At 59.9% G+C, this 49819-nt stretch carries 49 protein-coding genes; 19 read left to right on the top strand and 30 right to left on the bottom strand.

The features are described from left to right. Together V6N02_RS22010 and V6N02_RS22005 are read left to right on the top strand one after the other, a co-directional pair. A partial coding sequence (locus V6N02_RS22010) for a hypothetical protein (protein ID WP_371229760.1) occupies window positions 1-381 on the top strand: 381 nt, incomplete at its 5' end. Between the two features lie 53 nt (window positions 382-434). Continuing rightward, the gene (locus V6N02_RS22005; RefSeq protein ID WP_371229757.1) at window positions 435-3509 is read left to right on the top strand and encodes an FG-GAP-like repeat-containing protein; all 3075 of its coding nucleotides are present in this window, start codon (window positions 435-437) and stop codon (window positions 3507-3509) included. A 79-nt stretch (window positions 3510-3588) separates the two neighbouring features. Here V6N02_RS22005 and V6N02_RS22000 read toward each other — a convergent pair whose 3' ends face one another. Then, the gene (locus tag V6N02_RS22000) at window positions 3589-4581 is read right to left on the bottom strand and encodes a ParB/RepB/Spo0J family partition protein (RefSeq protein WP_371229755.1); all 993 of its coding nucleotides are present in this window, start codon (window positions 4579-4581) and stop codon (window positions 3589-3591) included. Next, entirely contained in the window at window positions 4578-5780 is a 1203-nt protein-coding gene (locus V6N02_RS21995) for an AAA family ATPase (protein ID WP_371229752.1), read from the bottom strand. The genes V6N02_RS22000 and V6N02_RS21995 overlap by 4 nt, the downstream gene beginning before the upstream one ends. Before the next feature lie 648 nt (window positions 5781-6428). Between V6N02_RS21995 and V6N02_RS21990 the strand changes: the two genes are divergently transcribed. Further along, window positions 6429-7436, top strand: coding sequence for a replication initiation protein (locus tag V6N02_RS21990; protein ID WP_371229749.1), 1008 nt, complete (start codon window positions 6429-6431; stop codon window positions 7434-7436). A 67-nt stretch (window positions 7437-7503) separates the two neighbouring features. Beyond that, window positions 7504-9474: a sensor histidine kinase gene (locus V6N02_RS21985; RefSeq protein WP_371229746.1), complete on the top strand. Its 1971-nt coding sequence runs from the start codon at window positions 7504-7506 to the stop codon at window positions 9472-9474. A 4-nt stretch (window positions 9475-9478) separates the two neighbouring features. Here the strand turns inward: V6N02_RS21985 and V6N02_RS21980 are convergent, their stop codons facing one another. Beyond that, entirely contained in the window at window positions 9479-10405 is a 927-nt protein-coding gene (locus tag V6N02_RS21980; protein WP_371229743.1) for a bile acid:sodium symporter family protein, read from the bottom strand. 192 nt (window positions 10406-10597) lie between these two features. Here V6N02_RS21980 and V6N02_RS21975 point away from each other — a divergent pair, with 192 nt between their 5' ends. Then, entirely contained in the window at window positions 10598-11476 is an 879-nt protein-coding gene (locus V6N02_RS21975) for a lysophospholipid acyltransferase family protein (protein ID WP_371229741.1), read from the top strand. A 94-nt stretch (window positions 11477-11570) separates the two neighbouring features. Here V6N02_RS21975 and V6N02_RS21970 read toward each other — a convergent pair whose 3' ends face one another. The 12 genes from V6N02_RS21970 to V6N02_RS21915 all read right to left on the bottom strand — a co-directional run bounded on the left by V6N02_RS21970 (window position 11571) and on the right by V6N02_RS21915 (window position 21967). Next, window positions 11571-11870, bottom strand: a complete 300-nt coding sequence (locus V6N02_RS21970) for a CcdB family protein (RefSeq protein ID WP_371229738.1) — start codon at window positions 11868-11870, stop codon at window positions 11571-11573. Beyond that, window positions 11870-12148 (bottom strand): type II toxin-antitoxin system CcdA family antitoxin, encoded by a 279-nt coding sequence (locus tag V6N02_RS21965; RefSeq protein ID WP_371229735.1) that lies wholly within the window; start codon window positions 12146-12148, stop codon window positions 11870-11872. Before V6N02_RS21965 ends, V6N02_RS21970 begins: the two co-directional genes overlap by 1 nt. A 9-nt stretch (window positions 12149-12157) precedes the next feature. Beyond that, complete coding sequence (locus tag V6N02_RS21960; protein WP_371229732.1) at window positions 12158-13519, bottom strand: sigma-54-dependent transcriptional regulator; 1362 nt, start codon at window positions 13517-13519, stop codon at window positions 12158-12160. Window positions 13520-13533: 14 nt separating this feature from the next. Then, entirely contained in the window at window positions 13534-13659 is a 126-nt protein-coding gene (locus V6N02_RS21955) for a hypothetical protein (protein ID WP_371229729.1), read from the bottom strand. A 5-nt stretch (window positions 13660-13664) separates the two neighbouring features. Beyond that, entirely contained in the window at window positions 13665-14903 is a 1239-nt protein-coding gene (locus V6N02_RS21950) for a c-type cytochrome (protein WP_371229769.1), read from the bottom strand. Window positions 14904-14934: 31 nt separating this feature from the next. Next, window positions 14935-16143, bottom strand: coding sequence for a formate dehydrogenase subunit gamma (locus V6N02_RS21945; protein ID WP_371229726.1), 1209 nt, complete (start codon window positions 16141-16143; stop codon window positions 14935-14937). Between the two features lie 142 nt (window positions 16144-16285). Beyond that, window positions 16286-16882: a formate dehydrogenase FDH3 subunit beta gene (gene fdh3B / locus V6N02_RS21940; protein WP_371229723.1), complete on the bottom strand. Its 597-nt coding sequence runs from the start codon at window positions 16880-16882 to the stop codon at window positions 16286-16288. Window positions 16883-16896: 14 nt separating this feature from the next. Beyond that, the gene (locus V6N02_RS21935; RefSeq protein ID WP_371229720.1) at window positions 16897-19794 is read right to left on the bottom strand and encodes a formate dehydrogenase subunit alpha; all 2898 of its coding nucleotides are present in this window, start codon (window positions 19792-19794) and stop codon (window positions 16897-16899) included. 119 nt (window positions 19795-19913) lie between these two features. Beyond that, complete coding sequence (locus V6N02_RS21930) at window positions 19914-20099, bottom strand: twin-arginine translocation pathway signal protein (protein WP_371229717.1); 186 nt, start codon at window positions 20097-20099, stop codon at window positions 19914-19916. An 82-nt stretch (window positions 20100-20181) separates the two neighbouring features. Continuing rightward, window positions 20182-20793, bottom strand: a complete 612-nt coding sequence (locus V6N02_RS21925; protein WP_371229766.1) for a TorD/DmsD family molecular chaperone — start codon at window positions 20791-20793, stop codon at window positions 20182-20184. An 8-nt stretch (window positions 20794-20801) separates the two neighbouring features. Next, entirely contained in the window at window positions 20802-21407 is a 606-nt protein-coding gene (locus V6N02_RS21920; protein ID WP_371229714.1) for a DUF3306 domain-containing protein, read from the bottom strand. Next, entirely contained in the window at window positions 21404-21967 is a 564-nt protein-coding gene (locus V6N02_RS21915; protein WP_371229711.1) for a DUF3305 domain-containing protein, read from the bottom strand. The genes V6N02_RS21920 and V6N02_RS21915 overlap by 4 nt, the downstream gene beginning before the upstream one ends. 342 nt (window positions 21968-22309) lie before the next feature. On the opposite strand from V6N02_RS21915, the gene V6N02_RS21910 reads away from it, so the two are divergent. After that, entirely contained in the window at window positions 22310-24262 is a 1953-nt protein-coding gene (locus V6N02_RS21910) for a 4Fe-4S binding protein (RefSeq protein WP_371229707.1), read from the top strand. Here V6N02_RS21910 and V6N02_RS21905 read toward each other — a convergent pair. Beyond that, window positions 24256-24996, bottom strand: coding sequence for a hypothetical protein (locus V6N02_RS21905; protein ID WP_371229704.1), 741 nt, complete (start codon window positions 24994-24996; stop codon window positions 24256-24258). The genes V6N02_RS21910 and V6N02_RS21905 overlap by 7 nt on opposite strands. A 59-nt stretch (window positions 24997-25055) precedes the next feature. Between V6N02_RS21905 and V6N02_RS21900 the strand changes: the two genes are divergently transcribed. The 4 genes from V6N02_RS21900 to V6N02_RS21885 are packed head-to-tail and all read left to right on the top strand — an operon-like array spanning window position 25056 to window position 27506. After that, the gene (locus V6N02_RS21900; protein ID WP_371229702.1) at window positions 25056-25247 is read left to right on the top strand and encodes a DUF6494 family protein; all 192 of its coding nucleotides are present in this window, start codon (window positions 25056-25058) and stop codon (window positions 25245-25247) included. Window positions 25248-25252: 5 nt separating this feature from the next. Continuing rightward, window positions 25253-26323, top strand: coding sequence for an Mrp/NBP35 family ATP-binding protein (locus V6N02_RS21895; RefSeq protein WP_371229699.1), 1071 nt, complete (start codon window positions 25253-25255; stop codon window positions 26321-26323). Then, entirely contained in the window at window positions 26320-27030 is a 711-nt protein-coding gene (locus tag V6N02_RS21890) for a biotin/lipoate--protein ligase family protein (RefSeq protein WP_371229696.1), read from the top strand. The genes V6N02_RS21895 and V6N02_RS21890 overlap by 4 nt, the downstream gene beginning before the upstream one ends. Continuing rightward, the gene (locus V6N02_RS21885; protein ID WP_371229693.1) at window positions 27027-27506 is read left to right on the top strand and encodes a DUF6505 family protein; all 480 of its coding nucleotides are present in this window, start codon (window positions 27027-27029) and stop codon (window positions 27504-27506) included. Before V6N02_RS21890 ends, V6N02_RS21885 begins: the two co-directional genes overlap by 4 nt. 6 nt (window positions 27507-27512) lie before the next feature. On the opposite strand, the gene V6N02_RS21880 is transcribed toward V6N02_RS21885, so the two are convergent. The 7 genes from V6N02_RS21880 to V6N02_RS21850 all read right to left on the bottom strand — a co-directional run bounded on the left by V6N02_RS21880 (window position 27513) and on the right by V6N02_RS21850 (window position 35199). Continuing rightward, on the bottom strand, window positions 27513-28319 hold the full coding sequence (locus tag V6N02_RS21880) for an ABC transporter substrate-binding protein (RefSeq protein ID WP_371229690.1): 807 nt from the start codon (window positions 28317-28319) through the stop codon (window positions 27513-27515). After that, window positions 28316-29032, bottom strand: a complete 717-nt coding sequence (locus tag V6N02_RS21875) for an ABC transporter ATP-binding protein (RefSeq protein ID WP_371229688.1) — start codon at window positions 29030-29032, stop codon at window positions 28316-28318. Before V6N02_RS21875 ends, V6N02_RS21880 begins: the two co-directional genes overlap by 4 nt. Continuing rightward, complete coding sequence (locus tag V6N02_RS21870) at window positions 29026-29730, bottom strand: ABC transporter permease (RefSeq protein ID WP_371229685.1); 705 nt, start codon at window positions 29728-29730, stop codon at window positions 29026-29028. Before V6N02_RS21870 ends, V6N02_RS21875 begins: the two co-directional genes overlap by 7 nt. A 185-nt stretch (window positions 29731-29915) precedes the next feature. Beyond that, window positions 29916-31121 carry a type II secretion system F family protein gene (locus V6N02_RS21865; RefSeq protein ID WP_371229682.1) on the bottom strand — a complete coding sequence of 402 codons (1206 nt, stop codon included), beginning with the start codon at window positions 31119-31121 and terminating at the stop codon, window positions 29916-29918. Next, window positions 31118-32584 carry a GspE/PulE family protein gene (locus tag V6N02_RS21860; protein ID WP_371229763.1) on the bottom strand — a complete coding sequence of 489 codons (1467 nt, stop codon included), beginning with the start codon at window positions 32582-32584 and terminating at the stop codon, window positions 31118-31120. Before V6N02_RS21860 ends, V6N02_RS21865 begins: the two co-directional genes overlap by 4 nt. Next, window positions 32574-34517 carry a type II secretion system secretin GspD gene (gspD, locus tag V6N02_RS21855; protein WP_371229679.1) on the bottom strand — a complete coding sequence of 648 codons (1944 nt, stop codon included), beginning with the start codon at window positions 34515-34517 and terminating at the stop codon, window positions 32574-32576. The genes V6N02_RS21860 and gspD overlap by 11 nt, the downstream gene beginning before the upstream one ends. A gap of 205 nt (window positions 34518-34722) precedes the next feature. Beyond that, window positions 34723-35199, bottom strand: a complete 477-nt coding sequence (locus V6N02_RS21850) for a hypothetical protein (RefSeq protein WP_371229676.1) — start codon at window positions 35197-35199, stop codon at window positions 34723-34725. A gap of 113 nt (window positions 35200-35312) precedes the next feature. Between V6N02_RS21850 and V6N02_RS21845 the strand changes: the two genes are divergently transcribed. Next, window positions 35313-35828, top strand: coding sequence for a hypothetical protein (locus V6N02_RS21845; protein ID WP_371229673.1), 516 nt, complete (start codon window positions 35313-35315; stop codon window positions 35826-35828). A 467-nt stretch (window positions 35829-36295) separates the two neighbouring features. Here V6N02_RS21845 and gspM read toward each other — a convergent pair whose 3' ends face one another. Genes gspM through gspG form a run of 7 tightly spaced genes read right to left on the bottom strand, consistent with a single transcriptional unit; the run spans window position 36296 to window position 40852 of the window. Beyond that, a complete protein-coding gene (gspM, locus tag V6N02_RS21840; RefSeq protein ID WP_371229670.1) occupies window positions 36296-36793 on the bottom strand; it encodes a type II secretion system protein GspM in 498 nt (165 codons plus the stop codon). After that, window positions 36790-38031 (bottom strand): type II secretion system protein GspL, encoded by a 1242-nt coding sequence (gspL, locus tag V6N02_RS21835; RefSeq protein WP_371229668.1) that lies wholly within the window; start codon window positions 38029-38031, stop codon window positions 36790-36792. The genes gspM and gspL overlap by 4 nt, the downstream gene beginning before the upstream one ends. Beyond that, window positions 38028-38918: a type II secretion system minor pseudopilin GspK gene (gene gspK / locus V6N02_RS21830; RefSeq protein ID WP_371229666.1), complete on the bottom strand. Its 891-nt coding sequence runs from the start codon at window positions 38916-38918 to the stop codon at window positions 38028-38030. The genes gspL and gspK overlap by 4 nt, the downstream gene beginning before the upstream one ends. Then, window positions 38915-39586, bottom strand: a complete 672-nt coding sequence (locus V6N02_RS21825; RefSeq protein ID WP_371229663.1) for a type II secretion system protein GspJ — start codon at window positions 39584-39586, stop codon at window positions 38915-38917. Before V6N02_RS21825 ends, gspK begins: the two co-directional genes overlap by 4 nt. Then, a complete protein-coding gene (gspI, locus tag V6N02_RS21820; RefSeq protein WP_371229661.1) occupies window positions 39583-39960 on the bottom strand; it encodes a type II secretion system minor pseudopilin GspI in 378 nt (125 codons plus the stop codon). The genes V6N02_RS21825 and gspI overlap by 4 nt, the downstream gene beginning before the upstream one ends. Beyond that, window positions 39945-40409: a prepilin-type N-terminal cleavage/methylation domain-containing protein gene (locus tag V6N02_RS21815; RefSeq protein ID WP_371229658.1), complete on the bottom strand. Its 465-nt coding sequence runs from the start codon at window positions 40407-40409 to the stop codon at window positions 39945-39947. The genes gspI and V6N02_RS21815 overlap by 16 nt, the downstream gene beginning before the upstream one ends. Beyond that, a complete protein-coding gene (gspG, locus tag V6N02_RS21810; protein WP_371229655.1) occupies window positions 40394-40852 on the bottom strand; it encodes a type II secretion system major pseudopilin GspG in 459 nt (152 codons plus the stop codon). Before gspG ends, V6N02_RS21815 begins: the two co-directional genes overlap by 16 nt. Before the next feature lie 85 nt (window positions 40853-40937). Between gspG and V6N02_RS21805 the strand changes: the two genes are divergently transcribed. The 8 genes from V6N02_RS21805 to V6N02_RS21770 form a co-directional block, all read left to right on the top strand. Continuing rightward, complete coding sequence (locus V6N02_RS21805) at window positions 40938-41678, top strand: prepilin peptidase (RefSeq protein ID WP_371229653.1); 741 nt, start codon at window positions 40938-40940, stop codon at window positions 41676-41678. A gap of 142 nt (window positions 41679-41820) precedes the next feature. Continuing rightward, window positions 41821-43431, top strand: a complete 1611-nt coding sequence (locus V6N02_RS21800) for an SEL1-like repeat protein (RefSeq protein WP_371229650.1) — start codon at window positions 41821-41823, stop codon at window positions 43429-43431. Further along, complete coding sequence (locus tag V6N02_RS21795) at window positions 43428-44609, top strand: tetratricopeptide repeat protein (protein WP_371229647.1); 1182 nt, start codon at window positions 43428-43430, stop codon at window positions 44607-44609. Before V6N02_RS21800 ends, V6N02_RS21795 begins: the two co-directional genes overlap by 4 nt. A 113-nt stretch (window positions 44610-44722) precedes the next feature. Continuing rightward, the gene (locus V6N02_RS21790) at window positions 44723-45139 is read left to right on the top strand and encodes a hypothetical protein (RefSeq protein ID WP_371229644.1); all 417 of its coding nucleotides are present in this window, start codon (window positions 44723-44725) and stop codon (window positions 45137-45139) included. 59 nt (window positions 45140-45198) lie between these two features. After that, window positions 45199-46092, top strand: a complete 894-nt coding sequence (locus tag V6N02_RS21785) for a hypothetical protein (protein WP_371229641.1) — start codon at window positions 45199-45201, stop codon at window positions 46090-46092. 139 nt (window positions 46093-46231) lie between these two features. Next, window positions 46232-47320, top strand: coding sequence for a glycosyltransferase (locus V6N02_RS21780; protein ID WP_371229638.1), 1089 nt, complete (start codon window positions 46232-46234; stop codon window positions 47318-47320). Then, a complete protein-coding gene (locus V6N02_RS21775; protein WP_371229636.1) occupies window positions 47317-49002 on the top strand; it encodes a sulfotransferase family protein in 1686 nt (561 codons plus the stop codon). Before V6N02_RS21780 ends, V6N02_RS21775 begins: the two co-directional genes overlap by 4 nt. A gap of 187 nt (window positions 49003-49189) precedes the next feature. Next, window positions 49190-49819: glycosyltransferase family 2 protein (locus tag V6N02_RS21770; protein ID WP_371229633.1), on the top strand; the 630-nt coding region annotated here is incomplete at its 3' end.

The following is a 49819-nucleotide window of genomic DNA, read 5'->3' as shown; positions in this document are numbered from 1 at the left end:
GCGCAGTCCTCACTCCCGGGATTTTTGGGCGGTTTCCCCGCGGAATGCAGCTGGGTGGCTCTGCCCCGCGTCATGTTCGATCAGTTGCAGGGCTATGACCCGGCCTTCCAGAGCCCCGGGGGCGGGCTGGTAAATCACGATTTCATTGTCCGGGCTGCGGATTTGCCGGATACAGCTTTCATTGTGCTTTTGGGCGAAGGTGTTTTTCACCAGATCCACGGCGGTGTTGCAACCAACGTGAATCTGCGCGACCATCCGTATAAAGATTTTGACACTGAATACGAGAAATTGCGCAACAGACGTTACCACCGCCCTGAAATCAACGATATTGTGTATTACGGCTCCATGCCCGAAGCGGCCCGGAGGTTTCTGGCCTCCTGAGGCGTGCATCAAGGAAAACCTGTATCGGCGGCGCTGATTGGAAAGGACCAAGCATGGCAGATCTGATCGCTGTTCCCTATCAAAAACGGTTCTTTCTGGCGACGCTGATCATCATCGTGCTGACCTATCTGTTCTGGACCGGTTCACGTTATCCCGCACTTGATGAAAAGGCGATGATGTCCGGGGCGATTCAGCTGGAAGATTCATTGAGCTTCGAAGCGATCTTTCCGCTGACCGATGACATGGGTGTGCTTGAACGGATCTTTTGGTCGACCCTGAACTGGGTCAACACCAACAAGAAAGGCATGACATTCGGTGTCCTGTTTGCAGCGGCCTTTCTGACCCTCGCTTCTTACGTGCGACGCCGCAGTTTTCAGGGTGGTTTTGCCAATTCCGCGCTCGGCATGGTGATCGGCGCACCATTGGGTGTCTGCGTGAACTGCGCGGCCCCGATTGCCAAGGGAATGTATTCGGCCGGAATGCGGGCTGAAACCACGCTCAGCGCCATGATCGCCTCGCCCACGCTGAACATCGTGGTGCTGACCATGCTGTTTTCCCTGCTGCCGATGTATATGGCGCTGATGAAGGTCGGATTGAGCCTGCTGATCATCCTTGTGCTGGTGCCATTGATCTGCCGCATGCTCGATACTCGCGAAATAGAGCCCGAGACACCCGTAGCAACGCCGTGGAGCGCCTCTGAGCTCAATCCGGCACCCGACCAGCCGGAAAGCTTCCTGCGCTCCCTGAGCGGCGTTACAGCCGCCTTTATGCGGAATTTGTGGTTCATCATCATGCTGACGGTGCCCCTTATGCTGCTTGCCGGGTTCATCGGGGCCGTGGTTGCCACCCTGCTGCCCCAGGATCTGATCCTGGGTCTGCCTTTCTCAGTCTGGGCGCTGATTGTGATTGCACTTGTGGGTGTTCTGCTACCTGTGCCCATCGCCTTTGACGTGGTGATGACGGGTGCATTGCTGGGCCTTGGTCTGGCCCACGGCTATGTCATGGTGCTGCTGTTCACCCTGGGCACATTCAGTGTCTATTCCTTCATGATTATCGCGCAATCCGTCGGTCTTCGCGCCGCCTGGATGCTCAGCCTGTGCGTTGCCGTTCTGGGCGCAGCCGCAGGCGGCGCGGCCGAGTATTACCATCGCTGGCAGACCGAGCGAGCGCTTGAGATGCTGTTGCAGGACGCGCAGGCGCCCACGCCTGTTCCATGGGGTGCCGCGATGGCAGCCGGAGCCGACCCGTGGTCTGTTATCAGTGACGATTCCAGCCAAATCACAGTGTTAGCGGTGCCCTATGCACCCCCCTCGCCCGCTGCAGAAACCGGTTTTATCCGCTCCGAGGCCATGGAAGCCGGGATCGACAAACCGCTGGAGTTTTCCTTTCGCGACATGTGGCCGCCTTTTTGGGAAGGCCGCTCGCTCAGTACCGGTGATCTGGATCGCGACGGAGACCTCGATCTGGTCGTCGCCTCAACCGAGGAAGGGCTGTACCTCTATGCCAATGACGGGACCGGACAGTTCGCCCGCCTCGATGTCGATCTGGGGCCGCTGGCCGATATGCATGTCTTCAACGCCGCACTGGTCGATCTGGACAATGACGGCTGGCAGGATTTGTTCATAGCGACCTACCTGCAGGGCAACTGGATCTGGAAGAATGTGGAGGGCGCCTTCGGGACCCAGCCCCCCCTGCCCGTCCCCAACCGTGCCGATGCGGTGCTGAGCCTTGCTCTTACTTTTGGGGATGCCGATGGCAACGGCTTTCTGGACGTCGCCTTAGGAAACTGGGCCGCGGGCTGGTACCGCCGCATTCCCGGCGAGGAATCGCGCAATCGTATCCTGTGGAATGATGGCACCGATCTGGGCGCGCGCTTTGCCGATCTGCCGGGCATTCCAGGCGAAACGCTGTCGATCCTGTTTTCCGATATGGATCGCGACGGCGCACAGGACCTGATCGTCGGTAATGATTTCGACATTCCCGACTATTTCTACATGGGCGATGGTGCTGGCGAGTTTGCCATGGTCGACCACGCCAGCGGGCTGATCCCGCACACCACAACCACCACGATGGCGATCAAGACCGGGGATTTGCAGAATGACGGCACACCAGAGATTTACCTGGCGCAGATCGCCGGGCGCTCATCCGGGATCGCCGAAGTGCTGAAAATGCAGGACCTCGACCTCTATTGCGATGGCATCGCAAACGCGCAGGCCAAGGCCATTTGCGAGACCAACATGGAGATCAAGACATGGTATCGCTCTGGCAACAGCTTCGATCCCACCTACGCCAGTGAATGCCAGGAACTGGAGGGCCGTAACCGTGATGAGTGTCGCGCGATGCTGGTCAAAGACCTGGCCATTCAAAAGCGCGACCCGGGTCTGTGCAAACTGATCCCGCAGGGTCAGGATATCCCCCGCGCCTATTGTAAGCTGCATTTCCTGCCAGTGCGCGAACCCACCGCCGCCGAGATCGAATTGACCCATCCGCAAATCCTGCGCTCGAACGTGCTGCTGGACTGGCAGGGCGAGGCCTATTCCGACACGGCTGAGGATATCGGTCTGGATGTGGGGGGCTGGAGCTGGGACACCAAGCTGGAGGATTTCGATCTGGATGGCGATCTGGATGTCTACATCGTCAACGGCACATGGGTCCCGAACGAAGTCTCACCCTCCAACCTTTACTTTCGCAACAATGGCGATGGCACCTTTACCGAGGCCTCGGGTCCTGAGGGTCTTGAAGACTATCTGATGACCGCTTCCGCCACAGCGTTCGATGCTGACAACGACGGCGATGCAGACATGGTCACCCATCCGGTGAACGGCCCGCTGGTGATGTTTCTGAACACATCACAAAACCAGCGTCTTGGTTTTGAATTACGCGATGATACGGGAAACCGGGATGCCATCGGGGCGCTGATCACGCTGGAAGATACCACCGGCCGCCGCCAAAGCCGTGAGCTGCAACTGGGCGGCGGGTTCATGTCCTTCGACGCCCCCCGCGCCCAGTTCGGCTTAGGCGACCTGGCCGAGGCGACACGCGCAATCATCCGCTGGCCTGATGGGGCCGAGACCGTGATTGACGGACCCCTGCCCGCTGGCGCGCTTTACCGCGTGACGCGTCAGTAAATCCCAAAATTGCCCACGGGCAACTTTTCGTCAGATGGCCGGATAAATCGGGAAATTGCCCACGGGCAATTCTTGTTTGTCAGTTCGAAAAACGATCTTTCAGATAGGCTTTGAATGCCGCCTCAAGCGAGTCGCGGCTCAGCGCATCTTCAAACTCCATCACCACCTTGCGGCCTCTGCGGCGCACGGAAATCCCGGCCTCGCCCGCGCCGCGCCGATAGACCTGCGCTGGGTTCACAGGAGCTGCGGACGCAGGCTTTGCAGCCCGGGTCAGACGACGCATCACAGCCACCGCATCGACAAAACTGCCCCGGCCCGCCCGCGCCTGTTCCTGTTCGCGCTTGATCGCTGCAGCTTCTTGCAGAAGCGGTTTGGAAGACTCTGTTGCGGCCAAAAGCGGCTTTAGCTCGCGCGCGTTACGTTCCCGCAGATCGCGCACAGACGGGAACGCATCGACGATCACTTCAGGCAGCTTGGCCAATTGCAGGTAGCGCGAAAGCCAGGGCTGGCTCACCTCAAGACGCTGTGCCATCGCCTTCTGCTTGCCACCGTAATAGCGCTCCACCGCGTCGGCATAATCAATCGCACGTTCGTAATCCGAGATATCCTCGCGATCCCGGTTCTCGATATCGGCAAGGCGAAACGCCTCTTCATCACTCAGATCACGCAGCTCGATCAGGTATTTGAATTGGCCGTAATTGTTTGCCCTGAGCCAGGACACAGCAAAGTGTCTGCGCGCGCCGCAAATCACCTCGTATTCATAATCCGGATCGGATGAAGGGCGCACGATGGCCGGAAACTCCTGCCGTCCCTGCGAGCGGATACCATCAATCAGGTCGCGGCAATTATCCTCGGTCAGCAGGGCGTAGTCGCGGTTGTGGCGATCCCACATGCGACAGGCTGCGGGGTCGACCCAATGCAGCGTCTTTTCCTCCAACTCACCCGACAGACGATCGCCGATGGTGGTCGAGCGTTTGAGGAACCGTGCACTGGCCCGATCGGCCGCATCCGGGGCAGGGGCATCAAGCCCGCTCAGAACATCGTCAAGAATAGCATCATGTTTGCGTGTCATAGCAGTCCCTCACGGCGCAGGCCCGCATGGTGGCTGGGCCAGGTTTTTCGGATCAGCAGTTCGGTTTCGCGCCCAATGGCGTCGAGGTAGGCGCGGCAGCGTTTATGGGTTTCGGTACGTGCGGCGGCTCCGGTCAACTCGTACACCGTGCTCAGGTTGGCGGTGGCATTGTCGATCTCGGCGCTGTCTTTCAGCACCGATTGCATCATGTCCAAAGGAAATACCGCATCCATCATCCGCTTGATCGCCATATGCGCCGATTTATTGTCGTTCATCTTCGTGGCGAGAATCTTAACAAAAGCGTAATCGCGCGCGCCGCCCATCTGGGCCAGCTGGCTGAGCGTGGCGCCCAGCATCTTGAGGAAATGCGCGGTCGAGCCAAAGTCGATATTGTTGGGCGGGGCAGGGATGATCAACGCTTCGGCGGCACGCAGCACCGATAGGGACAGCATCCCAAGGGCAGGGGGCGGGTCCAGCAAGATGACGTCAAACCGGTCCTTGATCGTCTCTAATCCGCCGCGAAGCCGGTCCAGCACAAAGACCTGATCACGCGCCATACGCGCGGCGAACTCATATTCTGCATCATAGAGACCCAGATTGGCAGGGATCAGCGCGATGTTGGGCCAATAGGTGGCGCGTAACGCATAAGACAGGTCCTGCGGGCCACCGTGGCGGAAAAACGGGTAGAGCGTGTCTTCCTCTTCGTCGACATCCACATCCGGGTTCAGGCCGAACATTGAGGTGGTGCTGGCCTGACTGTCGCAATCAATCACGCAGACGCGGTAGCCTTTGAGCGCCAGAAACTGAGCGAGATGGCAAACAAGGGTGGACTTTCCGACGCCCCCTTTGAAATTCTGGATCGCCAGCACCATCGCCGGATCACTTTCCGCACGGTGGGGCAGGGTGCCGAACACGGTGCGCATCCGGTTCAGATCCGCCAGGCTATATCCGGTGCGCCGTCCTGACACCGGGTCTTTCTGGGGGGCGGGCAGACGACCATCCGCCTCGGCATCGCGGATCAGCTTGTCGCTGCGTCCGACCATGTCGCCGGCGGCGCGAACATTGAACCTCAGTTCCAGTTTTTTCTCGCTGCCGGGGGCATAAAGCCGGTCACGCAGCCGGGAAATCACCGTGTTGGCTCGGTTGGAAAGGTTCTCCAATTCGTCTAGCGTGACGGGGGGAAGGGCAGATTGCTCCATCTGGGTGCTCGTATCCTCTGGGGTTTTCTCCGAATCATGGACTGTGATGCCCCTCGACTCAAGTGTGAATATTTTCTGAGAAACTCAAAAATGTCGGAAATCCGTGACATCTTCCGATATCGCTGAACCTTGGATCTTTCCAGGCATGGTTTGGGCTGGAAACTGCCTTGCTTATGCGAACTTGTCCTTGCGAGAAGCGTGAAAGGGGGGCTGTTTGGTTGAAACGCTTGCGAAACTCGTCTTAAACCCAAAAAACAAATCTAAAAAACCAATGGTTCTAGATTCCTAATGTTCTCTGTTCTAGTGCGCTAATGTGCTAATATCATTATAAAAATTCGATCCATAATTACATCCTGGGACGTCATTACCTACATATTGGGAGCATTCGGCTTACAGATCGGGCGTGAAAGCTTACGGATCGGGTGTACCCGAAGGCTTACTTCTTGGGTGCGTGTATTAGAGTCTAAACAGGCTTGATTTTCGCTCATATTTTCGGGCTCTTGGTTGGGTAGCAGCGAGAGCCCGATTCGGCTTGGCTTACTTTTTGGGTGCCACCCGCCAGATAGACGGGCTGGCGATTTGCTGCTAAACTTACATCAGAATGGCCAAAAAATGTAAGAGAAAACAGGCCAGAGATGAGCACGGGCGATGAAGACAGGCAAATCATATCGCACCATTGATGCGCGGCCAAATGCCGAGAGCCTGGTGAAACCGGGCGAGCTGGTGGACCTTGTCGAGGTCACGCCGCTGACCTTGATGGATCGGCGCATTTACAACCAACTGCTGGAAAACGCGTGGGACGTGATCGAGCGGCCCGTGACCCATGTAATCTCGAAAGCTGATCTGCGCGGATCGCACAATTCCAACGATAGGGTAGGGGAGTCGATCGAGCGGTTGATGTCGGCGATTGTCAAAGTGAAGGTGACCCATGAGGGCGAAGATGCGATCGAGCGGGTGCAGCTTTTGGGCGGGAACATCGAGACGACGCGCCGCGATGGCATTCTGGAATACGAGATCCCGTCGCGCCTGCGCCGGATCATCAAGGACAGCACTGTCTTTGCCCGCCTGCAGCGCGAGGTGATGTTCGCGCTCAGCTCAAAATACGCGCTGACTCTCTACGAGATGATCCAGAAACGCGGCAATCTGCGCTATCGCTCATCCGAGAAGTTTTCACTGGGGGATTTGCGCGGCATCCTTGGCGTGCCCAAGGGTAAGTTGACCTCGTGGTCCAATCTGAAACTGCGCGCGATTGATCCGGCGGTCAGCGAGGTGAGCGCGCTGTCGGAATACATGGTCGAGGTGCACCCGCTGAAGACCGGGCGGCGCGTGACCCATATCGAGCTGCGCTGGTGGCGCAAGGATGGCAACAAGCAGGCCGAGGCCGAGCGCGAATTGACGTTCTCCAAGGTGGGCCGCAAGGCGCGGATGGATGGTGCTGTCGATGATCTGAAACCGCGCCCCGCCTGGTTGGAAAACAAAAGCGCGGCCTTGCGTACTGAGACTTATGAAACCGCGCGGCTGCGGCATCCGGGCTATGACATTTATCATGTTGAGGGCGAGTGGCGCAGTTGGGCGGCAGGCAAAGAGGCCGCCCGCGACCCGGACCGCGCCTATCTCGCCTTTTTCCGCAGTTATGCCGAGAAAAACCCGATCTAGGACGCATTTGCGCTGTTTCGGTTTTTGGGGGTAGGGTGCTCTATCTACCCTTGAAAGGAACGTGGTCGTGACCTCTGTTCGCCTTAGATTGCTGGTTCTGGCTTTGGCGCCTCTGGTGCTGTTGCTGCCGCTGTTGCTGATCCTGGGCATGATGCGCTGGACCGCGGATTATGACGAGTTGCTGATCGCCAAGGTGGAAAGTGATCTGCGCATCGCCGAGCAATATCTTGCCCGGATCATGGTACAGACCGGGGACGATCTGAACGGTGTTGCCGAATCCGTTGATTTCGCCGGTGTGCTTGACTTGCCCGAGGCCACGCAAAACGCCTTTTTTGCCCGTAAACGGGCCGAACTTGATCTGGATTTCCTCTATTACCTGCCGACGGACGCATCAGCGGACGCGGCCCGGCGCTGGCCGGTGATCGATACCGGTGTGAACGGGGACTCTGCCACCCGCATTGATATCTTTTCGAGCGATAAGCTGCGCGGGCTGGACGTGGGGTTGGCTGATCGGGCGCGCATCGATCTGATCGACACCGAGGCTGCGGTGCCCACCGACCGGGTTGTCGAAGATCGCGGTATGGTCGTGCATTCGGCCAGCCCGGTGCAGATGGCAGGCCATTCTGGTGTGTTGGTGGGGGGTATCCTGCTGAACCGCAACCTTAACTTCATCGACACAATCAACGCGCTGGTTTATCTGAACGCGGTCACGGGTGGCGAATTGCAGGGTACTGCCACGCTGTTCCTCGATGATGTGCGGGTCTCGACCAATGTGCGGCTTTTTGAGGATGTGCGCGCCTTGGGCACCCGTGTTTCGGCTGCTGTGCGTGGTGCTGTGCTGGACGAAGGGCAGACATGGCTCGATCGGGCCTTCGTGGTCAATGATTGGTACATCTCGGGTTATCTGCCGATTGAAGACAGCTTTGGGGAACGTGTCGGCATGCTGTATGTCGGGTTCGTCGAGGCGCCGTTTACCGCGGCCAAGAACGCGGCGGTTTGGTGGATGGTGGCGGCCTTTGCCGGTGTGCTTCTGCTTTCGGTGCCGGTGTTCCTGTGGATGGCACGGGGTGTTTTTGCACCGCTGGAGGGCATGACCCAGACCATGCGCAAAGTGGGGCAGGGGGATTTCTCGGCCCGCAATGGCAATGTGCGGCGCCGCGATGAGATTGGTCAGGTGGCCTCGCATCTGGATGATCTGTTGGATCAGGTGCAGGATCGCGACCGTAAACTGCGCGCTTATGCCGATGAGCTTAACCTGCGCGTGGATCAGCGTACCGCTGAATTGCGCACCGCGAATGAAAAGCTGGAAGAAACCTATCGCCAGCTTGTTATGAGCGAGAAACTGGCCTCGATCGGCGAGATCACGGCAGGCGTTGCCCACGAGATCAACAACCCGGTGGCGGTGATCCAGGGCAATGTCGATGTCATCCGCGAAAGTCTGGGGCAGGGGGCCGCACAGGTCGAGACCGAGTTGAACCTGGTTGATCGTCAGGTCATGCGCATTCAGGCCATTGTCGGGAAGTTGCTGAAATTCGCCCGGCCCAGTGAATACTCGGATTATGACGAGCGTGTGCCGCTGGCCTCGGTGATCGAAGACTGCCTTGTTCTGGTGGATCACGTGCTGACGAAAGGGCAGGTGACGGTGCAGACCACTTTGGAAGAGGTTCCAGTGGTGCGTGCCGATCCCGGTGAGCTGCAGCAGGTTGTGATCAACCTGATCATGAACGCAGTGCAGGCGATGGAACATAAGGGCGAATTGACCCTGAGGCTGACACCGGAAACTCGCGAAGGGGTGGCCGGAGCGAGCCTGATCTTGGCCGATACCGGGCCGGGTATTCCGGCGGACAAGCTGGGTTCGGTTTTTGATCCGTTCTACACCACGAAACAGGCCGAAGGCACCGGGTTGGGCTTGTCGATCTCGCAAGCTTTGGTGCAAAGGGCAGGGGGGTTGATCTCGGCCCGCAACCGCAAGGAAGGTGGGGCTGAATTCACGGTCTGGCTTCCTGAGGCCGCGGCAAACTCGATGGCGGCGCAGTAGCCTTTCAGGTGCTGTATCTTGGAGCCGTCGTGCGGGCCATCAGCCCGGCCAATGATATGCCGGACAGGATGTGCCACATGCCCCAGAAGGCCGCCACCACGGCCATGCCACCCAGCCCGTCAAAAAACCCGAAGATCAGGATCAGTCCGAGGCCGGAATTCTGAATGCCGGTCTCGATCGTGATGGCCCGGCGATCAAAGGGGGAAAGTCCGGCAAGCGTGGCGGTGGCATACCCCGTGGCCAGGGCCAAAGCATTGTGCATCAGGACCAGGGCCGCCACCGCCGTGGCGTATTGCAGGAAAAGCCCCCAGTTGGCGGCAAGTGCCAGCACGACAAACGCGATGAAAATGCCCATCGACACATATTGTAAGGGCGTGCGCAGACGCGCCGTGATATCCGGCCGCGTCACGTTCAACATCATGCCAAGGCACAGCGGCAGCACCAGCATAAGCCCTACAGTGATCGCCACAGATACCGGATCAATCGCGGTTTGTTGCAGTATCTCGCGGGTGGGGCCGTAAAGGCTTCCCCAAAAGGCGATGTTGGCGGGTGTCAGGAAGATCGCTGCCACGGTGGAAAAGGCGGTCAGAGACACGGACAGTGCGGCATTGCCCCCGGCGCGATAGGTGATGAAGTTCGAAATGTTGCCGCCCGGGCAGGCCGAAACAAGGATCAGCCCCAGCGCAATCGAGGGCTGTGGTTTGGTCAACAGAACAAGACAGAAGGTCAGGGCTGGCAACAGAAGAAATTGAGAAAAAACGCCTGTTATCAGTGCTTTAGGTTCCTGGGCGAGGCGTTTGAAGTCACTCGGTTTCAGTTCCAATGCGATGGAAAACATCACCACCGCAAGAACGAGGTTCAGAACATTCAGGCTGCCGGGCGAGAAGTTCAGGATCACAGCATCAATTTCTCCGGCTGCTGTGGTGCTCATCTGGTCCCCGTTTCTTCTGGTTGATCCACCGGTATGCGGGCCTTTTCATCGCCACCCCGGATCCCTGCAGTGAATGTGATGCAGCTTGCGTGTTTAGTCCATGAAAACTAACAGACACGGGGTGCACAGGTGCAGATCGCCAAATGGCATGTTAGCCTGCACATAACAGTAAAACCGGATTGCAGGCAGATTTTGGGCAGGCACAAGAAAGACAATCCCCTGGACGACCTTCTGCGCGCGCGGTTGCGTATCCCGGAAGGGGCCGACCGGCGGCTGAAGGTATTGCGGTGGCTGATGGAAGCGGTGGATATGCTGAACCGCGCCTTCACGCGGCAGCCGTTTTTCGCCCTGCGCGAAACCGAACAAATCCTGATCGAACTTGACGGCAGAACCGGCCCCGACCTCATCCGGGCCTTGCTGGCCATGAACGGAGGGACGCAAATCATACCGCATGGGCTGGAGAACATCCCCGCAGTGGGCGCTGTGGTTATTGGTTCGACCCATCCGATTGGCACGTTTGATTTTATCGCCCATGCCGGGGCTCTTCTGGATCATCGCCCGGACCTCAAGGTTGTTGCCGGCCGCGAGACCGAGCGCTTTTTGGGGGCCGACCGGATCATCGCCGTGGATTTCGACCGCAAGGACAAGGTGCTGTCCGCGCGGCAGACCCGTGCGGGAATGATGGCGCATCTGGAGAACCAAGGCGCGCTGCTGGTTTTTGGCGCGGGCCGTGTGCCGGGTATGAAAGATGGGTTGCTGGTTGAACCTCCATGGCGCACCGGCGTCACTCATACCTCTGCGGCGTGCGATGCCCCGATTGTTCCGGCCTCCGCCGACATGCGTAATTCGCGCCATTACTATCGGACCAGAAGGTTGGCGGGGTTCCTGAGCGGGGGCAATGACGAGTTCGGCCGCAAGGTCGCGTCATTGCGCTATGTGTCCGAGTTGATCGCAAAGCTTGGCGGCAGCTATCACGTCCATTACGGCCCCATACAGCCCCCCGGAACAGCCCCTGAGATATTGAAAGACCTTGCTGAAGGTCTGGTGCCGGGTCTTTATCGGCCAACGTGAGTGGGTGATCAACGCAAGGGGCCGGTTTTCTGACTCGGTATATTTCCAATGAAGCAGTTTTGCGCGTAATGAAGATTATGTTAAATAAGTAGCATCAAAAGCCCTGAAATACCATGTCCAGCGCGGCTGTGATCTGGGCGAATTCGGGTTCCAGATTGCTGACCACGTCGCCCAAGGCTGATCGGGGAACGGCGGCCAGGAACTGAGGCACCATCACATACGCCTCACCGTTGATCTCAAAGACAGGGTTCAGGCGGGCCGCTGGCTGCGGGGCTGTCGCTTTTGGCAGCAAGGGTACGACGACCCGGGTGATCAGGTGATCCAGCAACTCGGCCTGCACATCCAACAGCAGTCCGTCGCCCGAGGGAAAGGCATGGACGTCATATTTGGCCATCAGAACTGACGCAGATGCGACAGGGGAAGCCCGTGTTGCTCGGCAAAGCGGTTTGACGCCTCCAGCGCCTCGGCATTTTCAACCCTCCACTGGGCCGCGCGTGTTTCAGCGATGGCCTGACGGATGCCATGTTCGGCTGCGCGCGACAGGTTGATCTTGAGCGCACGGGCATCGCTGAGCAGGCTGTGATCCAGCGACAGGTTGGTGGGTTTGCGGGTCTGTGCGTGTGGCATAGGCTCAATATAATGCGCCTGATCATGCGCGTCAAATATGCGCATAAACCTATGCTATTCAGACCAGGATACGATTTTCCGATCAATCGTCTTGCGTGACACGCCCAGTCGCCGTGCCGCTTCGGCCCGGTTACCGCCGCACAGATCGAGGATATGCAGAATGTGCCGTTGTGCCACCAGATCGAGGTTTTCGATAGCCTGTTCCCCGGTCATCCCGCCCTGCCCGGCGAATTCCTCGGGGAAGGCACCGAGGATGACGGAGCGTTCGATCAGGTTGCGCAGCTCGCGCACATTGCCGGGCCAATCATAACGGCGCATTTTCAGCAGCGTTTCCTCGTTCAGTTCCAGTGCAGGCAGCCCGAGGCGTTGCGAAAACTGCGCCATGAAATGCGAGGCAAGTTCGACAATATCTTCTGAGCGATCTTTCAACAGCGGCATCTCAAGCGACATGACATTCATGCGGTGATAGAGATCGGCGCGGAACTGGCCCGCGGCCACGGCGGCTTCAAGATCGGCATTGGTGGCAAAGAGGAAGCGCAGGTTTAGCGGAATTTCCCGTTCGGCTCCGACCGGGCGCAGCTTCATGTCCTCCAAAACGCGCAATAACGCCGCCTGAAGTGCGTCTGACATCTGCGCGACCTCATCCAGAAACAACGTGCCGCCATCGGCCAGAAGCAGCAGCCCGGGCTTGACCTGATCGCCATGATGGACCTCTCCAAACAGTTCAGAGACGATCTGATCCGGGGCAATGGCCGCGCAATTGATCGCGACGAATGGCTTTTCTGATCTGGTCGAGACCTTGTGCAGATGCCGCGCAGCCAGTTCCTTGCCGGTGCCGCTGGCGCCGGTCAGGAGAACCGAGGTTTGCAGCGGGGCCAGCTTGGCGATCAATTCACGCACTTTTTGCAAAGGCAATGATGTGCCCAGCAGAGGCCCCCTGGCATCTTCGCCAGTCAGTTCGCGCAACAGCAATGTGTTATCGCGGCGCAGGTATTTGCGATCCAGCGCGCGCGCCATGGCCCCGAGAATCTGATTGGCGCGAAAAGGTTTCAGGACGAAATCACTGACCCCGGCGCGCAGCGCGGTAATTGCCGTTTCCAGATCGGCATAGGCCGTGATCATGATGACATCAGCGAAAAAGCCCTTGCGTCGCTGTTCCACCACCCAGTCCAGCCCGGTGGTGCCCGGCATGATATTGTCGAGGATCACAAGGTCGAAATGGGCCACATCCAGAAGTTTCGACGCCTCGGCGGGGGACGCGGCCTCTTCCAGTCGCTTTACACGCGGGGTCAGCGTCTTGGACAGGAAATGCCGCATGCCCGGTTCGTCATCGACAACCAGAACCGAGGCACCGGACAGCATGCCTTCATATTCGGCTGGATTCTCCGGCTTGGGATTGCGTAGCGGCTGGCTCATCACCGGCTGTTTCCTCAGTCAAGTCGTACATTGTCGTTGGAAAACACCTCTGCTGCGGAAAAACCAGCCTCTCCCAGCCCGTACCAGGCCACGACGGCGATTACGGCAATGGCGGCAAATCCGACAAACATAGCTTTCATGAGTCTTACTCCCCCGAAGTGGTTTCTTTGAGAAAGGCGATCAGGTCAACCCGGTCGGCCGGGTCGGCGATCACCTGCATTGGCATTTTGGAGCCGGGAATATAGTGGTCCGGCCCTTCGTCAAACAGCGCATCAATGGTGTCATCCGACCAGATGATATCAGATTTGGCCAGGATGTCCGAATAAGGATATCCCGGAACGTCGCCCGCCGGGCGGCCAAAGACACCGTGCAAGGTTGGTCCCGCCTTGCGCGAGGGGCCTGCCTCGAGCGCGTGACAGATCGAACATTTGCGCATGAATTGCCGCTCGCCATTGGGCATATCCTCAGCATCGCGCAGGAAAGACCGTTCACCATCAATGCCGGGATCAAATTCGCCCAGAAGGGCCACGGGCCAGGCATAGGCGACGTCATCCAGACCACCGGCATAGATTGTCGTTCCGTCGCCTGAGAAGGCCAGCGCCCAGACCGGCCCTGCCCGTGTGGCGCGGAAATCGCGGGTGATCTTCCAGTCTTTGGAATCGAGCATCATGATATAGCCATGCCCGTCCCCGACAGCGATCTGGTTGGTCTGCGGGTGATAGTCCATCGCCAGAATGGGGCGGCGCTCCAGCGTGAAATCCGCCAGCTCTTCGCCCGAGACGGCATCGACAACCCGGGTGCCACCATCGACAGCCCCATAGGCCACCCAACCGTCCCCGGCGATGACCTGATTGATCCCGAACCCGTGTTTGACCAGTGGCAATGGCGATCCGCCCGCCAGGTCATAGCGCCACAACACGCCTTTCGAGGTGGCTGCGATCAGGGCCTCGCCCGACGGGTCAAACGCCACGGCATTCACACCTGCGCCGGGATAGGGCAGTTCGGTAAAGCTGTCGTTGCTCCATAACCGGATCGACCCATCCCAGCTGCCTGTCGCGACGTGTGTGCCATCTGGCGAAACTGCAATTGAGGCAATCTTGCCCTTGTGCTGGCCCAGAACGCGCGGGGCTTCGCCCCACACGCGCAAAGCGAAATCATCGCCACCCGAATAAAGCTGTCCGTCCGGACCAAAGGCCAGCGCAGTCACCGCCGCGTCATGGCCCTCCAGCCATTCAGGGTCGCGACCTGTCCAGAGCCCGACGGAATTGTCAAAGCTGGCCGTCGCCACCTGTCCGTCGGGCGACACGTCCAGACCCATGATCGGGCCACCATGCCCTTTGAGCGTGGTGAAGTCCTGCGCGGCCAGTGGCCCGGCACAGAACATCGCCAGAAACAAAACCACACGGAGCAAGGAGCTACTCCGCCGGGGTTGCCGATTTCGATGGCGGGGCCGCCTCGCCCTTGGCGGATTTCACCTCGTCCAGCCAGATCGAGTGGTGCTGATGCGCCCAGGCCTCGTCCACCTCGCCCGTGCCCATGGCATCATAGGCCCCTTCCATACCGACCGAGCCGATATAGATATGCGCGATGATGATCGCCATCAGCACGAAGCTGACAATCGCATGCCAGGCCGAGGCGAAGGCCATTTCCTCTTGCGGGGCGAGGGCTGTGGGGAAGTCCGCCATGCCCAGCAGACCGGGAATACCCATGCTGTTGAGCACCGAGAATGTCTTGGCAAACAGCGGCAACTCGAACGGGAACAGCATCGAGACGCCCGAAACGGCGATCGATCCGCCCAGCAGGATACAGGACCAGAAGATGATCTTTTGACCTGCGTTGAATTTCTTGGCGGGCGGGTGCTTTTTCCCAACGATGCCGCCAGCCTGTGCAAACCAGGTGATGTCGGTGCGGTTGGGGATGTTGTGCCAGACCCACATGAAGAAAATCATGATCAGCCCCAGGATAAAGGCCCAGGCGACGTTGTTGTGGATGTATTTGGACCACAGCAGCAATGTCGCGTTGAATTCATTGCCCAGTACGGGTGCGATATAGTCTCGGCCATATTTCACCAGTAATCCGGTGATACCCAGCAGGATGAAGGATCCCGCCAGAAGCCAGTGGGCGAAGCGTTCGATGAACTGAAAGCGGGTGACGGTGCGCCCGGTTTTCTCTTCGTCGAGCTTGATCTTGCCGCGCAGCAGGTAGAACAGAACCAGAGCTGCCAGCGTACCAAGCAGCAACCAACCGCCATACTTGGCCAGAGGGCCTTTGCGGAATTCATACCAGGCCATGCCACCATCCTGCACCAGAACCTTCGCCACATCGCCGCCCGCGGAGACGCTGATATCTGCCGAGTTGAAGCGCAATGCGCGCCACAGTTCGGGGTCAGAGGCACCACCAAGCGTGCCCAGTTGCTCGCTCATCGCGGCGGCGCTGTCGGGATCGCCGGTGCGCGTACGGCGGTTGGCATCATCGACGGTTTCACCCCGCTGGCGGGCCATGATGTCTTCCAGCGTTGGTGCACCACCGGTGGCGGCACGATCAGCACCATTGGCCTCTTGCGCCGCGATGGGCAAAGGAACGGCCAGAAACAATGTCAGAATCAACGAGAGAATTACACGCATGGGTGACCTCGGTCTGTTGGACGGGTCCAGACGCCTCTTACGGGCGTTGGCCACTTTGAATGAGTGATGATAGCCCGGCCCTGAAAGGGGGGCCGGGCCGCAGATGGGCATGCACAAGGCACGCCCATCCTGATCTTACGGCTTAGCCGCCTTTCTGGTCGTAGGCTGTACCCCAACCCCAGGCGCCCGAGCCAAAGCCGCGGGCCACCACACGCTCGCGGTAGATGTTGGCGACCACGTCGCCATCCCCCGCCAGCAGGGCCTTGGTGGAACACATCTCGGCACAGATCGGCAATTTGCCCTCGGCAATCCGGTTGCGGCCGTATTTGGAGAACTCGGCTGTCGAGTTGTTCTCCTCGGGGCCACCGGCGCAGAAGGTACATTTGTCCATCTTGCCACGGGATCCGAAGTTGCCCGCCTGCGGGAATTGCGGCGCGCCAAACGGGCACGCGTAGAAGCAATAACCACAACCGATGCACAGATCCTTGGAGTGCAGGACGACGCCTTCTTCGTTCTGATAGAAGCAGTCGACCGGGCACACCGCCATACAAGGCGCATCCGAACAATGCATACAAGCCACGGAAATCGAGCGTTCGCCCGGTTTACCGTCCTGGATCGTCACCACGCGGCGGCGGTTGATCCCCCAGGGCACCTCATGCTCGTTCTTACAGGCCGTTACACAAGCGTTGCATTCGATGCAGCGCTCGGCGTCACAGAGAAATTTTGCTCTTGCTGCCATTTTCTCTTTCCTCCTTACGCCGCAGAGATTTTGCAGAGAGTCGCTTTCGTCTCCTGCATCTGCGTCACTGAGTCATAGCCATAGGTTTGAGCGGTATTGGTGCTCTCCCCCAACACATAGGGGTCCGCCCCTTCGGGGTATTTGGACCTCTGGTCTTCGCCCTGGAAGTGCCCGCCGAAGTGGAAGGGCATGAAGGCAACGCCCTCACCCACCCGTTCGGTGACCATCGCCATGACTTTGACCTTGCCGCCTTCCGGGCCTTCCACCCAGACCTGCGCGCCGTCCCGGATACCGATATTATTGGCATCTCTGGGATGGATTTCGACGAACATGTCTTGCTGAAGCTCGGCCAGCCACGGGTTTGAGCGCGTCTCATCGCCACCGCCCTCATATTCGACCAGACGGCCGGAGGTGAGGATAATGGGATAATCCTTGCTGAAATCCTGTTTCTGGATCGAGGCATACATGGTCGGAAGACGATAGAACTTCCGGTCCTCGTAGGTTGGATAATCCTCCACCAGATCGCGGCGATTTGTGTACAGCGGTTCGCGGTGCACAGGGACCGGATCCGGGAAGGTCCACACGACAGCACGGGCCTTGGCGTTGCCGAAGGGCGCGCATTCGTGCTTGATGGCGACCCGCTGGATCCCGCCCGACAGGTCGGTTTTCCAGTTGGTCTTCTCACCGGCAACGGCATCGATTGCCGCACGCTCTTCGTCGGTGAGATCACCATCCCAGCCAAGGTCCATCAGCATCTGCATGGTGAACTCAGGATAGCCATCCTGAATTTCAGACCCTGCAGAATAGACCCCTTCGGCCAGCAGATTGTCACCATCGCGTTCCACACCGAAACGGGCGCGGAAGGTCAGGCCACCCTCAGAGACAGGTTTGGACATGTCATAGAGGTTGGGCGTGCCCGGATGGTTCATCTCTGGGGTACCCCAGCACGGCCATGGCATCCCGTAATAGTCGCCATCCGCCGGACCACCGATCGCCTGCAGCGTCGTGCGGTCAAACGTGTGCTGGTTGGCCATGTGCTTCTTGATCCGCTCGGGGCTTTGCCCGGTATAGCCGACCGTCCACATGCCCGAGTTGAACTCGCGCGTGATGCTTTCAACATTTGGCGTTTCCGGATCGTCCATCTCGATATTGCGGAACAGGCGATCAGCAAAGCCGAACTTGTTGGCCAGCTTGGCGATGATCACTTCGTCCGGGATACTTTCGAACAGCGGCTCGATGACCCGCTCACGCCACTGCAGAGAACGGTTGGAGGCGGTGACGGAACCACGTGTTTCGAACTGGGTACAGGCCGGCAGAAGATAGACACCATCGGTCCGGTCATGCAGCACGGCGGAAACGGTGGGGAACGGGTCGATCACGACCAGCATGTCCAGCTTTTCCATTGCCGTCTTCATTTCCGTCATCCGGGTTTGCGAGTTGGGCGCATGGCCCCACAGAACCATCGCCCTCACATTGTTGGGCTGATCCATGTTCTCCTTGTCTTCCAGGATGCCATCAATCCAGCGCGACACAGGGATACCGGTGAGGTTCTGGAGCGATTTGTCCTTGCCCTCGGCGTCCTTGATCATGTCGAATTGACCGGCAAGCCATTCCGGATCTTCGCCCCAGACACGGCCCCAATGGGCCCATGCGCCTTTGGACAGACCGTAATAACCGGGCAACGTGTGGCTGAGAACGCCAAGGTCGGTTGCACCCTGCACGTTGTCATGGCCGCGGAAGATGTTGGTGCCGCCACCGGTGGTGCCCATGTTGCCAAGCGCAAGCTGAAGCACACAATAGGCACGGGTGTTGTTGTTGCCGTTGGTGTGCTGTGTGCCACCCATACACCAGATCACGGTGCCGGGGCGGTTGTTGGCCATGGTGCGGGCCACGCGACGCAGTTGCGATCCCGGTGCACCGGTGACACGTTCCACCTCTTCCGGGTTCCACTTGGCCACTTCATCCTTGATCTGGTCCATTCCCCAGACACGGGTGCGGATGAACTCTTTGTCTTCCCAACCGTTCTCAAAGATGTGCCACAGGATACCCCAGACCAGCGCGACGTCGGTACCGGGACGGAAACGGACATATTCATCCGCATGGGCCGCAGTGCGCGTAAAGCGCGGGTCACAGACAATCACCGGAGCGTTGTTCTGCTCTTTGGCCTTCAGCAGGTGCAACAGCGAGACGGGGTGCGCCTCGGCCGGGTTGCCGCCGATGATAAAGATGGCCTTCGAGTTGTGGATGTCATTGTAGCTGTTCGTCATGGCGCCGTAGCCCCATGTGTTCGCCACGCCGGCCACGGTTGTCGAGTGACAGATCCGGGCCTGGTGATCCACGTTGTTCGTGCCCCAGTAGGCAGCAAACTTGCGGAACAGGTAGGCCTGTTCATTGTTGTGCTTGGCCGAGCCCAGCCAATACACGCTGTCAGGTCCGCTTTCTTCGCGGATATTCATCATACCATCGCCGATCTCGTCGATGGCCTGCTCCCAGCTGACGCGCTTCCATTCCCCGTTTTCTTTTTTCATCGGGTACTTCAGACGGCGTTCGCCATGTGCGTGCTCACGAACGGCTGCACCTTTGGCACAGTGGGCCCCAAGGTTGAACGGGCTGTCCCAGCCGGGTTCCTGACCCGTCCAGACGCCGTCCGACACTTCGGCAATCACGGTACATCCGACCGAGCAGTGCGTGCAGACTGTTTTCTTCAATTCGACCGCGCCGGATACAGCGTTGGCCGCTGCATTGGCCTGCTGCACCGTACCGCCTGTTGCAGCAATTGCCGCCAGACCCCCGATGGCAAGCCCCGACCCGCGCAGGAATGCGCGACGGTCAACCGAGGCATTTGCCGCCTCGGACAGGATCGAAGTCCGCTGGGGGCGTCTCGCAACCCCGTTGGTCTTTTTCCTAAGCATGTTGTTCCCTCCTTGCTTGCTCGGGCGCGCGCCCTCACTCGCTTGGTTCTCAGTTCAGGATCTCAGCAGTCGGGCGTCTCGCAACCAGTCGCTGATTTCCGCGTGTGATCTCGTCCGGCTTAGAACCGGGCGCTATCGTAGTAGGCGCGTGTATGCTGGGTGTCCTGCATGGTCTCGCGCGTCAGGTCAGGCTCGGCCGCTTCTGCGGTCGTGCCGCTGGTCGCAACGGCCACAGCCGCCAGGGGCGCTGCCGTTCCTGCCAGTTTCAGAAAGTCGCGGCGATTGGCCCCTTCTTCCTTTGACATGAGAGGTCTCCTCTCTGGTGTGATGCGCCAGTCGCCTGCCGCGGGAAGTGAGTGCGCCGTGGCGGCACACCCGGTGAAAACGTCAATCGCCGCTCAGCCGGAAGGCCTCGCTTTCGATCGCGATGAACGCGCGGCCTACAGTGCCGACCGGCGCGTAGAAAACCGAGCCTTTCGCAGCCTCAAGATCGGCAAAGAAATGCGCGGCCCAGGGCGCGATATGCTTGTTATAGAAGGTCTTTTGCTGCTCCAGCGAAGCCGGTGCGCCGAAACGGCCCACGATCAGGGCACCCATCATCTCCATCAGGCTGGCAATGTTGTCTTCTGGCTCAAACACGTTATCTGCACGTGCCAACCCCTGTGCGGCCATGTCCTGACGTAGCGTGGCCAGTGGTTTTTCATTCAGGAAGCCGGTCAGGTAGTAGCTGGCATATGGCAGCAACTCGCCCCGGCCCAACCCGATGAAGAGGTTGTTGAACTCGCTTTCCACTGTCTTGGGCTTGGACAGTTTCGCGACCTTGGACAAGGTGGTGATCGCCTGCCCCAGATCGCTGTCATCCCCCAGAAGTGTCTGTGTCTGGGCCAACAGCATTTCATCCGGTGGACCCGACAGGATCAGCCCGAGGAAATTGTAAAGATCCGCGCGCATCCGATCTTCTTCGGACACCTGAGGGGTGGGCTCTGCGGTCATGGTCATCTCTTCTGTCATGCGGATGTCTCGAACTGGAATGTCATGCGGCGGCGGGGCGCGGCCAGAACCGGTTCCTCGTCTTCGCCAAACTCGTAAGCGGCAATCGCTGGCTCCTCGGTCAGAACCGGGACGGGCATCTCTTCCGCCTCATCCTCAGCCAGTAGTTCTTCGGTATCTTCTTCAACCGGTGCGTCTTCGCCCTCAGGCGCTTCTACGTCAGAGTTTGCTTCTTCCTCGGCCTGTGCCGCCAATGCCTCGACATGGGCCAACATGCCTTTGCCCACCTGATAGGCGGTCTGCATATTCTCGATCACGGTGGCGCTGTCGGTGAAATCCTCGCCGTAATCCACCAGCCCATCCAGATTGGCCAGCACCGGGTTCAACCGCCACAGCCGACGCAAAGCGCGGGTTTTCAGACGTTGCGGCACGGCGGAGTTCATGAATTCGCGCACCGCCTCGGGGCTGTTCAGCTCCTCGGGCTGCGGCAGGTCCAGCTCTTGCAGAATCTCGGCATCATCCCGTTCGGCCAGCGCCGCTTCGGTTTCGGCCACCTCGGCGGCCTGCTCGGCAAGAACCTCTTCGGCCACAGCGGCCTGACGACGGGACCAGAAATCGTTCAATTCACCCTCCGCCTTTTCAGGCCGGGCGAGGCATAGATATCCGCCGCCTTGCCGATACGCGGATCGCCGATGCCGTCCTGCACCAGATCGATCCGCTTCTTGTCGCGCTTGCGCTTGATGAATTCTTCTTCTTCGTAATGTTCGGCAACGAAGCTCTGTATCATGGCCAGCATCGCTGAAGGCATCGCGACCTTCTCGACAATCTCTTCGCCGCTATCGGTATAATCCTGCGCCTCGTAGGGCGAGGCCGTGACCAGCAGCATGTCATAAGGTGCTTCCCCTGCCCCGTCGCGCATGACGACATAAAGGCTGGGCACTTGGGAATGGAGGTTGTGCTGGTAAGCTTCGGAGTCGGCGCCGTGCAGTTCAAGCTGAAGCGTTTCGGCGTGGTATTCGATGACATCCCCTTCGCGGCGCAGTTCACGCCATTTGGCCGGGCCGGTCCCAAGCAGCACGCCGCTTACGGTCCAGTTCCATTTCTGCCATCGGGTCACCCCAGGTTGCCGACGGATCACGATGCCAACAGGCACGGCGCGATACGCCTTCGGATTGAAAATCATCCGGGCAGTCCTCCTCCACGTATACAATCGAATGCCAGTCCTTGGTTTCAAAGCGATTTCTGCGGTGATCCCGGCGATTGGCTCAGGTTCGGTCATTTTGGGTATGCCCGCAGGGTAAGTCCGGGCGGCTTGGACGAATTGTCCAACCCGACTGAAAAAGTCAGGAAATGGCGTCTGATGGCAAAAACGAATCACCCACGAATCAGGACGGCAAAATGTGGGGGTTTTGGCATTGTCCGGTCGGACAAAACCGATTGTGGGACGGGCGCATTTATGCCTAACCTTTGCACGCAGTTACGAAAAAACGACCAGCAAAACGCCAGTTGAAAAGGACGGAATTCGATGTCTAAGACCTTGATAACATGTGATTGTCTTGGGACGCAGGCAATTGATTCCCAAGCCCTGTCTGACGCAACCGGTCTGACTGTCAAATCCCCCTGCTCGGCGCTGTGCACCAGCCAGATCGAGCAGGCAGCCGAGGCTCTTGGCTCTGAGGATGTAATTATTTGCTGCACCCAGGAGGCCCGGATTTTCGAGGCTCTCGCGGCCGAGTTGGACCGGGAGGCACCCCCCCTGCTGGACCTGCGCAACCGGGCGGGATGGACCGACGATACCGCCACGAATATACCCAAAATGTCCGCCCTCATCGCCGAAGCCACCCTGCCTGCAGAACCGGGCAAGAGCATGGACGTGATCTCGGAGGGGCTGTGCCTGATCCTTGGCCAACCTGACATCGCCATGGCTGCCGCGGAACAACTGAAGGATCATCTGGGCGTGACCGTCCTGCTGGAACAGCCGGATGATCTGCCCGACACCCGTGCTTATGATGTGGTCATTGGCGATCTGCGCCGTGCAGAAGGGGCGTTGGGGCAATTCCGCGTGGTGATCGATCGCCTGCAACAGGTAAATCCCGGCGGGCGTGGTGCCTTCGCGCTGACCGAACCACAAGATGGCGGCGTGTCGGAATGCGACATCATTCTTGATCTGCGCGGCGACACCCCGCTGTTTCCTGCCCCCGAAAAACGCGAGGGATATCTGCGCGCCGATCCATCGCATGCGCCCTCCGTTGCGTCGGTGGTCATGGACGCTTCGCATCTGGTCGGTACGTTCGAAAAGCCACTTTATGTCCGGGTTGAACCGTTGCTTTGCGCCCATTCGCGGGCCGAGCAAACCGGCTGCAACCGTTGTCTTGATCTGTGCCCGACCGGTGCGATCACCTCGGCCGGTGAGCATGTCAGCATTGATCCAATGATCTGCGCCGGGTGCGGCGCCTGTTCATCGGTCTGCCCCTCGGGCGCGGTCAGCTATGATGCACCCCCGGTCGGCCTGACCTTCCGCCGGGTGCAAACCCTAGCTCAAGCTTATCTATCTGCCGGTGGTGAGGCCCCGCGCCTGCTTGTCCATGACGCCCATGGGACCGAGATGATCCATCTCGCCGCCCGCCACGGACGTGGGTTGCCTGCCGACGTGATGCCGCTGGAAATGGACGCGATCGGCGCCTTTGGTCACGCCGAGGCAGTGGCCGCGCTGGCCGCCGGGTTTGCCCATGTCGCCCTGCTGCCCGGCCCCGGTGCGGATCGCGATGCGATGACCGCACAGGTTGCCCTGAGTGCAGCGATTGGCGGAGAGGCCCGCGTCAGCCTTCTGGATGTGACCGACCCGGACGCGATGTCCGATGCGCTTTACGGCGCGGACACGCCCCCTGCCCCGGTTGCCAACCCGGTGCGCCCGATGGGCACCCGCCGTCAGATCGCGCGGCAAGCCGCCCGCGCGCTGCATCCGGACACGGAACACTTGCCCCTGCCCGAAGGCGCGCCCTATGGCGCGGTGCTGGTCAATACCGATACCTGCACCCTGTGCCTGTCTTGCGTGTCGCTGTGCCCGTCCGGGGCGCTTGGCGACAATCAGGACAAACCCCAGCTGCGCTTTCAGGAAGATGCCTGTCTGCAATGTGGTCTTTGCGCCAATATCTGTCCCGAGGATGCGATCACGTACGAACCCCGGCTGGACTTGACCGATGCGGCATTGCGTCAAGAAGTGCTGAACGAAGAAGAGCCATTTGCTTGCGTGGAATGCGGTAACCTGTTCGGCTCAAAATCTGCGATTGACCGGATCACCGAGAAGCTGACTGGCCATTCCATGTTCAGCGATCCTGCCAAACTGCGCATGATCCAGATGTGCGATGATTGCCGGGTCAATGCGCAGTTCCATTCGACCGACAATCCTTTTGCCGGCAAGGAACGCCCCAAGCCGCGCACGACCGAAGACTATTTCAGCGACCGCAAGGATCACTGATGTTCGAGAGGTTTACCAAGATCGGCTGGCGGCATCACGGCGACATAGGCCAGCATGGCCTCGAGCTCGTCCAGCGACAATTCGATGGGAGCTATGGGCGAGGGCAAATCCGGTGGAAACGGGTCCGTGACTCCGGTGATCTGTGTGAACGCGGCATGTGGTTTGAGCTGGTAGAACGCGGCAAACCGCGCCTCCCAATCCGACATCGTGCGCAACACACCGAAGCTGGGCGTCGAGCCGATGCCCCAACCGCGCGTCGCCTCGTCCACCGCATGACAACGGACGCATTTGGCACGGGCAAGGTCATGGCCCAGCTCTGCATCCCCGCTGATGGTCACCGCAACCGCCTCGGCCTCGCCCGGCTCTGCCAGGGTGAACAACGGCTGTCCATCCGGCGCGTATCCCGTCACCGCGCGCTGACCAACCTCGGACCGCAACCACTTGGCCAGTTTCCCGGTGCCCGGATGATCGGGGTTAACCACTTCCAGTTTCCAGACCTGTCCGGCCCCTTCAAACAAGGATCTGCCCGTATCCCCCAACAGCAAATCCGCCTCGGCGGGATCGGCAACCTTCTCAACCCGCACCTGGGTCTTGAGCGAAAAGCGCGGCAGGATGTAAGACAGGACACCGGTTTCGGCCAGCGCCTGGGGCACGTGCAGCCGGACAAGCTTGTCATCCGCCAACGCCCCAAGGGGCAGGCAGATCAAAACACAGGTCAAAACACGTATCAGCATGGGACCAAGCCTAGGCCCCTGCCCGCCTTTCCGTCAATCCAACACAAAGGACCCTCCCAATGAGCGAAGATTTCAACATGTCGATGCGCAAATTCCTCAAGCAGGTTGGCGTGACCTCGCAACAGGCCATCGAAGAAGCCATGCGCGGGGCGGATACGGCGGGCAAGACCTATGCCATCAAGACCGTGGTCACCATCGAAGAGCTGGGCATGAACCATGAAGTGACCGGCACGATCAACGGACAGGACTAACCCCATTGACCCTGAGCAGAGATGCCGTCACGGCGGCCCTAAAGACGATCAATGATCCTATCGCCGGCAGCGATATCATGGCCAGTGGTGTGGTGCGCGCCCTCAATGTGGACGAGGCTGGTACGGTTCGTTTCGTGATGGAAATCGCGCCCAGCCACGCCAAGGCCTACGAGGCCGTTAAGGCCGAGGCCGAAGCGGCGTTGAACGCGCTTGATGGTGTGAGTGGCGTGAGCATTGTTCTGACCGGCCATTCTGACAAGGCTGCGCCACCGGACCTGAAACCGCAACGTGCGGCGGAACCCAGCGGCCCCCAGAAAGTACCCGGCGTGGATCGGATCATTGCCATCGCCTCGGGCAAGGGCGGCGTGGGCAAATCCACCGTGTCGGCGAACCTGGCCTGTGCTTTGGCGCAACAGGGACGGCGTGTCGGTCTGCTGGATGCGGATGTCTATGGGCCGTCTCAGCCAAGGATGCTTGGCGTCTCTGGTCGCCCAGCCAGTCCTGATGGCAAGATCATCCTGCCAATGCGCAATCACGGCGTGACGATGATGTCCATTGGCCTGATGACCAACGAGGATCAGGCGGTGGTCTGGCGCGGGCCGATGCTGATGGGTGCGCTGCAGCAGATGATGAATCAGGTGCAGTGGGGGGCACTTGATGTGCTTCTGGTTGACCTTCCCCCCGGAACGGGCGACGTGCAAATGACGCTCAGCCAGAAGTTCCATGTGGACGGTGCGATCATCGTTTCGACCCCGCAGGATGTTGCCCTTCTGGATGCCCGCAAGGGGATTGATATGTTCCAGCAATTGAAAGTGCCAATTGTCGGGATGATCGAGAATATGAGCACGCATATCTGTTCAAACTGCGGCCATGAAGAACACATGTTCGGCCATGGCGGCGTTGCCGCCGAAGCGGCCAAGATCAATGTGCCTTTGCTGGCCGAAATCCCGCTTCATCTGCAGATCAGGCTGGCGGCAGATGGAGGTGCACCGGTGACGGTCAGCCAGCCCGACAGCCCACAGGCCAAGGCATTTCAGGACGTGGCCGCTGCCTTGGTGGCCACGGGCGCAGCATGAGCGAGGCAAGCCTCACCTTTCCGCCGCTGATGTGGGGTGAAGCCGCTGAGGGCGATGCCCTGGGCCACGCCGCACGACGCGCCACCTTGGGATGTGATGCGGGGCTGGTCACTTACGTATTAGGTGCCACGCGGATCGAAGCCGCGCTGGTTTTTGCCCCCGAAGTGCCTCTGTCCAAAGCGATGGTGATGTTGCCGCTTTGCGCTGTCGGGTTTCAGAACGCATTGGGCGCCTTGGCCCCGCCCGAGGTGGCAGTGCATCTGGATTGGGATGGTGGGCTGCGCATCAATGGGGCAAGCTGTGGGCGGTTTAACGTACTCAGCGCCACGGACGATCCAGATGCGATTCCTGACTGGCTGGTCGTCGGCTTCACCTTGCCCTTGCTGCCTGACTCGGATGATCCCGGCACCACCCCCGATCAAACCGCGCTTTATGCCGAGGGTTGCGCCGATGTGGACCCGCCCACCCTGATCGAATCCTGGGCCCGGCATACGCTGAACGGGATCAACCGCTGGGAAGATGGCGGCGCACAAGCCCTGCATACGGAATGGCGCGGGCTGGCGCATGGCATCGGTGAAGCGATCACGCGCGGTGATCTGAGCGGAACGTTCCTTGGTATTGACGAGGATTTCGGCATGTTGCTGCGCGATGACGAAACCACCCACCTGATCCCCCTGACCGATCTGCTAAAGGAGACCGGCCAATGAAACTTGCCCGCGCCATCCATTTCGACGAAAGCGACCAACGCGTCTTTTCCAGCCCGGCGCGCACCGGCGAATGGTGCATCTCGGGCGGGTTCGAGTTTTCCAACTGGACCGAGGGCGATCTGACCGGCAAGGCACGACAGGCTTTTGCTAATGGCTGGTTCGGCCTGGAAACCGGCGGTCGGGTGACCTTTGTGGCTGTCACGATCATTGAACCTACCGAATTAGAGACACTTTCGGGGCTTCTGGCCCAGCATTTCGTGACCTATTACGGCGCTCCGTCTGTGGAGGCAGCCTTGCCCACAGCGCAGGAAGAAATCGCCCAGATGGTCGAACTTTGCGAGGATCATGCGCCTAATGATCTGCTCACGGTCTCGCGCGAGCTGTCAGAGGCGGGCGTACGCGAAGCCTACCGCGTGATCGAACGCCAGGAGGCGGCGCTCGATCAATTTGCAATCCACGGCTCGCTGGACGAGTAACAGAGCCTATTTCGCCTCAACTGCGTTGAAAACGAATAGGGTTTCCCCGTCGATCTTGTAGCTGTCGATCAGGTCTTTGGCGCGTTCCCCGGTCAGCCAACCCTCCAGCTTGATGGCCAATTCGTTTTGCACATGGGGGTGCAGCTCGGGGTTCACCGGCAAATAGGCGTACTGGTTGAACAGCACGGGATCACCGGAAAACAGCAGCGCCAGATCGCCTTTGTTGCCAAAGTTCAGCCAGCTGGCCCGGTCCGACAGGATATAGGCATTCATGCCCGACGCGGTGTTCAGCGCCGCGCCCATGCCAGCTCCGACAGCATTGTACCATGCCCCTTCAGGGTTCAGCCCGGCTGCATTCCACAAGGACAGTTCTTTCTTATGGGTGCCGCTGTCATCCCCGCGGCTGACAAAGGTGGCCTCAGTCGTTGCGATCTTTTGCAGGCTGTTCTTTGCGTCAGAAGCATCCGCGATTCCGGCCGGATCATCCGAGGGTCCGACAAAGACGAAATCATTATACATGATCTCGCGCCGGTGCGTGCCATACCCATCTGCCACAAAGGCCTCTTCTGCGGCCTTGGAATGCACCAGAATGGCGTCCACATCCCCTGCCTGTCCCAGTTTCAGGGCCTGCCCCGTTCCAACCACAAGCAATTGCACCTCAAGATCAAGATCGTCTTGAATTGTGGGCAAAAGTACCTCGGCCAGCCCGGAATTATGAAAAGATGTGGTTACGGCCATGCGCATGACATCAGCTGCCTGCGCCACTCCGGCCCACAGAACCACAGCAAATGTAAAACCAAGTTTCAGTCTCATTCCACGATGTCTCCATTCAAGAAGGCCCGCGCCTCGGGCGTCTTCGGCCCGTCAAAGAAGGAGTCGGCAGGGCCGGTTTCATGCACGCTTCCATTCAGTAAGAACACCACCCGGTTGGCCAAGCGACGCGCCTGACCAAGGTCATGGGTCGACATGATCAGCCGTGTGCCCGCTGCGCTACAGCCCAGCAATATCTCTTCGATCTCGCGGGTCGCGCGGCCATCCAGTGATGCGCTGGGTTCGTCTAGAAACACCAGCGACGGGTTTTGGATCAACGCCCGCGCCAAGGCGACTTTCTGTTTTTCGCCGCCCGAAAGAACAGTGGCCGAGCGGTCCAGCATGTCCGACAGGCCCGCCCGCGCGGCCCAGTCTTTTGCCATGCTAATCGCTTGGTCCCGCGCCATGCCGTGCATCTGTAAAGGATAGACAAGATTATCGACGACTGACCGGCGCAACATGACCGGCTGCTGAAACACGAAAGCCTGCGCGTTGCGCGCCGTCTTGGTGTCGCAGGCCCATCTGATGGTGCCATCATGCAGCCGCGCAATCCCATGCAGCATGCGCAACAGGCTGGTTTTGCCGGATCCATTTGGCCCGAGGATCACGCAGATCCCCTGCCCGTCCAGCTCAAGGTCGACCGGGCCTACCAGTACTTTGCCCCGGCGCCGGGTCAGCGCGCCTTTCACGCTCAGAGGAAATAGTTCGCTTACCATCTGCCATCCCGTTCCGTGCGGCTCAGCCCGTGAATCGCAAAGTTCACGGCCAGCGCCAGCGCGATCAGCACAAAGCCAAGGGCCAGCGCCAGCGCAAAATCCCCTTTGCCGGTTTCCAGCGCAATGGCTGTGGTCAGCACCCGTGTGACATGATCAATGTTGCCCCCCACGATCATGATCGCGCCGACCTCACCGATCCCGCGGCCAAACCCGGCCAACGCGGCGGTCAGCAAGGCGCGGCGGGCATCCCACAACAAGGTTTTCACCTTCTGGGTCTGCGTGACATTCATCGAAATCAGAAGGTCGTGATAATCATGCCAGAGATCGCGCAGCGACTGGTGGGCGATACTGGCAATCAGCGGCACAATGATGATCATCTGTGCGATGATCATTGCGGTGGGTGTGAACAAAAGCCCAAACACACCAAACGGCCCCGAGCGCGACAGCAAGACGTAAACGATCAACCCCACCACCACGGGTGGCAACCCCATCAGGGCATTCAGAACCGCAATCACCGTGCGCCTGAACCGGAACCGGCGGATCGCAAGAAGGGCTGCCAGTGGCATGGCAATACAGCAGGCCAGGACCAACGCCGTTAGCGTGATCCGTAAAGATCGCATCGCGATTTCCAGCAATTCTGCATCGGCGCTGATTACAAGCCAGAATGCCTGCGACAACCCCTGCCACAGATCGACCATCTGTCGATCCTCCTCCCGTCTAACGGATGGAAATTGGCAGCTTCTTTTGCGGGTGACCAGCCCAATTGCACAGGGTTTGTGCAAAAGACCCAGCCTGTCCCTTTTCCGGGCATCTCGCGATTGGACAGTGGTCAATTTGACCGCCTTTGCCCGTATTAAGGGCTGGCTGCGAATTTGACCTGGACTCAGCCTGCCACCACCGCCTGCAAATCGAAGATGGGCAACAGGATCGACAGCACGATCACCAGCACCAGTGCGCCCACCACCATCATCAGCATAGGTTCCAGCAACGCGGCGATGCGTTTGCGTTCGGTCGACAGGCCGTTTTCCACCAGCATCGCCGCCCTTTCCGTCATCCGTGCAAGGCGAGACGACGCCTCGCCCGCGTTGATCAACTGCCGCGCAACTGGCGGAATTGGGCTGAGATTCTCAAGCGCCGTGCTCAGGCTGTCGCCCGATTGCACCGCCTGCGTGACCGCTTCGGCCTCGGCACGGAACCGGTCGATATCCATCACCTGCGCGGCACTTCCGGATGCGTTGATCACCGGTTGGCGACTGGCCAGAACCAGCGCCAGCGTGCGAAGATATTGCACAGATGCCCCTAACCGCATCAAACGTCCTATCAAGGGCAGGCGTAGCCCTAACCGATAGCGCGCTTGTCGCAGCGGTGGTACGAATCGCGTCAGTACACCCAGCACGATCAGGCCCAGCAGGATCGCACCGAGAAGCATCTTATGCGCACCGATCCAATCACTGACGGCCAGCATCCTTTGCGTCAGAACCGGCAAAGGCCGCCCCGACAGTTCAAACATCGAGACGATCTCGGGCGCGACATTGACCATCAGGATGGTACAGACCAGAACCGACACCGCCGCCACGAAACCCGGATAGATCAGGGCCGTGGAAATCTGCGCCTTGTCGGTGCCAAGCGTATCGAGGTGGTCGGCCAGCTCGTTAAAGACCTGCGCCGCATCGCCCGCCGTCTCGCCTGAACGCACCGAGGCGATGTAATAGCGTGGGAACCCGGCGCCGCTGCGTTCCAGCGCCTCGGACAGTGGGGCGCCATCCATCAGGGCGGCTTGCGCGGCGGCCCCCACCCGATCCAGCGCCGCGCTTCCACCTGCGCGCACCGCATCCAGCGCCGCTTCGGCGGGCATGTCGGCGGACAGAAGCACCGCCATCTGCCGGGTCATCACCGCCTGCAATTCCGGGCTTAGGCGTGTCCGCGAAAAGGCCCCTGCCCCAACCCGGCGTGCCCGTGCGGTCAGCTCCGAGGCGTAAAGTCCCTGATCCTTCAGCTTTTCAGCAGCATGAGTCTCGGTTTCCGCCACCACGGTGCCGGTCTTGCGCCGGCCCTCATCGGTATAGGCGATATAGGCGTAAGCCTTCACGCCACATCCCCCACCACGCGCAGCGCTTCGGCCAGCGATGTGCGCCCGGCCCTGACTTCCGCCAGGCTTTGACCAAATAGCGTTTCGGCCTCCTCCAGCGCGAGCGCCTTCATCTCGGCCTCGGTTGCGCCGCGATCTATTGCTTCGCGCAGGCTGTCGCCCACTTCGACCATCTCGAAAATGCCCACCCGACCCGCATAGCCCGACCCATTGCAGGCCTCACAACCAATCGCCGTGTGAATCTCTGCGGGCAAGGGTAGGTCATGGCGTTGGAAATGCGCGGCTTCGGCGGGTGTGGGCGCATGGGGTTGGCTGCATACTGCACACAGGCGACGCAGCAATCGTTGCGCAATCACGCCGCGCAGAGTGGCGGCGATCAGAAAGTTGTCCAACCCCAAATCACGCAAACGCACCACGGCCCCGACCGAGCCGTTAGCGTGCAGGGAAGAAAACACCAGATGCCCGGTCAGGGCCGCCTGTGCGGCAACGCTGGCGGTTTCACTGTCGCGGATTTCGCCCACAAGAATCACGTCCGGGTCCTGACGCAGCGTGGCCCGCAGACCCGCGGCAAAGGTCATGCCGATCTCGGCATTGATCTGGCTTTGGCTGATCCCTTGCAGGTCATATTCTATCGGGTCTTCCACAGTAACGATATTGCGCTCGTCCTGGTTGGCGAGGTTCAGCAAGGAATAAAGCGTCGTTGTTTTGCCCGAGCCGGTTGGCCCCGTGGCCAGAATAATCCCGTTGGGTAAGGCCGACATCCGTTCCAGCAACGCCTCTTGCGCATCCGACAGCCCTAGGTTCTTCAACGGCATCAGACCTGTCGAGCGGTCCAAAATCCGCAAAACAATCCGTTCGCCGTAGTTTCCGGGCAATGAGCTGACACGGGTATCGATCAGCCGCCCGCCCAAACGCAGCGGGATGCGGCCATCCTGTGGCAGGCGGGTTTCGGCAATATCCAGCCCCGCCATCACCTTCAGCCGTGATATCACCCGGCGCACCGGCACATCGTTGCGGTCCATCACCGACTGCAGAAAACCGTCAATGCGCATCCGCACACGCAAACCACCCTCATAGGGTTCGACATGCAAATCCGACGCGCCCGAGCTGACCGCGCGGCGCAACAGCTGGTTGACCAGCTTGATCACCGGCGCATCGCCGCTTTCTTCCAACAGATCGCGCTGTGCCGTGGGCCCGGACATGTCTTCAAGGTCGAAACTGGGTTCAGCCTCACCCGCAGGGCCATCGCCATTGTCACCTTCATAGAATTGCGACAGGGCGGTCTCAAATCCCGCGCGGCTCTGCTCGATCAGCTCAAGTTCGATCCGGCCCGCGCGGCGTTGCGCTTCGCGCAGGCCTTGCGCCGTGGCATCCGGGCCAACCACCAGCCGCGCCCCGTCCAGCAACACCTGCGCATCGCGGGCAAACGCAAAGGGCAGGCGCGGACGCGGACTAGTTGCCACCAAATCTGAGTCGGGTGGGGAGTGGAGGGAAGTTTCGGGTTTGGGCGACGTCATCAATAAATCCGGCATCAAAAGGTTGGTTCAGATCTGCCCCGTCAAATGGCAGGCCGCCCCCGGGGCTGCGCGGGTAGTGTCCTTCATCAATGGGCTCAATGGCAAGGCTTGCTGCTTTCGCTTCGCGCGCCAATGCCCGGGTCAGCCGTTTGGCCTCTTCCTCGGAATTCACAACTTTGGGCCGCAGAAGCACCAACAACACCCGCTGGCTTTTCGATGCGTTCTTGCCGCGGAACAACCCACCAACCAATGGCAGCTTGGACAAGCCGGGCACTTCCTGCTTCGCACTGCCCGATCCGTTTTCCAACAAGCCGCCCAGCATCACCACGTTGCCATCGCGCACCAGCACGGTCGTGGAGAGCGAGCGTTTCGAGGTGATCTCGCCACCGGTCGACGCAGTGTTGCGCGTCAGGTTCGAGACCTCTTGTTTGATTTCCATTTTCACCGTCTTGTCGGCGTTGATCTGGGGCGTGACGTTCAGGGTCAGGCCGATATCCTCGCGCTCGATGGTCTGAAACGGGTTTTCCGGGATCGCGTCATCGCCGACCGTCGAGAACGACCCGGTCACGAAGGGCACGTTCTGCGCCACGATAATCTCGGCCTCCTGGTTGTTTAGGGTCATGATCGACGGGGTCGACAGCAGCTTGGTGGACTGATTGGTTGCCACCGCCGCCAGAAATCCGGCCAACCCGTTGTCACCCGTGGGCACGCCGCCGATGATCCCGCCCGATCCGGCATCAATCACCGTGCCCGAAGACACGCTTGAGACAAGGTTGGTCAGGCTGGGGCGCCCTTCCAGCGAAAATTGCGCGCCGCCCACGACAGCGGAATTCACGATCGCGCCAAACTGCACCGACAGATCCGAGAAGGTTTCGACCGACATTTCGAAAATCACCGCTTCGACCAGCACCTGAGACGGGCGGCGATCCAGATAACGCACCATATGTATAATGTCGTCCATCTGATCCTGCGGAGCGCTGACCAATAGCGTGTTGGTCTGCGGTTCGGGTACAATCCGGATTTCACCCTGTTGTTGGCCTTCGGCGTTTTGGTTCTGCAGGCTGCGCAAAACCACGTCGGCCATCGCGGCCGCCTCGGCATAGTTCAGACCGATGGCATGGCTGACCGTGTTGTTCTGTTGCGTATCCAGACGGGCGGCCAGGGTGCGCACCTGCTGGCGCAAACTATCAGGCCCCGAAATCAAAAGCGCGTTCGAACGCCGGTCGGCGGTCACGCTGGCGCCGTCGGGAATGATGTTCATGGATTGCACCACCTGCAAAACCTCGGCAGCGTTGGCATTGCGCAAGCGCAGGATTTCAATGGGCGCTTCCTGCGGCTGGTCCAGACGGGCAATCAGGTTCTCGATCCGGCGGTGGTTCTGGCCACGGTCCGACAGGATCAACAGGTTCGATCCCGGTACCGGCGTCAGCACCGCCTCGGCGGGCAGCAAGGGGCGCACCACCTCGATCACTTCATTCAGCGGAATATGTTCGACCTTGATCACGCGGGTCTCGTAAGCCCCACTTCCCGGTGCCCCGCCCGACAGCTCGCGCGCCGTGTTCATCGCCACGATCCGGTCCGAGCCTGTCCCCTCGACAATCGTCAGCCGGTTCAGCTCCAACACGCTCAGGAACACTTCGTAGAGTTCATCCGGCGTCATATCGCTGGGGGCCAGAACCGTCACAGTGCCGCGCACCGCCGGATCCAGCACATAAGATCGCCCTGTTGCCTCGGAGACGATCTGCACGAAACTGCGTAGATCGGCGTCCCGCAAGTTCAGCTCGACCTGCGCGTCTGCCCGCATGGGGGCAAGACTTGCCAAGCCCAAGACAAGGATCAGGACGGCCCACGCCGCCCGCAACCGTACAAATAGTACCATGACCTGCTCTCTGCCTCTTGGTCCACCGCCTCGCGCCCCGGTCTTTATATATGGGTGTCACGGGAGATGTGTTCTTATCCTCAAGCTTCACTGTAGCCTATTTTATTTGAAATAGCACCTTTCATTATAGCCGCGTCAGATTTTATGGATTTGATGTGCAATTGGGACTCACTGTGGCGGACCCGCGAAGCGATCGTTTCTGCGTTTACTCGGGAAAGCCCAGCAAAGCCGGTTCATCGCCTTCTGCACCAGCCCACAAACCTTGTTCGTCGATCCGCGCGACGATCACTCCCGCACCAAGGTCGTCCCCGACGCGCAACACCTGATCTCCGGTGGGATGAGATACCAGCGCCCAAACAGCCCCATCCGCCCGCACAACCCCGCTCAGCGTGTAGCCAAGGCTGTCAAGCGGTGGCGCGTTCGGACTCGGCGGTTTGGCCTCTTCGGCCTGCGGAGGTTCTGGGGGTTGCGGCGGTAAAGGCGGCATCTTCTCGCCAAACAGGATCGGCCATGCCCGGGGCGGCATCGCCTGCGCCGGGGGCTGTGGTTCGGCCTCACGCGCGCTTTCGGTCCGTGCTGACACCGGATCATAGCTGACCTGCATTTCCTGCCACAACATCTGCCCCGCCCACCCGGCAGCACCCAGTGAGATCAGCAAAGCAAAAAAGGCCACAAACCGCATGACTGTCCTTCCTTGGCAACAGGCATCAAAGAGTTTTCCACGCTCAATAGACGCATATTCCGCGTGATGATACAGTCGCACATTGAAAGATAAAAACAAAGACGAGCAGACAGATGCAGGTAAGATCACTGGCAACCGCCGGATTTTTGGGCTTTTCGCTCCTCGTGCTCAGCGCGTGTGACGAAGGGACCGGTATTGGCGAGAAGAATTTTCAAAAGCAATATGGCATCGCCCGCGATGCGCTGGAGCGCGGCCGCTATTCGCAAGCCAGTCAGGCCTATGCCGCGCTTATTCCAAAGGCCGGACCACTGGCACCGCGCATGCGACTGGAATACGCCCATACCCAGCTGCGGGCCGGCCACTACGACAAGGCGTCAGCCCAGGCCAGAGCACTGTCCCAGACCGACGACAAGTCATTGCGCTCGGCTGCCTTGGCCGTACATGGCACCGCCGAACATGAACTGGGCGTGGCCGCGCTGAACGCAGGCGACCGGGCGGCGGGCAAGCGCCACCTCCTGGCGGCGAAAGCGTCTTTGGGCGAAATGCTCAAGGCCCATCCCGGCATGGACCCAATGGGCGCGATGGCCGGACGTCAGGCTTCAATCAACGTCCGCCTGCAATCCCTCTGAACCGCCCCCAGCATGCTGAGACCTTGGACAAGATGATCCTTGCATCCATCAGGCGGTTTTAACCCGGATCAGGCTTGGAGCGGCCTCTCACGATTGGTATCGGTGCGGGATCAAGCCGACCTTCGTCATGCGCCAGCCACCAGAGGCCAACGTCAGCCCCTGGGGGGGCGGCCGCCATTTGCTTCAGGGCACTTTATGGTCGCAAAGTACATCCACAGAATGAACGCAGCGCCGTCTTAATACAAATCGCCAGCCCAAGGGAGGGGCTGACGATGGCCGGGCCGCTGCGCGGCTGTTAACCGGCTGGGCGCGTAGCTGTGACGACCGCTTTGGGTTCGAAGCCGACATTCGCTGCACCCTGCCCCGAAGGCTGCTTTTGCCAAGTTCGCTATCATGGGTCAGGTCTTTGGCGCGAGGTTCAAAATCATCCTGCATCCCAAGACGCCATCATCTTTGCATCCGCGCGTTTACTGCCCCAAGGGCTGCAAGGTCAGGCCCGCTTCCACGACAGCAGAGCGGTCGGTGCGGTCGATCCTCAGCGCCGTGATCTGGTATCCCCATGCCGGGTCCTCGGCATCCATCCAGCGCATCAGGTCGACGAAATTCACGGCGTCAAACCGCAGGGCGATCTCGCCGCCATCCCGTGTTTCAAGGGTACTCAGACTGGGGCGCAGCTGGGCCGAGATCAGGCTTTGCTCTAAGGCCGACGCGCCGATGGCCGGGGCCACAACCCCGGAGTCGGATGGAAGGGCCAAAGCTGCCTTTTCCGCCTGACGGCCCATCACCCAACTGTCCAGCGCCTGCGCCTCGGCCAACGCGGTCTGGGCAGAACTGCGCGCCTCGGACAGCGGCAAAAGCCAGCCCAACACCAATGCGGCGGGCAGAATGACGACGACAAGCAACGCCAGCAAAACGCGTTCGCGCGGGGCAAGCCTGATCAGGAAATCGATGAACCGTTCGATCATCCGCCCTCCCCCGCAATCGTCTTGTCCGGGGCGGCGATGCGCAATTCGGTGCGCACACCGTCTTCACCCTCGCTGACCCGGCTTTCCACCACCGTCGCCACCAGACCGGCCTCGCGCAACGCGGCGGCAAGATCATCGGCCGCGGCAAAGTTCTCCACCCGCACCACAGCGCTTAGCCCGTCTGCGACCGTGTAGGCGACAAAGTCGGGTTGGGCCTTGCGCGTGGTCATCACATCTGCGGCCAGACCCAGAAGATCAAGGGGCGACACGCGTTCCCCTGCCCCCGCCGCGGCCACCCGCGCCTCGGCCAGCGCCCGGCTGACCTGAGTGCGGATATCCAGCACCGGCCCCGTGGGCACGAACTCGGCGCGCACCGTTTCCAGGGTCGCTGCACGATACTGTGTCGCCTGATCTTCCAGGCCACGAATGGCCAGCATCTGGGCTGCGGCCCACAGGCACATCGCCAGCGCCCCAATCAGAACGGGCCAACGCCACGGAAGGATACGGGCTTTCAGTTGCGCCCGTGCCGCGCGTGGATCACGCCGCAAATCAAATGCCAGCTCGCCATGCGCCAACACGCGCGGAGGGGCAAAGCCGACGGCAGACAGCGCTGTCTCACTGTCCGCAACCGGCACGTCATGCGCCTCGAACAGAGCCTCGATTTCGGGCGTTAGCGGCTGAGGGCTGAATACGGCGCGGGGCATCGGATCGGCGGCCGCCAAGGCATCCTTCAAAAGGCGCAGGGCAACAGAAGGGGTTGCGCTAAACCCATCCTCAGGGCCCAGCCGGGTCAGTATAGTCGCCCCATTACCGGCGATGGTCCATAGCCCCGCATCGGTCGGCAAGGCCAGATAATCGGGTAAGACCGCTTTGCATGCCGGGCCTGCCATGCGACGCCAATCGTCCAGCCTGTCACGGTCAGCCACCAGCACGCGGGACCAGTCCTGCGGATTTCCGGGGCCGTGGAAGGGGCGGATTACGATCTTGTCATTGCCGCCGCCCAGGGCATCACGCATCTGCCGCTCGGCCACTTGTTCGCGGGCATGGCCACGCAGGGCGTCGGGCAGTTCAACTGCCAGCAAGGGTACATCACCCCCCGGAACCAGCCCGATCTGCCGGGCCGTCAGGGCCGTGCCCGCCTCTGACAGGTAGGCAAACGAGTCGGGAAAGGGCCCACCTGCCCCGTCTCCGTCCACTTTGATCTTAGTGTCGGCGTTCACCACTGCTTCTCCGCTCACCACGTGTCCAGACGATAGGCCACTTGCGCGCCCACAGGAAGCGGCAAGCGTTGCAAAACCACGTCGCGGCGTGCGATTTGCCCGTCCAGCGCGGCTGTAATCGTGACCTCGAACCATTCCGAGCCGATGCCAAACCGATCTTCATCAAGGTTTTCAACCAGTTCAGCGCCGACCGCATCAATCAGGCGATTTTTGAAGTCCTCGACGGACGTGAATGGTTCTGTCGCGCGCGTGCGCAGAAGCGTGTCCAGTGCCGCCGGGCTGGCACCGGGCAGAAAACTGGCCAGCACGGGCGCGGTGACCGTGTTCACATTCAATTTTCCACCCCCTGCCAGAACGGTGACATAGGGGTCGAGGCGCTCAAGCGCGTCGTCCGGAATCGGCAATTGATCCAGCATCAGGGCCGCTCCACCGGGCAGATCTTCGGGCACGCCCTGATCGCGGCGGGCCTCGCTATCCCCGCCGCCCGGGCCAAGGGCCGCGATAATCTCGTCCCGCACACGCGTGGACACGCCCAGCCGTGCCACCAGCGCCTCGAAAGCGTTGCGCACCACGACATCCTCGGGATTAGTCAGCCAGTTGAGGTTGAAACGTCCCTGCAGGTCCGTGATCTGGCCCGCAACACGGCCGCGATCCAACGACAGATCATTATCGTCGCGTGCCCAGGCTTCGCCTTCGTGATCCATCGCCCCGATATCCCGATTGAGCAGCGATTGCGCCAGAACCTCATACGCGTCCAGATACAGCTCAAGCTGTACCGCCTGTCCGGCGGCCAGCACCCGGATGCGGCTCCCTTCGGCGCGGGCCAGCAGCGCCAACGCGACCGCGGACAAAGCCGCGACCAGCACCAGCGCATTGATCAGAACAAAGCCGCGCGACCTTCTCATTGAAAATACTCCAGCAGCACGATCTGACCGTAATCCCGGGTTTCCAGCGTAACCTCGATCGCGCGAGGTAACGTGTCGGAATAAATCTCGGGCGTGGTACTGCCCGCACTGTCATCATCAAGCGCGGGGCTATTGCCGCTCTGAAGCGCCCCGCTGGGCGCGCGCATCCCGTTGGTCCATCCCTGTCCTGCCCAAAAACTACGGAAGGCAACGCCTGTTACCCCCTCCAGCACCGGCACCTGTGGCCCTTGCTGGGCGGCGCTCGCGGGGTAAAGCGTGGGCCAGACAGCCCGCGTCAGGCGCTGCTGATCGGGATCGAACTGCCATGTGACGCGCTGTTTGTGCATCGCATCACTGCCACCGCTGGACAATGTCAACGCTGGCTGCCCACCCACGGACAGGCTGAACCCTCTGGACCCGCGCAGCGACCTGAGCGCCGACAAGGGCGCGCCCTTCTCGGGCGGGAAAAACAGCATCGGCAAGGCCGCCGACAGATCATTGCGCAGCAACGCAACCCCCTGCCCCATCTGGTTTGTCTGTTCCGCCGTGGCGCTCAGACGGTCCCGCATGATCAGGCTGCCAGACAGGCTTTGCAGACCCATCACCGCAATCAAGGCAAAGACGGCCATCGCGATGACCAGTTCGATCAAGGTCAGGCCCCGCGTCATTGCCCCGGCCCCAGCGGGCTTACATAGGCCACAAGAAACGCCCCCGGCCCGTCCGGGCCGCGCACCGCCACGCGCGCTTCGATCAGCCCCCCGGCTGTACTCGTCGTGTCGGTGGTGATCTGAAAACTGCGTCCACCCATCTCCACCGTCGCGGGCAGGCTGCCCGATTGAACAGCGCCATAAAGCTGGAGTTCCTGCACCCGGTTGCGGGCCACGATCTGGGCCAGAACACGGGTCTGCATGCCCCCGATCGCCACGCGGGACTGATCGGTGGCACGAATGGCCGCAATGCTACCCAGTGAGAGAACCATCACGGCGATGACCAACTCCAGTAGGGTCAGCCCGCGGGTGGTTCGCTTCAGCGCACGTCGCATGTCAGCCCCGCCCTGCCATCGGCCTCACAGCGCCCACCATCCGCAAAGCCGATCGTGAAAACACTGGTCCGGCCATTGGACAGAAACCGGATATCCGGTGCGTTCAGGACAAAGGTTTCGTTTTCCCGTGCAAAGGCGACATCGCCGCGCCAGGGCTGTATCGCCTCTGAAAATGCCCAGCCCTCCGGCCCCAGACGCGCCGTCTGCAACCCGTCGCCCTGCACGACGAGCCCACGCGTCTCGCGGCCCTGGATAGCCAGGGCACGCTGGGTGGCAAACTGATCGTAAAAGCGGGTCATGTCGGCCGTGCCGCTCGCCTCTGGCCCGCCACGCCCGGCAACCAGAACCGCCCCCACGCTCAGCACCGCCAAAACCGCGATCACCACCAGAAGTTCAATCAGGGTAAACCCGGCCTGCGGGCCTTTTCCCGAGGTCAGCTTTGTCCCCACGAGCCTATATCCGCATCCGCGCCTGTGCCGCCGGGGGCCGCATCCGCCCCATAAGAAAAGATGTCAAAATCGCCATGCACGCCGGGGGACAGGTATTGATAGGGCTGTCCCCACGGATCAACCGGCAGCCGGTCGATATACCCGTTCGTCGCCCAGTTTGGCGCGGCGGGTTCGGTGGTGGGCGGGCTGACCAGCGCACTCAATCCCTGTTCTGTGGTGGGATAGCGTAGATTGTCCAGCCGGTAGAGATTGATCGCACTGGCAATCGCCGCGATGTCCGATTGCGCCCGGGCCACGCGGGCCTGATCGGGCCGGTCGATCACCCGGGGCACGATCACCAGCGCCAGAATCGATAGAATCACCACCACAACCATCAGCTCAAGCAAAGAGAAGCCTGCATCACGTTGTTCAGCCTGTTTGGGGGCGGGTGCGGCAATCATCATGCGAATATCCTCATTTCAATTACGCGCATGATAGAGCCGCATCTCCGGGCTGACAATCGCGCTCGTGCCGCCTATCAAGGACAGCATGTTGGGCCCCTTCCTTCTTTTGATCAGCCCCGCCATCGGGTCTTTTCTGGCAGTGCTGGCCGACAGGCTGCCGCGCGGCGAAGACGTGGTGAGAAAACCATCGGCCTGCCGCAGCTGCAAAACGCCGCTCAAACCGCGCGATCTGCTCCCGATCCTGTCCTTTGCCCTCAGCGCGGGGCGTTGTCGTCAGTGCAAAGCCCCTATTCCACCGTGGCTGCTTTACATGGAGATCATCGCCATCGGCTGTGCCATACTGGCCCTGATCCTTGGCACCACGCCAGCAGAAATCGTGCTTTATGCCCTGTTCTTATGGGTTTTACAGGCCCTTGTCGCCAGTGACCTGCTGTGGTTCCGCCTGCCAGATCCCTTAACCGGAGCGTTGTTTGTCATCGCCCTGGCACTGGCGTGGGTCACCGGCTTGCCGCGCCCCGAGATGGCGCTTTGGGGGGCTGTGATCGGGGTGGGCAGCTTTGCGATTCTGCGCTGGGGATATCGCTGGATACGCGGGCGCGAGGGATTGGGACTGGGGGATGTGAAACTGATCGCAGGTCTGGGGGCTGCGTTGGGTCCATATGACCTGCCCATGATGCTGTTGGTCGCCGCCTTAACCACCCTGGCCGTGGCAGCGGTGGGACGATTACGTTCGGCCCGCGCGCTCAGCCCCACACGACCCCTTCCATTCGGGGCCGCCCTTGCCTGCGCCACCGTGGTGATCTGGGTTGCTCAGAGGATGGTGTAAGGTCGTTTCTCTCTCTGTGCCGACCGCATGAACAGGCCACCAAAAACCGCACATGCGATCAGCCACACAAACTATGGTGCCCTTCAAAAAGCTACGATAAGCTTTAACGAGTTATTAACTTTCCTTTTCTGGACCCTCATTCATGAAGCCACTTTCCCTTCCTTTCCGGATCCGCGGCTGGTTTGCCGGGATTTTGCTTGTCACAATGTGTGCTGCGGCCCTGCCTGCTTATGCGCAGGATACGCCTGCCCCGGTCACCATGGCCGAAATCGAACAGGCCTGGAAAGCAAACGACTTTGTGTTTGTGCGGGAAGGTCTGAAGCACCTTGCCGAAGAAGAGGAAACACCGCTGGCGCAGTACCGTTATGGCCGGGTGCTGGTCGAGGGGCGCGGCGGACCGGTCGATATGGATGAAGCCGTCGTCTTTCTGTCACGTGCCGCCGAGCAGAATCATGTCGAAGCGATGACCCTTCTAGCGCGTATCTATCTCAGCAACATTTCCCAGGATCAGGACAATCCGACCGCCTTGGCGCGGGATACGGGAAAGGCCGCCGACCTGCTGTCCCGGGCAGCCGCCCTCGGCGATGACGAGGCCCAGTATTACCTGGCCTTACTCTATCGCGAAGGCAATGGGGTGGCACAGGACAACAAGGCCGCCTTCAATTGGCTTCTGGCCGCAGCGCAACAAGAGCATGCCGAATCGCAATACGAGTTGAGTCGGCTTTACTCACGGGGCATCGGCACCGAGCATAACAACGCGCAGGCTCTGGCCTGGCTCGAACGGGCTGCCGATAACAACCATGTCGAAGCACAGTATTTCCTCGCCGCCGCATATGAATCGGGTCGAGGCGTCCAACAGAGCATCTCGACCGCGATAGAATGGTATCGCCGAGCCGCAGAAAACGGCCTGCCCATCGCCCAACGCAGCCTTGGCACCTATTACCTCAAGGGTGAAACCGTTCCGCAGAATGTCGACGAAGGGCTGCGCTGGCTGACAACAGCTGCCAAGGCCGGCGATCCCGGGGCCATGGTCAATATCGCGGTGGCCTATGCAACGGGCATGGGTGTGGAGCGCAACGATGAAACTGCTGCCGACTGGTATAACCGCGCCAGCGAATACGGGCTAGGCCGCGCGAAAGTGGCCCTGGGCCGCTTTTATGAGGTGGGGCGCGGGGTCGAACAGGACATGGACCGCGCCATCGCCTTGTACCAACAGGCGTTGGACACCAAGGATGCCAACCAGGCTGCCTTGCGGCTGGGCCAATTGGCTGCCAACGGTACACTGGAGGGGCGTTTTGCCCCGCAGACGGCCATTCCCTGGGCGCTTTATGCAGCGCAAAACGCAGATGCCGACGCGGAAGCCTGGCTTGCGGCACAGGCCGAGGCGGGTATTCGCGACGCCCAATCGGGTCTGGCGGCCCTCTATCTCGACAGCGAAGACCAGGACCGCATCGCAGCCGGTGCGAAGATGCTGGAACAGGCCGCCATGGGGGGCGATGCCCCGGCACAGGCTCGGCTCGGCGAAATGTATATGACCGGCACCCATGTCGAACTGGATTACGTGGCGGCCCACAAATGGTTCAACATTGCCGCCACTCTGGGTCAGACCAAGGCGGTCGAACTGCGTGAAACCATCAACGCCCTGATGACACCTGAACAGGTGGCCGAGGCGCAAGCGGCCGCGCGTGGCTGGTTCGATAACCACGAACCACAACCGCCCGAAACATCGCAAACAGTAACGGTTGATCAATGATCCGCGCCGCACGTTACAGCCTGCTGATCCTGTTTCTGGCAACGGCCCCTGCCCTCGCCCAGCAGGCATCATCCGATCAACTTATGGCGCAGGCCGAGGCGGGCGATCCATCCGCCCAGTCGGCGCTGGCCTTTGCCTATCACGACGGCACGAATGTGGCGCAGAATTTCAGTACGGCGGCTGAATGGGCTGCCCGCGCGGCCGAGGGTGGCGATGCCAAGGCGCAAAACCTTCTGGGTCGGTATTACCACAGTGGATTGGGTATCGAGCAGAACCAGGCCGAGGCGCTGCGCTGGTTGAAGGCTGCTGCCGAGGGCGGCGATCCGGACCACCTTTACGATCTGGGCCGTGCGTTAGAACACGGCGCCGATGGATCATCCGATCCGGCCGCCGCAGCGCAGGCTTATGCCTGGGCTTCCAAGTCAGGGCATCTGGAGGCAATCGTCAGTCTTGGCGTACTCTATCAGGAGGGGTCAGGCGTCGCACAGGATTATGCCGAGGCCCATATGCTCTATGAACAGGCCGCAGCCAAAGGGCATGCCCGAGCGCAGAACAATCTGGGCCTACTTTATGTGCGCGGCCACGGTGTGCCGCAGGATTACGAAACCGCCGCCAAGCTTTTTGCCGCCGCCGCAGAACAGGGATCGCCAGATGGCATGCGCAATCTCGGTGTGCTTTACGAAAACGGCTTTGGCGTCCCGCTGGACGAAGCCTTTGCCACCGAACTTTACCGTCGGGCTGGTGGGGCTGCGCCGCAAAACACACCGGTTCTGCGCTATGATCCCCGTCTTACCCCCCTGCCCAACGACGATGACTCAATAGCGCTTGTACGCCAGGCCGCACAGGCCGGGGATCCGGTGGCCCAGTTTCAGTTGGGCTGGTACCTGATCAAAACGCCAGATGGTACCGCGGCTACCCTGACAGAGGCAGTTGAGATGTTCAGGGCCGCGGCAGAGTCGGGTTATGGTCCGGCCATGCGCAATCTCGGGATTTTGTATTTCGAGGGGCGCGGGGTTCCGCAGGATTACGTGCTGGGTCGCATGTGGCTGACTCTGGCCGGGTCAGCAGGGCAAACAGATGCAGCTGACGTGATCGACGCCCTTGGAAGCAGCATGACAGCAAGCCAGATCAATGACGCGCAATTCCGGGCTGTCAAATTTCTTGAAAGAAAGTCTTAATATTTGGTTAAATATCGGCTATACCTTAAAGATCATAGGCTTAATAATTGTTAGATTTGTATTTTTCTTCTGTATTAATAATGCCTTAAGAGTTTGACTGGGAGTGCGTGAATATGACGCATGTAAAAAGATTATTTCTTGGAATTGCTTTCTGCTTTGCCTCGACAGCGGCATGGGCCGTCGAACCCGTTCAACAACATAACTCTACTGCCGTCTGGTTCGAAAACTGGACGGGTCTGAGCAATGCCACGTTGAAAGTTTCGGCCCCCAACGGAGAAGTTATCACCATTCATACCGTCTCCGGTACGCCGGTGTTCACGCTGGACAGTGCGAATGCCGTGGATGGCATCTATCGCTATTCGCTAAGTGCCGCGACGGAAGAAAAAGAGAAGGTTGTCAACCAGTTAGACAGCGGTCGCGGTGACGCACAAACCGATACCGCCTTTAAACCATTTCAAACCTCTGGCCAGTTTCAGGTCTCAAGAGGCGTGATTATTACACCAGAAGAAATCAACGAAGACGACGGTTAACGCCGCCAACTGGCCTTAGGGTAACGGCCATATCCAACAGTAAACGAGGAGACACTACAATGAACTTCAATCCAAAAAATCTGCTGACCGCGGGGGCCAGCGCGCTTGTGCTGACTGTCGGGGCGGCCCAGGCCGATCAGGTTTTTGCTGACGACGTGATCATTCAGGGTTCGCTCTGTGTCGGGGTCGACTGCGTAAACGGCGAATCCTTTGGCTTTGACACGATTCGCATGAAAGAAAACAACCTGCGGATCAAGGCACAGGATACATCGGCCTCAGCCAGCTTCCCCACTGTGGACTGGCAGCTGACCTTCAACGAGAGCGACAACGGCGGTGCCAACAAGTTCTCGGTTGATGATGTTGACAACGCCCGCACGCCATTCACCATTCTGGCTGGCGCCCGTAATGACTCGATCTATGTGAACGCCTCGGGCCGCGTGGGGTTTGGCACCGACACACCAGTGGTTGATCTGCATTCAGTCAACGGTAACACGCCCACTCTGCGCCTTGAGCAAGACGGGTCGAGCGGCTTTACACCCCAGACCTTTGACGTGGCAGCGAACGAAACCAACTTCTTTGTTCGCGACGTGACCAATGGCAGCACGCTGCCCTTCAAGATCAAGCCGGGCGCACCGAACAACTCTCTGTTCATTGAGGGGACCACCGGGCATATCGGCCTTGGCACTCAGTCTCCGTCCGCGATGCTGCACCTGCAAAACAACGGAGCAGGCTCGGACGGTTTGCCACGTATTCGTCTGGATAACACTGATGGTTCCGCAGATTTCTGGGACATGGACGTGTCGGACAACGATGATTTCCGGATCAGCCTGAACGGCAGCGGCCAGCAGGAATTCAAGATTTCGGCTGCGGGTGTGGTGACAATTGCCGGTCTTGCAAACTGCACCAACGGTATCGTCACAAATGCCAGCGGTGTGTTGTCCTGCGCGCCTTAAGACCGCAACAACGCTTTGACTGAGCGATAATTTAACCTGCGCCGGTTTGGGTCGGCGCAGGTTTTCTTTGGGTCGGCATCTGAGTATGGTCGCGCCATTCGGCGATCATCAAAAACGTCAGGCCCAGTCGCAAAGTGTTATGTCTCGAATTTCCCGTCGCAAAACGGTTTTGTTCCTGTCAGGTCCCGCATTGGGGCATGTCAGCCGTTTGAGCAGCATTGCCAGACGCATTCGCGAAACCAGCGATGCTCGAATCCATTTTGTCCTTCCGGGTGTCGCGTCTCATCATGACATCCTGCAAAAGTCTGGCTTCGAGTTCTCCACCGTGAACATTCCGAAGGAAGCGCGCGACCTGCCCGCCGTCGCCTTTGCCGATGGGTTGGAGACCTTGTTTCGGGACCTGTCGCCAGATGCGATCGTCCATGACATGTGCCCGCTGCGGTGGCTGTCGGTGACGCGATTCCCCGATTGCCAGAGATTTCATGTAACAAATTTCTTCCTCACGCGTGCACATGATGCAGAGACGTCCCAGAAAACCTGGTACGATGAGATCGGAGGCCGGGTATCTGAAATTCGTGCATCGCGCGGTTTGTGCCCACTGAAATCTGTCTTCGATCTGTATGACGCCGATGCCGTGCTTCTTGCGGACCCGCCCGCGCTTTGCAGGCGACCGGACCTGCTACCGTCATCTTACGAACTGTGCGGGCCGATCTTCGAACAGTCCGAAGGCGATCAGCCCGATGCGCTTCTGAACGAAGAAAACATCCTGTTGTTGTCCATGGGATCAACAGGGCGGGATCTTCCCGATAATGAACTCATCTCTTCTCTGAAGGAATGGAGCGGCAGTTCGGCCAGTGTCTATGCCGGGACCGAAGCCGAGGCCGCCCAAAGCAAAGGGCTGGCGGATCATTACCATGGCTGGTTGCCCCTGAAGGCTATCCTTGCCAAATCCCGGTTCTGCGTCACCCAAGGCGGCGCCGGATCAACCTATATGGCGCTGGCGGCAGGAGTGCCGGTTGGAGTGGTCCCCACTGATCCAAACCATCGGATTCTGGGTGAGCTGATCGAGCAAGCAGGCCTTGGTCTGTGTTCGGTCGACAACGATACTGATGACAAAATCGCATCTGCCGATTATGCCACCCTTGCCGAAAATGCACGGGCATTTGCAAGTGAGCCAACGGAAGGCTCGCGCGTCATCGCCCAAAGAATTAGCGAGATGATTCAATGACCAGTACCGCGCCGACATTTGTCTTTGTTGTTGGCTGCCAGCGCAGCGGCACGACCTTGACCGGCCAGATACTCGGTGCGCATCCCAAGGCCGTTCTGCTGGATGAGCCGGACGGCATCTATCCCTGGTTCGAGGCACTTGATCCGGACAAACCACTCGCACGACCGCCTTTGTCGAAAGTTTTGGAAAAAGCCGCTGCGAAATACGCAGACCCCGACCAGCGGTTTCAGCATTTGCCAAACGGCCTGTTGTGGTTCGCACCGGGTGTGACGCACATCATCCTGAAAGCGCCGAACCTCACCTATCACGGGCCGCAGATTGAACAGATGCATGCCCGCAAGAAGATCGTTTCGCTGATGCGCGACCCCCGGGATGTGGTCGCCTCGATGCAAAACCTGTCGCAGATCCAGATGGTGCGCAATCAACTCAGTTTGATGGAGCAGAAACCGGACCTGCCGGACTGGATCAAACCGGAGATGGCACGTCTGCGGGATGAGACTCTGCCGATCAACCACAAGCGCGCGATTGTCTGGGCCATCAAGACCCGCCTTTGCCAGGAATTGCCACAGATGACACCGGGCAACCTGCGCATCATCTACGAAGAGTTGGTCGCCAAGCCCGACGAAATCATGCCGGTCCTTTGCAACCATGTGCAGTTCGAAGATCACGAGAACCTCCGGCAGCACGAAAAGGTGTTTGTCGGCACCGGGCCGGGCGAGACGAGCCGAACACGCAGTATCGACACCGCATCGCTGGGGAAATCGAAAGAAGGGCTGACCGAGGAGGAACGCAAGACGGTTCTATCGCTCGCGGGGCCACTTGCGGCGCGGTATCAGCGCCCTGCTCCGATAAATATCTTATCAGCAAAGCCACCACTTGTGCTTCTGGGGCGCGGCGGTTCTGGAACGCGGCTGTTGTCCGAAGTTTTCAAAGACGCAGGCGTTTTTCTGGGCAACAAGCTGAATTATTCGAGTGACTCGATGGAGTGGGTCGAGACGATCTACGGCGGCGTGTCAGACAAACTGGCGAGTGCGCAGGATCCCGAAGAACTTTCTGTTCCGCATCTAAAATATAAGATGCGCGAGACAGCGCAAAGGATCCTTGAACGTTCCGATTTCGAAGATGTCGGCGCGGTCAACTGGGGCTGGAAGTTGCCTGAAACCATGATCCTTGTGCCAGAGGTGCTGGAAGCATTTCCCGATGCCAAGGTCGTGCATATTGTCCGGCATCCGGTCACATCAAGCCTGCGGCGTACCCACAAGACCTCGCGCGCGGACGACCAAATCGGGCAATTTGTCCTGTCAGTTGCGCGCAAGAGAATTACCATCCCCCTGCAGCACTCTCTTGATGACGACACGTTGAACAACGTGTTGTCCTGGCATCTGCAGGTCGGCAGCGTCACACGATTCTGCCGTGAAATGCTTCCGGCGTCACAATACCTCGAAATCCGGTACGAAGATCTTTTCAATTCCTGGGAATCAATCAGGAACAAGCTGGCCGCATTCTCGGGAATGCCCGTGGACCGATTGGCACAACCGACGCTGGACACGACTCGGCGTCAATCCTTCGACCTGCCCGACAAGCGCATCGCTGATGTGTGGCGCATGACGAAAGACGTCGCCACGCTGCATGACTATGGCCTGGACGCGTCAGGCGCGCCCTGCGAGTTCCCGAAAACATAGCTCGGGCACTGCGGTATTCTGCACAGCACAGACAGGTTCCCCGATACTCTGACCTTTATCATGGCAACGTGATGTGGTTAGTTGCCAAAAGGTACTTTGGCAGGTTGACGTGCTCGACTGGACCGGCGTGTTTCGGGTCAAAGATTAGTGCTAGAGCCGTGACCACTGACAAAGCGACACATCGACTATGACCCCTCCCCTGCTTTCGATCGTCGTGATCTTCCACAACATGCGTCGCGAGGCAAAGCGCACTCTGCTGAGCCTGTCGACCAGTTATCAGCGGGGCGCAAGCGCCGAGGATTACGAGGTCATCGCAATCGACAACGGTTCCGATCAGCCGCTCGATGCGAAAGAGGTCGCCGGGATGGGACAGAATTTCCGTTACCATTTCCACGAGACCAGCTCGGTGTCGCCCGCAGAGGCCCTCAATCTCGGCGTGACGATGGCGCGGGGGCAATATGTGGCGCTGATCGTCGATGGCGCGCGTATGGCAACGCCGGGGCTGATCAACGCCACGCTGGCGGCCCTATGCCTTTCAGAAACGCCGTGTATCGGCAGCCTGTCCTGGCATCTGGGTCCCGATGTCCAAAACCGTTCGATCGAGCAAGGCTATGATCAGACCGTCGAGGACGGACTCCTCGACACGATAGCCTGGCCCGAAGACGGCTATCAGCTGTTCGAAATTTCCACCCTGGCGCAGTCCTCACTCCCGGGATTTTTGGGCGGTTTCCCCGCGGAATGCAGCTGGGTGGCTCTGCCCCGCGTCATGTTCGATCAGTTGCAGGGCTATGACCCGGCCTTCCAGAGCCCCGGGGGC

The sequence above is a fragment of the Roseovarius conchicola genome (genome assembly GCF_041403425.1).
GTDB classification, from domain to species: domain Bacteria; phylum Pseudomonadota; class Alphaproteobacteria; order Rhodobacterales; family Rhodobacteraceae; genus Roseovarius; species Roseovarius conchicola.
This window is presented reverse-complemented; position numbering and strand designations above follow the sequence as displayed.

Excerpts from the sequence above, each read along its gene's own strand:
- V6N02_RS22005 (WP_371229757.1), top strand. The coding sequence starts at position 435 with ATGGCAGATCTGATCGCTGTTCCCTATCAAAAACGGTTCTTTCTGGCG.
- V6N02_RS22000 (WP_371229755.1), bottom strand. The coding sequence starts at position 4,581 with ATGACACGCAAACATGATGCTATTCTTGACGATGTTCTGAGCGGGCTT.
- V6N02_RS21995 (WP_371229752.1), bottom strand. The coding sequence starts at position 5,780 with ATGGAGCAATCTGCCCTTCCCCCCGTCACGCTAGACGAATTGGAGAAC.
- V6N02_RS21990 (WP_371229749.1), top strand. The coding sequence starts at position 6,429 with ATGAAGACAGGCAAATCATATCGCACCATTGATGCGCGGCCAAATGCC.
- V6N02_RS21980 (WP_371229743.1), bottom strand. The coding sequence starts at position 10,405 with ATGAGCACCACAGCAGCCGGAGAAATTGATGCTGTGATCCTGAACTTC.
- V6N02_RS21970 (WP_371229738.1), bottom strand. The coding sequence starts at position 11,870 with ATGGCCAAATATGACGTCCATGCCTTTCCCTCGGGCGACGGACTGCTG.
- V6N02_RS21965 (WP_371229735.1), bottom strand. The coding sequence starts at position 12,148 with ATGCGCATATTTGACGCGCATGATCAGGCGCATTATATTGAGCCTATG.
- V6N02_RS21960 (WP_371229732.1), bottom strand. The coding sequence starts at position 13,519 with ATGAGCCAGCCGCTACGCAATCCCAAGCCGGAGAATCCAGCCGAATAT.
- V6N02_RS21955 (WP_371229729.1), bottom strand. The coding sequence starts at position 13,659 with ATGAAAGCTATGTTTGTCGGATTTGCCGCCATTGCCGTAATCGCCGTC.
- V6N02_RS21950 (WP_371229769.1), bottom strand. The coding sequence starts at position 14,903 with ATGTTCTGTGCCGGGCCACTGGCCGCGCAGGACTTCACCACGCTCAAA.
- V6N02_RS21945 (WP_371229726.1), bottom strand. The coding sequence starts at position 16,143 with ATGCGTGTAATTCTCTCGTTGATTCTGACATTGTTTCTGGCCGTTCCT.
- fdh3B (WP_371229723.1), bottom strand. The coding sequence starts at position 16,882 with ATGGCAGCAAGAGCAAAATTTCTCTGTGACGCCGAGCGCTGCATCGAA.
- V6N02_RS21935 (WP_371229720.1), bottom strand. The coding sequence starts at position 19,794 with ATGCTTAGGAAAAAGACCAACGGGGTTGCGAGACGCCCCCAGCGGACT.
- V6N02_RS21930 (WP_371229717.1), bottom strand. The coding sequence starts at position 20,099 with ATGTCAAAGGAAGAAGGGGCCAATCGCCGCGACTTTCTGAAACTGGCA.
- V6N02_RS21925 (WP_371229766.1), bottom strand. The coding sequence starts at position 20,793 with ATGACCATGACCGCAGAGCCCACCCCTCAGGTGTCCGAAGAAGATCGG.
- V6N02_RS21915 (WP_371229711.1), bottom strand. The coding sequence starts at position 21,967 with ATGATTTTCAATCCGAAGGCGTATCGCGCCGTGCCTGTTGGCATCGTG.
- V6N02_RS21910 (WP_371229707.1), top strand. The coding sequence starts at position 22,310 with ATGTCTAAGACCTTGATAACATGTGATTGTCTTGGGACGCAGGCAATT.
- V6N02_RS21905 (WP_371229704.1), bottom strand. The coding sequence starts at position 24,996 with ATGCTGATACGTGTTTTGACCTGTGTTTTGATCTGCCTGCCCCTTGGG.
- V6N02_RS21900 (WP_371229702.1), top strand. The coding sequence starts at position 25,056 with ATGAGCGAAGATTTCAACATGTCGATGCGCAAATTCCTCAAGCAGGTT.
- V6N02_RS21890 (WP_371229696.1), top strand. The coding sequence starts at position 26,320 with ATGAGCGAGGCAAGCCTCACCTTTCCGCCGCTGATGTGGGGTGAAGCC.
- V6N02_RS21885 (WP_371229693.1), top strand. The coding sequence starts at position 27,027 with ATGAAACTTGCCCGCGCCATCCATTTCGACGAAAGCGACCAACGCGTC.
- V6N02_RS21880 (WP_371229690.1), bottom strand. The coding sequence starts at position 28,319 with ATGAGACTGAAACTTGGTTTTACATTTGCTGTGGTTCTGTGGGCCGGA.
- V6N02_RS21875 (WP_371229688.1), bottom strand. The coding sequence starts at position 29,032 with ATGGTAAGCGAACTATTTCCTCTGAGCGTGAAAGGCGCGCTGACCCGG.
- V6N02_RS21870 (WP_371229685.1), bottom strand. The coding sequence starts at position 29,730 with ATGGTCGATCTGTGGCAGGGGTTGTCGCAGGCATTCTGGCTTGTAATC.
- gspD (WP_371229679.1), bottom strand. The coding sequence starts at position 34,517 with ATGGTACTATTTGTACGGTTGCGGGCGGCGTGGGCCGTCCTGATCCTT.
- V6N02_RS21850 (WP_371229676.1), bottom strand. The coding sequence starts at position 35,199 with ATGCGGTTTGTGGCCTTTTTTGCTTTGCTGATCTCACTGGGTGCTGCC.
- V6N02_RS21845 (WP_371229673.1), top strand. The coding sequence starts at position 35,313 with ATGCAGGTAAGATCACTGGCAACCGCCGGATTTTTGGGCTTTTCGCTC.
- gspM (WP_371229670.1), bottom strand. The coding sequence starts at position 36,793 with ATGATCGAACGGTTCATCGATTTCCTGATCAGGCTTGCCCCGCGCGAA.
- gspK (WP_371229666.1), bottom strand. The coding sequence starts at position 38,918 with ATGAGAAGGTCGCGCGGCTTTGTTCTGATCAATGCGCTGGTGCTGGTC.
- V6N02_RS21825 (WP_371229663.1), bottom strand. The coding sequence starts at position 39,586 with ATGACGCGGGGCCTGACCTTGATCGAACTGGTCATCGCGATGGCCGTC.
- gspI (WP_371229661.1), bottom strand. The coding sequence starts at position 39,960 with ATGCGACGTGCGCTGAAGCGAACCACCCGCGGGCTGACCCTACTGGAG.
- gspG (WP_371229655.1), bottom strand. The coding sequence starts at position 40,852 with ATGATGATTGCCGCACCCGCCCCCAAACAGGCTGAACAACGTGATGCA.
- V6N02_RS21805 (WP_371229653.1), top strand. The coding sequence starts at position 40,938 with ATGTTGGGCCCCTTCCTTCTTTTGATCAGCCCCGCCATCGGGTCTTTT.
- V6N02_RS21800 (WP_371229650.1), top strand. The coding sequence starts at position 41,821 with ATGAAGCCACTTTCCCTTCCTTTCCGGATCCGCGGCTGGTTTGCCGGG.
- V6N02_RS21795 (WP_371229647.1), top strand. The coding sequence starts at position 43,428 with ATGATCCGCGCCGCACGTTACAGCCTGCTGATCCTGTTTCTGGCAACG.
- V6N02_RS21790 (WP_371229644.1), top strand. The coding sequence starts at position 44,723 with ATGACGCATGTAAAAAGATTATTTCTTGGAATTGCTTTCTGCTTTGCC.
- V6N02_RS21785 (WP_371229641.1), top strand. The coding sequence starts at position 45,199 with ATGAACTTCAATCCAAAAAATCTGCTGACCGCGGGGGCCAGCGCGCTT.
- V6N02_RS21780 (WP_371229638.1), top strand. The coding sequence starts at position 46,232 with ATGTCTCGAATTTCCCGTCGCAAAACGGTTTTGTTCCTGTCAGGTCCC.
- V6N02_RS21775 (WP_371229636.1), top strand. The coding sequence starts at position 47,317 with ATGACCAGTACCGCGCCGACATTTGTCTTTGTTGTTGGCTGCCAGCGC.